40 protein-coding genes (1 of these 40 cut by a window edge) are annotated in these 51,486 nt (G+C 39.3%); 22 read left to right on the top strand and 18 right to left on the bottom strand.

Features of this window, described 5'->3' with window-relative positions:
- Positions 1-64: 64 nt before the first annotated feature.
- The 3 genes from bcp to JMN32_RS27155 all read right to left on the bottom strand — a co-directional run bounded on the left by bcp (position 65) and on the right by JMN32_RS27155 (position 3,272).
- A complete protein-coding gene (bcp, locus tag JMN32_RS27165) occupies positions 65-514 on the bottom strand; it encodes a thioredoxin-dependent thiol peroxidase (RefSeq protein WP_202859570.1) in 450 nt (149 codons plus the stop codon).
- A gap of 246 nt (positions 515-760) precedes the next feature.
- Positions 761-2,674 carry a M23 family metallopeptidase gene (locus JMN32_RS27160; protein ID WP_202859569.1) on the bottom strand — a complete coding sequence of 638 codons (1,914 nt, stop codon included), beginning with the start codon at positions 2,672-2,674 and terminating at the stop codon, positions 761-763.
- Positions 2,661-3,272 (bottom strand): fumarylacetoacetate hydrolase family protein, encoded by a 612-nt coding sequence (locus tag JMN32_RS27155; RefSeq protein WP_202859568.1) that lies wholly within the window; start codon positions 3,270-3,272, stop codon positions 2,661-2,663. The genes JMN32_RS27160 and JMN32_RS27155 overlap by 14 nt, the downstream gene beginning before the upstream one ends.
- A gap of 122 nt (positions 3,273-3,394) precedes the next feature.
- On the opposite strand from JMN32_RS27155, the gene JMN32_RS27150 reads away from it, so the two are divergent.
- Positions 3,395-4,192, top strand: a complete 798-nt coding sequence (locus tag JMN32_RS27150) for a M48 family metallopeptidase (protein WP_202859567.1) — start codon at positions 3,395-3,397, stop codon at positions 4,190-4,192.
- A 44-nt stretch (positions 4,193-4,236) separates the two neighbouring features.
- On the opposite strand, the gene JMN32_RS27145 is transcribed toward JMN32_RS27150, so the two are convergent.
- Both JMN32_RS27145 and JMN32_RS27140 read right to left on the bottom strand, forming a co-directional pair.
- Positions 4,237-5,049: a 3'-5' exonuclease gene (locus JMN32_RS27145; RefSeq protein ID WP_202859566.1), complete on the bottom strand. Its 813-nt coding sequence runs from the start codon at positions 5,047-5,049 to the stop codon at positions 4,237-4,239.
- A gap of 18 nt (positions 5,050-5,067) precedes the next feature.
- A complete protein-coding gene (locus JMN32_RS27140) occupies positions 5,068-6,435 on the bottom strand; it encodes a UDP-N-acetylmuramate--L-alanine ligase (RefSeq protein ID WP_202859565.1) in 1,368 nt (455 codons plus the stop codon).
- A 353-nt stretch (positions 6,436-6,788) separates the two neighbouring features.
- Between JMN32_RS27140 and dnaB the strand changes: the two genes are divergently transcribed.
- Both dnaB and JMN32_RS27130 read left to right on the top strand, forming a co-directional pair.
- On the top strand, positions 6,789-8,354 hold the full coding sequence (gene dnaB, locus JMN32_RS27135) for a replicative DNA helicase (protein ID WP_202859564.1): 1,566 nt from the start codon (positions 6,789-6,791) through the stop codon (positions 8,352-8,354).
- A 466-nt stretch (positions 8,355-8,820) separates the two neighbouring features.
- Entirely contained in the window at positions 8,821-9,813 is a 993-nt protein-coding gene (locus JMN32_RS27130) for a quinone oxidoreductase family protein (RefSeq protein WP_202859563.1), read from the top strand.
- A 132-nt stretch (positions 9,814-9,945) separates the two neighbouring features.
- Here the strand turns inward: JMN32_RS27130 and JMN32_RS27125 are convergent, their stop codons facing one another.
- Positions 9,946-10,272, bottom strand: coding sequence for a tetratricopeptide repeat protein (locus tag JMN32_RS27125; protein ID WP_202859562.1), 327 nt, complete (start codon positions 10,270-10,272; stop codon positions 9,946-9,948).
- A gap of 94 nt (positions 10,273-10,366) precedes the next feature.
- On the opposite strand from JMN32_RS27125, the gene JMN32_RS27120 reads away from it, so the two are divergent.
- The 4 genes from JMN32_RS27120 to JMN32_RS27105 all read left to right on the top strand — a co-directional run bounded on the left by JMN32_RS27120 (position 10,367) and on the right by JMN32_RS27105 (position 14,059).
- The gene (locus tag JMN32_RS27120) at positions 10,367-11,104 is read left to right on the top strand and encodes an electron transfer flavoprotein subunit beta/FixA family protein (protein WP_202859561.1); all 738 of its coding nucleotides are present in this window, start codon (positions 10,367-10,369) and stop codon (positions 11,102-11,104) included.
- 38 nt (positions 11,105-11,142) lie between these two features.
- A complete protein-coding gene (locus JMN32_RS27115; protein ID WP_202859560.1) occupies positions 11,143-12,099 on the top strand; it encodes an electron transfer flavoprotein subunit alpha/FixB family protein in 957 nt (318 codons plus the stop codon).
- A gap of 2 nt (positions 12,100-12,101) precedes the next feature.
- On the top strand, positions 12,102-12,707 hold the full coding sequence (locus JMN32_RS27110; protein WP_202859559.1) for a bifunctional nuclease family protein: 606 nt from the start codon (positions 12,102-12,104) through the stop codon (positions 12,705-12,707).
- A 62-nt stretch (positions 12,708-12,769) separates the two neighbouring features.
- Positions 12,770-14,059, top strand: a complete 1,290-nt coding sequence (locus tag JMN32_RS27105; RefSeq protein WP_202859558.1) for a NupC/NupG family nucleoside CNT transporter — start codon at positions 12,770-12,772, stop codon at positions 14,057-14,059.
- Between the two features lie 23 nt (positions 14,060-14,082).
- On the opposite strand, the gene JMN32_RS27100 is transcribed toward JMN32_RS27105, so the two are convergent.
- On the bottom strand, positions 14,083-14,493 hold the full coding sequence (locus JMN32_RS27100; protein ID WP_202859557.1) for a DUF6146 family protein: 411 nt from the start codon (positions 14,491-14,493) through the stop codon (positions 14,083-14,085).
- 164 nt (positions 14,494-14,657) lie between these two features.
- Between JMN32_RS27100 and recQ the strand changes: the two genes are divergently transcribed.
- Positions 14,658-16,814 carry a DNA helicase RecQ gene (gene recQ / locus JMN32_RS27095; protein ID WP_202859556.1) on the top strand — a complete coding sequence of 719 codons (2,157 nt, stop codon included), beginning with the start codon at positions 14,658-14,660 and terminating at the stop codon, positions 16,812-16,814.
- Positions 16,815-16,905: 91 nt separating this feature from the next.
- Here the strand turns inward: recQ and pckA are convergent, their stop codons facing one another.
- Positions 16,906-18,516, bottom strand: coding sequence for a phosphoenolpyruvate carboxykinase (ATP) (gene pckA, locus JMN32_RS27090; RefSeq protein ID WP_202859555.1), 1,611 nt, complete (start codon positions 18,514-18,516; stop codon positions 16,906-16,908).
- 222 nt (positions 18,517-18,738) lie between these two features.
- Here pckA and JMN32_RS27085 point away from each other — a divergent pair, with 222 nt between their 5' ends.
- The 3 genes from JMN32_RS27085 (at position 18,739) to JMN32_RS27075 (ending at position 21,589) form a co-directional block, all read left to right on the top strand.
- The gene (locus JMN32_RS27085) at positions 18,739-20,496 is read left to right on the top strand and encodes a peptide MFS transporter (protein ID WP_202859554.1); all 1,758 of its coding nucleotides are present in this window, start codon (positions 18,739-18,741) and stop codon (positions 20,494-20,496) included.
- Between the two features lie 118 nt (positions 20,497-20,614).
- Positions 20,615-21,163, top strand: a complete 549-nt coding sequence (locus JMN32_RS27080) for a SiaB family protein kinase (protein WP_202859553.1) — start codon at positions 20,615-20,617, stop codon at positions 21,161-21,163.
- 42 nt (positions 21,164-21,205) lie between these two features.
- Positions 21,206-21,589: a DUF1987 domain-containing protein gene (locus JMN32_RS27075; RefSeq protein ID WP_202859552.1), complete on the top strand. Its 384-nt coding sequence runs from the start codon at positions 21,206-21,208 to the stop codon at positions 21,587-21,589.
- 83 nt (positions 21,590-21,672) lie between these two features.
- Here JMN32_RS27075 and groL read toward each other — a convergent pair whose 3' ends face one another.
- Positions 21,673-23,304 (bottom strand): chaperonin GroEL, encoded by a 1,632-nt coding sequence (gene groL, locus JMN32_RS27070; protein ID WP_202859551.1) that lies wholly within the window; start codon positions 23,302-23,304, stop codon positions 21,673-21,675.
- 55 nt (positions 23,305-23,359) lie between these two features.
- On the bottom strand, positions 23,360-23,638 hold the full coding sequence (groES, locus tag JMN32_RS27065) for a co-chaperone GroES (RefSeq protein WP_202859550.1): 279 nt from the start codon (positions 23,636-23,638) through the stop codon (positions 23,360-23,362).
- 266 nt (positions 23,639-23,904) lie between these two features.
- Here groES and JMN32_RS27060 point away from each other — a divergent pair, with 266 nt between their 5' ends.
- A complete protein-coding gene (locus tag JMN32_RS27060; protein WP_202859549.1) occupies positions 23,905-24,618 on the top strand; it encodes a hypothetical protein in 714 nt (237 codons plus the stop codon).
- A gap of 51 nt (positions 24,619-24,669) precedes the next feature.
- Here JMN32_RS27060 and secG read toward each other — a convergent pair whose 3' ends face one another.
- From secG to JMN32_RS27025, 7 genes are all read right to left on the bottom strand, one after another.
- Complete coding sequence (gene secG, locus JMN32_RS27055; protein ID WP_202859548.1) at positions 24,670-25,056, bottom strand: preprotein translocase subunit SecG; 387 nt, start codon at positions 25,054-25,056, stop codon at positions 24,670-24,672.
- Positions 25,057-25,071: 15 nt separating this feature from the next.
- A complete protein-coding gene (locus tag JMN32_RS27050; protein ID WP_202859547.1) occupies positions 25,072-26,022 on the bottom strand; it encodes a hypothetical protein in 951 nt (316 codons plus the stop codon).
- 57 nt (positions 26,023-26,079) lie between these two features.
- The gene (locus JMN32_RS27045; RefSeq protein ID WP_238354654.1) at positions 26,080-26,610 is read right to left on the bottom strand and encodes an LptE family protein; all 531 of its coding nucleotides are present in this window, start codon (positions 26,608-26,610) and stop codon (positions 26,080-26,082) included.
- A complete protein-coding gene (locus JMN32_RS27040; protein ID WP_202859546.1) occupies positions 26,597-27,877 on the bottom strand; it encodes a sigma-54 interaction domain-containing protein in 1,281 nt (426 codons plus the stop codon). The genes JMN32_RS27045 and JMN32_RS27040 overlap by 14 nt, the downstream gene beginning before the upstream one ends.
- Positions 27,878-27,886: 9 nt before the next feature.
- Positions 27,887-29,350: a tRNA (N6-isopentenyl adenosine(37)-C2)-methylthiotransferase MiaB gene (gene miaB / locus JMN32_RS27035; RefSeq protein WP_202859545.1), complete on the bottom strand. Its 1,464-nt coding sequence runs from the start codon at positions 29,348-29,350 to the stop codon at positions 27,887-27,889.
- Between the two features lie 85 nt (positions 29,351-29,435).
- Positions 29,436-30,737, bottom strand: coding sequence for an anthranilate synthase component I family protein (locus tag JMN32_RS27030; RefSeq protein ID WP_202859544.1), 1,302 nt, complete (start codon positions 30,735-30,737; stop codon positions 29,436-29,438).
- 95 nt (positions 30,738-30,832) lie between these two features.
- Positions 30,833-31,564 carry a YceI family protein gene (locus JMN32_RS27025; RefSeq protein ID WP_202859543.1) on the bottom strand — a complete coding sequence of 244 codons (732 nt, stop codon included), beginning with the start codon at positions 31,562-31,564 and terminating at the stop codon, positions 30,833-30,835.
- Between the two features lie 99 nt (positions 31,565-31,663).
- Between JMN32_RS27025 and JMN32_RS27020 the strand changes: the two genes are divergently transcribed.
- Positions 31,664-32,173: a gamma carbonic anhydrase family protein gene (locus JMN32_RS27020; protein WP_202859542.1), complete on the top strand. Its 510-nt coding sequence runs from the start codon at positions 31,664-31,666 to the stop codon at positions 32,171-32,173.
- Positions 32,174-32,218: 45 nt separating this feature from the next.
- Here JMN32_RS27020 and JMN32_RS27015 read toward each other — a convergent pair whose 3' ends face one another.
- Positions 32,219-33,721, bottom strand: coding sequence for a M28 family peptidase (locus tag JMN32_RS27015; protein ID WP_238354653.1), 1,503 nt, complete (start codon positions 33,719-33,721; stop codon positions 32,219-32,221).
- Between the two features lie 122 nt (positions 33,722-33,843).
- Here JMN32_RS27015 and JMN32_RS27010 point away from each other — a divergent pair, with 122 nt between their 5' ends.
- The 9 genes from JMN32_RS27010 to JMN32_RS26970 form a co-directional block, all read left to right on the top strand.
- Positions 33,844-34,197: a phage holin family protein gene (locus tag JMN32_RS27010; protein ID WP_202859541.1), complete on the top strand. Its 354-nt coding sequence runs from the start codon at positions 33,844-33,846 to the stop codon at positions 34,195-34,197.
- Positions 34,198-34,281: 84 nt separating this feature from the next.
- Complete coding sequence (locus tag JMN32_RS27005; RefSeq protein WP_202859540.1) at positions 34,282-34,848, top strand: hypothetical protein; 567 nt, start codon at positions 34,282-34,284, stop codon at positions 34,846-34,848.
- A 5-nt stretch (positions 34,849-34,853) separates the two neighbouring features.
- Positions 34,854-35,573 carry a rhomboid family intramembrane serine protease gene (locus JMN32_RS27000; RefSeq protein ID WP_202859539.1) on the top strand — a complete coding sequence of 240 codons (720 nt, stop codon included), beginning with the start codon at positions 34,854-34,856 and terminating at the stop codon, positions 35,571-35,573.
- An 80-nt stretch (positions 35,574-35,653) separates the two neighbouring features.
- Positions 35,654-36,286, top strand: a complete 633-nt coding sequence (locus tag JMN32_RS26995; RefSeq protein WP_202859538.1) for an OmpH family outer membrane protein — start codon at positions 35,654-35,656, stop codon at positions 36,284-36,286.
- Positions 36,287-36,510: 224 nt separating this feature from the next.
- The gene (locus tag JMN32_RS26990) at positions 36,511-39,675 is read left to right on the top strand and encodes a HEAT repeat domain-containing protein (RefSeq protein ID WP_202859537.1); all 3,165 of its coding nucleotides are present in this window, start codon (positions 36,511-36,513) and stop codon (positions 39,673-39,675) included.
- A gap of 138 nt (positions 39,676-39,813) precedes the next feature.
- On the top strand, positions 39,814-42,945 hold the full coding sequence (locus JMN32_RS26985; protein WP_202859536.1) for an nSTAND1 domain-containing NTPase: 3,132 nt from the start codon (positions 39,814-39,816) through the stop codon (positions 42,943-42,945).
- A 2-nt stretch (positions 42,946-42,947) separates the two neighbouring features.
- Entirely contained in the window at positions 42,948-44,036 is a 1,089-nt protein-coding gene (locus tag JMN32_RS26980) for a porin family protein (protein ID WP_202859535.1), read from the top strand.
- Positions 44,037-44,050: 14 nt separating this feature from the next.
- Positions 44,051-45,274: a hypothetical protein gene (locus JMN32_RS26975; RefSeq protein WP_202859534.1), complete on the top strand. Its 1,224-nt coding sequence runs from the start codon at positions 44,051-44,053 to the stop codon at positions 45,272-45,274.
- A 24-nt stretch (positions 45,275-45,298) separates the two neighbouring features.
- Positions 45,299-51,486 carry the 5' portion of a PKD domain-containing protein gene (locus tag JMN32_RS26970; RefSeq protein WP_238354652.1) on the top strand. The gene runs 352 nt beyond the window's last position, so only the first 6,188 of its 6,540 coding nucleotides appear in the window; the start codon lies at positions 45,299-45,301; the stop codon falls past the right edge of the window.

Genomic DNA, 51,486 nt, shown 5'->3' with positions numbered 1-51,486 from the left:
AAAACATCTAAATCTGTTGAAAAAGAAAACCGTCCCAAAATGACTTTTGAGACGGCCTCTTTTTTTACCCTAGGATTTGGGCTGCATGCTCTTTAGTTTTTACCTTATTGATGATGTTTTTGATTTTTCCTTCTTCATCAATGATGAAAGTATATCTTGCTGTCCCCATATACTTTCTTCCATACATTTGCTTTTCTATCCACGTACCATATTTTTCGTGAATCTGCTTTTCAGTGTCCGCGAGTAGTTTAAAAGGCAGCTCTTGCTTTTCTATAAACTTCTTGTGAGATTTTTCGCTGTCCGTACTTACTCCGAGAATCTCATATCCTTGGTTTTGTAATTCTGTATAATTGTCCCGCAAGTTGCAGGCTTCTGCTGTGCACCCTGGTGTATTGTCTTTAGGGTAGAAATATAGTGCAACCTTTTTGCCTTTGTAGTCTGATAATTTTACAGGGTTACCATCCTGATCATTGACTTCAAAATCCGGTGCATTGTCACCTGGTTTGAGTTCCATAATGTTAAAGATTAAAGCGTTTTAAACTGATTTTATCTGTTCCTGTAAATATAGGTCATGTGGTTAGAATTATAAAATTAACCATAATAGCAGGTGCCTAAATGATGTCGGAGTTGGGTTAATGCTATGGAGACTTAATGGGAGGGGGTGAGGTGATTTTAAAGAGTGGAGAACCGTTTTTAATAGTCTCCACCTTTTAATTAGGATGTTTTTAAATATCCGACAAACTTAACTTTGAAGGTATTCTTACAACTTTGAAGTGTAAATTTTTTCGTTGCCTTGATTGTCAGTGACAATTAATTTCACTTCTCCTGAGAAAGGTTGACTGATGTCGAGTTTTTCTGACCAGATCAGGTGTGTTTTGTAATCATAATTCATCAAAACCCATTCATTATTTACGTAACATTTAAAGCTGTCAATACCTGATCTTTCATCGCTGATCTTGAACTTTAGCTCATCAGGAGTCACCATTATTGGTGTTATTCTTGGGGGAGTACTATCTTCAAGAATAGCAAATTTCCCGAAGTTGCGTGTCCAAAAAGTTACTCTTCCATATTCCCATTTTCCACCTTTGTAGAAAGCGTGGCCTTTGTTATTTATAGCATAAACCGAATATTTTTCAGGCTCTGTGAAGGAGATCTGAGGTTTTAGAGTTATAGATATATATTTTCTGAGAGGAATATGCTGATCTCCCACGAGGAACTCCTCACTTTTATCTGACTCAATATAGCTATATAAAGATTGTAAGTATAGGGTATCAAAGAGTGCATCTTTAGGGAAGTATATATCCATCTTATCACTATAGTACCTATAAGATACGTCGGGTTTTACCATCTCCTTATAGTGAAGCAATTCATTGGTTCCATTAATATCTATGGAGTGAGGGAGGCCATCTTTCATGTTCCAAAGATACACGGCCTGATTATCACTTATGACATATGCAGGTTGAAGTTCGTGCATCTCGGGGGTGTATACTACAATACTGCTATTGTTATTTAGCGGGGCTTTAATAACCAGAGTATTGTCCGTAAGTTCTATTTCGCTTCCTGAACTATGTCCATAGGCGGTACTTTTTGCAAGGTTGCTGTTACCTGCTTTTAATTTAAATTTCAGATTACTGACATTGTTATAGCTATCTGTCATTACTACTTTAACGACATGCTCATCATTTCCATTGATACTAATGCGACCTTTACGATCGTCTGTAGAATAAAATTTTAACCTGTTACCATCATCAACATACAGCTTATGAAATCTTTCCCCTGTCTCATAAAGGTCAGGGTAGTTCATGTGTTTGAGTATGTTTCTTGTTTCAGCAAATGAGAATGTACTAATGTCAGATTTAAAAATCTCTTTGTCATCGATCGACATAGTGATCAGGTTTATACCACATCTAAATCTGGAGTTGTCTAGCTTATCGTAAGCGTAAAGTTCTGCTCCAACAGCTCCACTAATCTCAATGGGTTGGTCAATTACATAATTGTTGCCAGTTCTGCGTACCTTAAACTCAAACCGTCCAAACTGACCGTTTACCCTGGCATCTTTATCAAGGGTTTTTAGGGCTAATTTATGTGCAACTGGCGGGGTGCGATCCCAAATCTCATCGAAGCCATACTTTAATGGGTTCAGAGGTTTCTGGTTTTTATCCCTAACATCAAAATGAAGGTGCGGCCCTCCTGATGAGCCACTATTGCCTCCGTAAGCAATAATATCTCCTTTGCTGACTTTAAACTGCCCTTTCCTGAAGTATAAATTAAGTTCGAAGGTTTTTCTTTTGTATTGCTCTTCTTTTACATATTCCGCAACGGCTCCGGTAAAATGATCAAGATGAGCATAAACCGTAGTATGACCATTAGGGTGTTGGATGTACAGGGCATTTCCATAGCCTGAAGTGGAAACCGCTACTCTTGAAATGAAGCCGTTGGCAGCTGCATATACAGCTAGCCCTATTCTGCTTTCAGTGCGGATATCAATGCCACTGTGGAAGTGGGAGGAGCGCAACTCTCCCATAGTTCCGGCAAGCGTATTTCTAACTCCGGGTTTTATGGGGAATAAATAGTAATTCTCTCTGTATATGTGGTTTTCTTCTAACTGGCCCTTTGCAACAGTGCCTGAGAGCAAAGCAACTATGACTAGTAATACATTTCTACCTAACTTCAAATTCCAATAATTTTTCATCTTCAATAAATGCTGCTACCGTATTTCCAATATGAACAGGGCCGACCCCCTTTGGAGTTCCTGTAAAAATTAAATCCCCCTTTTTTAGTGTGAAAAATTTTGATAAGTAGGAAACAATATAATCAAAGCTAAATAACATCAACTTAGTGTTGCCCTGTTGTTTTGTTTCTCCATCAATGGTAAGGCTGAAATTTATATTATTTAAATCTTCAAAATCAGCTATTGGCCTGAATTCAGAAATTGGGGCAGAGCCATTGAAACCCTTAGCTATAGTCCAGGGAAGACCCTTTTCTTTTGCTTTTTGCTGAAGGTCCCGGGCAGTGAAATCTACACCAATACCTATATGGTCATAATACTTGTGAGCAAATTGCTCTTGAATATTTTTGCCTACCTTACAAATCTTAATCACCAGTTCCACTTCATGGTGAATCTCCTTACTAAAATCAGGATAATAAAAAGGCTGGTTGTTTTTTAGCAGTGCTGTGTCAGGTTTGGTAAATATTACCGGTTCATCAGGTCTTTCGTTATTCAATTCAGCAATATGCTCAGCATAATTGCGCCCTATGGCAAGTATTTTCATCTATTCGTAAGTATAAAAAATAATATATAAGCCGATTGGCTAATTATATTGTTAAAAATATATCTATAAATTTATAATGTGTAAAGTTGGAAAATCTTTTATTTACAGAAAAAAATAGAGCCATGATTAAGAAAATAATAGTACTTTTTCTACTAGGGTTATTTTTATATAGCTGTGCGACAGTTCCGGTAACAGGAAGAAAACAATTAAATCTGGTGCCCAACTCTGAAATACTGCCGATGAGCTATGATCAATATAGCCAGGTACTTAAAGAGAACAAACTTTCTGATAACCAGCAGTGGACTTCCATGGTGAAGAACGTCGGAAGTAAAATTAAAGTTGCTGTTGAGCAATATATGAAGCAAAAAGGACTCTCAGACCAGCTAAGCGGGTATTCATGGGAGTTTAATTTGATAGAATCTGAAACTGTAAATGCATGGTGCATGCCTGGAGGGAAAGTGGCTTTTTATACTGGAATTATGCCAATATGCAAAGACGAAAAAGGGGTTGCTGTAGTTATGGGACATGAAGTAGCTCACGCCATAGCCAATCATGGTCGAGAGCGTATGAGTGAAGGGTTGGTGGCCAATCTGGGGTTGAGTTCGCTAAGTGCTGCTATGGGACAGAACCCCACGCTTACTCAACAGTTACTTTTGCAGTCTGTAGGGGTGGGGACTCAGTTAGGTATGTTGAGCTTTTCACGTACTCATGAATCTGAAGCAGATGAGATCGGGTTGATATTCATGGCCATGGCAGGGTATGATCCAAGGGAGGCACCTAAATTTTGGGAGCGAATGGCTGCACAGGGAAGCGGTCAGCGTCCACCGGAATTTCTTTCTACTCATCCGCACCCTGACACGAGGATAGCTGATCTTAATAAGCAGATACCAGAAGCGCTTAAGTACTACAAGCCTCAATAAGTGCTAACAAAAAGGGTTGATTATTAAACCAACCCTTTCTTATTTTATTTACCGGTCAGTTTACTAAATGCCCGAAGCTTGATTTCGGTTAACCTTCTTTTGGTATCCTGAGGGAAGTCACCCTTCATCATCCATTCGTAGTAACTTGGCTCTTTTTCAAAAACCTCAACTACTGATCTGTTCCTATGTTTTCCAAAGTTGAAGCACTCAACTCCATCTTTCAGGATGATACGCCCGGCTAGATCAACCATGTTTGATGAGGTGAGGTCATGTAAGGCCTGCATATCATTTTTTACAACTCCTATTTTTTTACCAAGGTTATCCACCATATCCTGCCCCTCATATTTTTCGACCTGAGCCATTAGTACTTCAAAAGTAGCCAGGGTATCTGCTTCCGCACTATGAGCACCATCAAGTTCTTTGTTGCAGTAAAACTTGTAAGCAGCCGACAGGGTCCTTTTTTCCATCATGTGAAATATCTTTTGGGCATCTACAAGTTTTCTCTTGCTGATATCAAAATCAACACCAGCCCTTAGAAATTCTTCAACAAGCATAGGTACATCGAACTTAAGAATATTAAAACCTGCCAGGTCTGACCCTTCCAGAAACTTTGCAAGGCTTTTTGCGATATTCTTGAAAGAAGGCAAATCTTTAACATCTTCATCGTAGATTCCATGAATCAGACTGGTTTCATGAGGTATGGGAATGGTAGGGTTTACCTTTGTGGTCTTTGTTATGGTTTCTCCATTGGGCATTACTTTAACTACTGACAATTCAACGATACGGTCATTTACCACGTTGGTGCCTGTAGTTTCCAGATCAAAAAATGTGAGCGGGTTTCTTAACTTTAAATTCATGAAATGTTTTTTAAATAATTAGTTTAGCAAAGATGGCAGCTTTTCAAAGTCCAGATTGTTAAAGGTGCCTGAGCTCATCATTAAAAGGTTCTTGTCAGACCAATCTTCTTTTTTTAGAAATTCTAGCATCTCATCAATATTGTCGAATACATTAAGGTCGGGATCGCTAAAGCCTTTTTTGATGTCATCTTTCGAAATGGGCTCAAGACGTTTGTGAGCAATGGTTGTTGGGTTATAATATATAGCTGCTATATTAGCATATTTCATTGCTCCACTATACTCTTTTAAGAAATCTTTGTTCAAACTACTGAAGGTGTGCAGTTCAAGGCAGGCAACCAAGTCCCTTTCCGGATACTGTTCCTTTACGGCCAATGTTGTGGCTCTAACTTTGGAAGGAGCGTGAGCATAATCTTTTATTATTGCCGTAGTTTCATTTTTCTTAACATATTCCAATCTTTTAGCAGCTCCCTGAAAACTTTGAATAGCCAGGTAAAATTGATCATCTGAGATACCGATCTTCTTTAGTACTTCTTTGGCTCCGCTAATATTTTGGAGGTTGTGATTTCCGAAAAGTTTAACAGGGATGTTCTCATTACCGCAAGAAAGTAGTGTTGAACCGTTTTTAATGGTATGAGGGTGTGTTTTGTAACCTACACTTAATACATCTGCTCTTTCCTTGCTCCCAATGACAGTAGCCATAGGATCTTCTTCACAATAAACTAGGGTTCCTCCCTTAGGAGAAGCATCGGCAAACTTATCAAATTGTCGTACATACTTTTCTTCCGAAGGAAATACATTGATGTGATCCCAGGCTACACCACTGATAAGTCCGATATGATGGTGGTATTTTAGGAATTTTGGAGTGTTGTCAATTGGTGATGAAAGGTATTCGTCCCCTTCAATGATGATTACAGGGGCATCTGAAAGTTGAACCATAGTGTCAAAGCCTTCTATCTGGGCTCCAACTGCAAAGTCAAACTTACGGTTGAAAAATTTAAGCACATGGATGATGATAGAGGTAATGGTTGTTTTTCCATGGCTTCCCGCAATTACTACTCTTTGCTTATCTTGAGATTGTTCATAAAGATAGCCGGGGAAAGAATATATTTTGATGCCAAGTTCTTCAGCTCGTTTAAGCTCAGGGTTGTCTTTTCTGGCATGCATGCCAAGAATTACAGCGTCCAAATCAGTGGTTATTCTGTCAGGATTCCAACCTTCTTCTTTGGGTAATAACCCGTGGTTTTCGAGTTTACTTTTAGAGGGTTCGAAGATTTCGTCGTCTGAACCGCTAATGTTATGTCCTTTTTTATGTAGTGCGATGGCAAGATTGTGCATGATACTACCACCTATTGCGATGAAGTGTATTTTCTGTGAATTGCTATTCATTGAGTGCTTAAGATTAATGTCCAAAATTAAGATAAAAAATATAAAATGGGAGACAATTCTCATCTTTAACGGCGTGTTGATAACTATGTTAATAACATATTATTTTGTGAATAAGGAATTGATTTTTCCACAATTTTGTTGCTAGTATGTGGATAAGTGATGTGGATAAGGTTGAAAATCTGTTAATCAATCTCATTTTTTAAGTAATATTCTATGCAGGCAAATGTTTTGTGTGAACAGCATGGAAATGGGTGACAGAAATCAACGAAATTGCTAGAACCCTTTTTTATTTTTACGTTTGAGTTGCCAATCAATTATAATAACAACCACTACAATTAATTACTAGTTATTACATGGAAAACAAGTCATCGTTGCGGGTAGGTCATAAGTCTAACAGATTAGCAGTAGACGTCAATGAGGGGCTCGGAAAACTACCTCCGCAGGCGCTGGATTTGGAAGAGGCGGTGTTAGGTGCGTTAATGCTTGAAAAAGATGCACTTACCACGGTGATCGATATTCTTAAGCCGGATAGCTTCTATTCGGATGCACATAAGGAAATTTACAGGGCTATCGTTGAATTATTTAATAATTCGGAGCCGGTAGATATGCGGACCGTAGCCAACCAGTTGAGGAAAAATGGTAAGTTGGAGATGGCTGGGGGTTCATATTACATAGCAGAACTTACATCCAAAGTAAGTTCTGGTGCTAACGTTGAATTTCATGCAAGGATAGTAACGGAAATGTCCATTAAGCGTGAACTTATTCGGGTTGCATCGGAGATTCAGCATGATGCTTATGAAGATACTTCTGACGTTTTTCAGTTGCTTGATAAGACTGAGCAGTCGCTATTTGAGATTTCTGAATCCAACATCCGTAAAAACTATGATAATATGCGCTCTCTCATGGCGCAGGCTATTCAGGAGTTGGAGGAGAGGAAAAATCATAAAGCAGGTCTTACAGGTGTCCCCAGTGGATTCTCAGCGCTTGATAGAGTTACTTCAGGGTGGCAAAGAACAGACCTTATTATCATTGCTGCGCGTCCTGCAATGGGTAAGACAGCATTCGTGGTTTCTGCATTGCGAAATGCCGCAGTGGAATTTAATCATGCAGTAGCTATATTCTCACTGGAGATGTCGTCGGTACAGCTGGTTAACAGGTTGATTTCTGCAGAGGCAGAACTTGAAAGTGAGAAGATTAAAAAAGGTAACCTGGAAGGGTACGAATGGGAACAGCTTATTCATAAAACAAACAAGTTAAGCAATGCTCCAATTTTTATTGATGATACTCCGGCATTGTCCATATTGGAACTTAGAGCGAAGTGCCGAAGACTGAAAGCGCAGCACGATGTTCAGTTGATTGTAATTGACTATTTGCAGCTGATGAGCGGAGATAGCTCCAAGGGGGGAGGTAATCGTGAACAGGAGATTGCGTCTATTTCAAGAGCCCTGAAGGGTATAGCCAAAGAGCTCAATGTCCCGGTGATTGCACTTTCTCAGTTGAGTCGTGCAGTGGAAACAAGGGGAGGTGATAAAAGACCCCAGCTGTCAGATTTGAGGGAGTCAGGTTCTATTGAGCAGGATGCTGACATGGTAATGTTCCTTTACAGGCCTGAATATTATGGTATTACTGAAGATGAAAATGGTATGCCTACTATTGGTACGGGTGAGGTTATCATAGCTAAGCACAGGAACGGATCGCTTGAGAATGTTGCCCTTAAGTTTATTGGTAAATTCACGAAGTTTGCTGACCTTGATACAGGGAGTTTTGGGGCTGGAGATTTTCCTTCAGGGGGAGGAATTCCTTCAGAGTTTGATGATTCTGCAGGCACTATTACTCTTGGAAGTCGCCTGAATGAAGACAAAGGAGCGAGTGGTGGTTTGGGTGATTTTGGAGGTGATGATGAGGATGCTCCATTCTAAAAATACTATTAGCAGGTTTGTTGTGAAAATAAGGGTGTCGTGAAATAAAAAGGGTAGGAGAAGAGTTGACTGAATGAAGAATGTACAGTAATACCCTTGATGCATAACAATAAGCTATAATTTATAAAGTAAAAGTCGCGCTGATTCAGTGCGACTTTTTTGTTTTCTGGAAGTTTTGTTCAAGCTGTTAGGCTAGTTGGAAAATAACAATGGTGAGAGGCACAGGGAGGAAGGGTAATGGTTTGGGGCTGGTATTCAAGTTTATAGCATAGAGGTATTTTGCTTTCTGTAAATATATCTGGCAGATATTTTTATGTAACCATTGAGGTATCGAGCTTTTCATTATCTTTATTTGATAAACAGGCCTTCCGATGCAAGGAGCTGTAGGTAGATCGTTGAGGTAGGAAAAACGAGAGTTGCGATACGGAGTTGGCTTTTGATCATTTAAAAACGAATCTAATAATTGATGAAAGGACTAGTATTAACATCCCAGGGAAAAATTGAGATTGTGAAACTTGAAAAACCGCAATTGGATCAGTCGCAAGTATTGGTTAAGCTGAAAGCAGCGGCTCTTAATAAGAGAGATCAGTTCATTCGTGAGGGTAAGTATCCCGATATTCAAATGAATGCGGTGTTGGGTTCTGATGGGGCAGGAGAAGTGGTGGAAGTAGGGAGTAAGAGTCATGAAAAGCTGATAGGTAAGACTGTTGTTATAAACCCCAATATTAATTGGGGGGATAATCCGGATGTTCAGTCAAGAAATTATTCAATTTTAGGTATGCCGACGCATGGAACATTTGCCGAGTATGTTGCTGTTGGAGTTGATAGGGTGCATGAAGCTCCTGAGCATCTGAGTCTGGAAGAGGCTGCAGCCTTGCCTTTGGGGGGGCTTACTGCTTATAGAGCTTGTTTCAGGCATGGAAAAATAAAGGCTAACGACAATGTTTTGATATCAGGTTTTGGAGGTGGTGTTGCTCAGTTTGCGTTTCAATTTGCCCTGGCAGCTAATGCTAATGTCTACGTTACATCGGGGAAGAAAGAGAAACTGAATGTGGCACTGAAAATGGGTGCTTCGGGAGGGTATAATTATAAAAGTAAAGATTGGTATAAAAACCTATGGCAAACCAAAGGAGGGTTTGATGTAGTCATTGATAGCGCAGGGGGTGATCAGATCAATAATTTTCTTAAAATAATGAGACCTGGGGGGAGAGTGGTTTTTTATGGAGCTACCAACGGACTGCCCACTACTCTAGACCTTTACAGAATGTTTTGGAATCAGTTGTCTTTGCAGGGATCTACCATGGGGAATGATGAAGAATTTGCTGAAATGTTGACCTTCGTTGAAAAGAAGAAAATCAAGCCGGTTATTGATTCAGTAAGGCCATTTGATGAGATCGTTTCGGCTTTTGATGATATTGCAAGTTCAACAAAATCAGGAAAACTTATTATTAAATTTTAGGTTTATTAATATATATAATCTATTGATTTATGTATTGTAATAAATTTTTACTTAAAACATTAGTAGTGTTTTTGTTAATTATTTGAGTTTGTGTTAAGTGAAAAGTACAAAAGATGAGTGGAGGTTTCTTTTCTACTCATCTTCTTCGAAAAGTAGTTCATTGTAGGCATTTTGTAGTTCGCGAAGAGATAGTGAGTTCTCCTGTTTTTTTGCCAACTCAATACCTTTTTCGAAAGTCTGCTTTGCTAATTCTGTAAGTTCAAGTTGTTGATATAGTTGAGCAACATGATAGTATGTCGGAAGGTAGTCGGGGTGGTTCATAAGTAGCTGTTCGTAATACATTCTTGATTTTTCAATTTCTTCGAATCTGTATTCAGTGGCTATTGCATAAATAGTGAAAGGGTCATTTGGGTCTTCTTTTAGAAAATCAAGAAGTTGGTTTAATCGTGATGAATTCATTTATGATACAATTTTTATTTGCTCCATTATTCATTATCTTCACGGCAAAAATAACAGGTAAATCAAAGAACAATCTAAATAGTTCCAATTTTAAATGAAGATATTAGTTTGCATAACCCATGTACCTGATACGACATCGCGTATCGCGTTCACCGATGGTGACACCAAATTTGACACTAATGGAGTTCAGTTTATTATAGGCCCCTATGATGACTATGCCCTTGCCCGTGCAGTAGAGCTTAAAGAGCAGTTAGGCGGATCAATCACCGTTTTAAATGTAGGTGGTGCTGAGACTGAACCAACTATTCGCAAAGCTCTGGCTATTGGTGCAGATGATGCTATCAGAGTTAATGCAGAACCTAAAGATTCATTTTTCGTAGCTGAGCAAATTGCTAATGCAGCTAAAGATGGAGGATATGATTTAATACTGATGGGCCGTGAGTCTATTGATTTCAATGGAGGTATGGTTCATGGTATGGTTGGCGAACTGCTTGGTTTACCTTCTATTTCACCGGTAATGACTCTTGACATTGAAGGAGACACGGCAAAAATGGCCAGGGAAATCGAAGGAGGTAAGGAATATTTGGAAGTGAAACTTCCATTTGTTGCAGGTTGTCAGGAGCCTATTGCCGAATGGAAAATTCCTAATATGAGAGGGATTATGTCGGCGAGGACAAAACCATTGAATGTTGTTGAACCTTCAGGAAATGGAGAAAATACCAAGCTTGAGAAATATGAATTGCCACCTGCCAAAGGAGATGTGAAGATGATAGATGCCGAAAATGTAGGGGAATTGGTGAGCTTGTTAAAAAACGAGGCCAAGGTAATCTAAGTTTTAAATCAGTATTAACTCATTAAGAAATAGATCAAATGTCAATATTAGTTTTTGTAGAAAGTGCCGAAGGTCGGGTAAAGAAAACCTCAATAGAAGCTGTTGCTTATGCAGCTGCTATGGGGGGTGATGTTACTGCTATAGCCCTAGGTAACGATGTAGATAGTTCCGAATTAGAAAAATTAGGAAATTATGGAGCGTCAAAAGTGCTTCACGTTGATGATGAAAGGTTAAATCAGGGAGTGATTCAGGCATATTCATCAATTATTGCTAAAGCTATGGAAGATTCCAGCGCTGAAGTGTTGGTTTTGGCTAACTCATCATTGGGTAACCCCGTATCAGCAAGGGTTTCTGTAAAAGTGGGAGCAAGCTTAGTTTCTAATGTGACTGACCTGCCTGATACATCGGCCGGTTTTAAGGTTAAAAGAAGCATATACACTGGTAAGGCTTTTGCCAATGTGGAACTGACCAAAGAGAAGAAGATTCTAGCTATTAAGAAGAATGCTGCTGAGATCAAGGAAACAGGTGGCACTGCCACGGTAGAAAAATATAGTGTAGATCTTGGTGATAGTGATTTTGGAGCAAAAATAACTAAAACTGATAAAGCAACAGGAGAGGTACTTTTGCCTGAAGCAGAAATCGTTGTTTCTGGTGGTAGAGGTCTTAAAGGGCCTGAAAACTGGGGAATGGTTGAGGAATTGGCAAAAGAGCTTGGTGCTGCTACTGGTTGTAGCAAGCCGGTTTCTGATATGGATTGGAGACCTCACCATGAACATGTTGGACAAACTGGTGTTAAAGTGAGTCCACAATTGTATATTGCTGTTGGAATTTCAGGAGCAATTCAACATCTTGCTGGAGTTAACTCTTCTAAGTATATTGTTGTTATAAATAAAGATCCTGAAGCTCCTTTCTTTAAGGCAGCAGATTATGGCATTGTAGGAGATGCATTTGAAATAGTACCTAAGTTAACCGAAGCACTAAGAGCAGCGAAGTAATTTTGGATAAGATAAAATTAGAAATACTAGGACTTTCGTCAAGCCAGTCTCAATCCGGGTCGTTTGCCCTTGTATTGGGAGAGGTCGAAGGTAGCAGAAGGTTGCCTATCATTATTGGCATGTTTGAAGCTCAAGCCATAGCCATTGAGATAGAAAAAATTATCCCGAACCGGCCCATGACTCATGACCTATTCAAGTCTTTTGCACAAAGTTTTGAATATAAAGTAGAAGAGATAATTATTTCCGACCTGAAGGAAGGGGTGTTTTTTGCTAAAATAGTTTGTAGCAATGGCACTAAAAACATCGAAATTGATGCCCGTCCATCGGATGCTATTGCGATAGGGTTAAGGTTTGACTCACCGATATACACTTATGAATCTATTCTGGCTGAAGCCGGTATAGTACTTACAGATGAATCGGAAGATGATATAGCTGAAATAAAAAGTGAAATTAAATCATCTGGCAAAAAACAAAGCAGTTCTGCAAAAGGAGATGACTTAAAGAACTTTTCAGTAGATAAATTAAATGAACTACTCAACGAAGCCATAGAGAAAGAAGATTATGAGAAGGCTGCGAAGATCAGAGATGAGTTGAGTCGTAGAAACTAATTAAATCACACCAAAGGGCCTTTCTACCCAAATAGAAAGGCCTTTTTTGCGTTTACTTTAAAATGGATTATATAAGAGGGTTAATAGGACTGGCCGTCCTGATCGGTATGGCATTCCTTTTTTCGAAAAACAGAAAGGCCATAGATTGGAGATTGGTGGGGATAGGCCTGCTTCTACAAATATTTTTTGCTATACTTATCACTAAAGTCAGCTATGTAGCAGTGGGCTTCGACTGGATCAGTGATAAATTTGTAACTTTTCTTAGTTTTTCCGGTGATGGCGCGGCGTTCCTGTTTGGAGACTTAGTCAAAGTTGATAAATTCGGTTTTATATTTGCATTTCAGGTATTGCCCACAGTTATTTTCTTTTCTACCGTATCAGCGGGTCTTTATTACCTGGGTGTACTTCAGAAAATAGTTTATGGTATAGCATGGATCATGGCGCGTACTATGCGTTTGTCAGGTGCGGAAAGCCTATCCGCGGCGGGAAATATTTTCTTAGGGCAGACAGAGGCACCTTTACTTGTAAGGCCATTCGTAAAAAATATGACCACATCAGAGTTGATGTGTCTGATGACTGGAGGGATGGCTACCATTGCCGGAGGTGTTCTGGCAGGATATGTAGCTTTCTTGGGGGGGGATGATCCTGCAGAAAGAGCAAAATATGCAGCCTACTTATTGAGTGCTTCTATAATGAATGCTCCGGCAGCTATTGTGCTTGCCAAGATTGTAATGCCAGAAACCCGTTCGGAAGAAATAGATTCCAACTTGAAAGTTAATAAAGAAAGCCTGGGGGTTAACCTTATAGACTCATTAGCGCAAGGAGCGGCAGATGGTTTGAAACTGGCCTTAAATATTGGAGGAATGCTCCTTGCTTTCATAGCCATTATTTTTGCATTGAACTGGATATTGGTAGATGGAGTAGGGGAGTGGACAGGCCTTAACACTTTTGTTGTAGAAAGTACTGATGGTGCGTTTAAAGGCTTTTCGCTGGAGTATATACTTGGTCAGGTATTCCGCCTGTTTGCCTTTGCTATGGGTGTTAACTGGGATGAGGCGATTAGTGTGGGAAGTTTGCTTGGGCAAAAAATAGTCATTAATGAATTTGTGGCCTATTTAAGCCTTGCAGACCTTAAAGCAGCAGGGATACTGAGTGAAAAGGCTATAGTGATTTCTACTTATGCTCTATGTGGTTTTGCTAACTTTAGCTCAATTGCCATACAGATAGGAGGTATTGGAGGAATGGCTCCCAATAGGCAGGGAGACCTATCAAAGTTAGGAATGAGGGCTCTATTTGCAGCTACGCTGGCAACGATGATGACGGCTACCATAGCCGGAGCCCTGTTTGGCTAATAGTTCTGCAGTTGCAGCTTATTTCAGTAAGGAAAGTTATATCTGTTCCCAACCGTATTCTCTATGTACTGGAAATAGTTATATAGCATGTAATTAAGCTCTAGACCGTAATCTATTGACGAGTCGTAATTTATACGATTCTCGAATGGGTAGTTCACTGTATTATAATGTCCTTGTTGGCCTACCTTTTCATTCCAAGCCCTTACATATCTGGCATTTTGCTGCTCATAAAAGGACAAGGTATGATAATTTACAGGCTTACGATTTACAGAAAACCACCTGTCAAAACCAGGGTCTATGATTGTTAATTCATATTCATCTTGATTTTGTGCCTTTGACAGAATATTGGATCCTTGGCTTTTAGTACTAGTGCTCTGGTACGATTTGCAGCCTGAAATGATGAAAATAGCAAGAGTTAAAGTCAAAAGTCTCATCTCTTCCTCCTTTTCTTTAATAACATATTAGGGGCGACTTTTGTTGATGTAGACTGGATAAAATGCTAACCCCAAAACTTTTTTACATAACTCGGTTTATTTTTTATTTATATGTATTATTGATTCCCCATTATTTGTAACCACACCTAAGCCACTTCATGAAAATGTCATCAACAAGCGATCCTAAAGACGTTTTAAAGCAATATTTTGGATATACCAAGTTTCGTCATTATCAAGAGCAAATAATAGATCATGTGCTGGATAAAAAGGATTGCATGGTGCTTATGCCAACAGGGGGTGGTAAATCACTTTGCTACCAAATCCCAGCCTTGATGTTTGAGGGACTGACCTTGGTCATCTCTCCATTAATAGCCTTGATGAAAGATCAGGTAGATGCACTTAAACTCAATGGAATACCAGCGGCTTATTTAAACTCTGCATTATCAGGTCAGCAGCAGACAGCCATAATTGACCAACTTAAAAACAAAGAGCTGAAACTTCTGTATTTGGCTCCTGAACGTCTAATTGGCAATCAGGGGGAGTTTTCCAGGTTTCTTCAAACACTTGAAATTTCATTAATTGCTATCGATGAGGCTCACTGTATCTCACAATGGGGGCATGACTTTCGGCCGGAGTATATACAACTATCTACGTTAAAGACTAGCTTTCCCGGAACTCCTGTTATAGCACTTACGGCCACGGCAGACCGATTGACTAAAGAAGATATTCTGAAACAACTAAAGCTCGATAACCCCGGTATATTTGTATCTAGTTTTAATAGGGAAAACATTCGCTATTTTGTAGCCCCTAAGAGAGAAAGTTATAGCCAGTTACTTGATTTCCTTCAAAAACATGAAGGGGAGTCGGGTATAATTTATACTCTTTCGAGAGCATCGGCAGAAGGGGTAGCTGCCAGTTTAAAAGCTGATGGCTATGATGCATTGCCATATCATGCCGGTTTGAGCAGGGAGGTGCGGGAAAAGCATCAGGATATGTTTATAAAGGATGAGGTAAAGATCATTACAGCTACCATAGCTTTTGGTATGGGAATAGACAAGTCTAATGTGCGATTCGTCGTTCATATGGATCTCCCTAAGAATATTGAGGGCTACTATCAGGAGACTGGTAGAGCAGGAAGGGATGGCCTGAAAAGTGATGTATTGCTCTTCTATAGTTATGCAGACGTCATGAAACTTCAAAGGTTTGTTGAGGTTGAAAATAATGAGCAGCAATCTCAGGTCATGCTCAAAAAGCTTCAGGAAATGGCAGAGTATGGAAACCTGAGAACCTGTCGTCGAAAGTATCTGCTGAACTATTTTGATGAAGAAGCAGAGAGTGATTGTGGAAGCTGTGACATATGCCTTAATGATAAAGAGCAGTTTGACGGCACTATTATAGCGCAAAAGGCGCTGTCCGCAGTTGCACGACTTGAACAAAATTTTGGAGCTGGATATGTTATTGATGTTCTCAGAGGGTCAAAGTCTGAAAAAATAAGAAGTAAACACAAGCAACTTAAGACGTATGGGGTTGGTGCAGATATTAGTAAGGATGCCTGGAACCATTACATTAGAGATCTTTTGTATTTGGGATTTCTGAGCAAAACCAATACACAGTTTCCTGTATTGAAATTGACAGAAAAGAGTTTGTCCGTATTGCGGGGAGAAGAGAAGGTTATGCTGTTCAAAATACAAGAGACAGTATATCAGACCATTGAAAAACAACAGGAGCTACCCATGGAAGCTTCACTGTTTGACAGGCTAAAATTACTTCGTAAAAAGCTGGCGGTAAGTGAAAATGTACCACCATATATCATATTTTCTGATGCTACCTTGAAGGAGTTAGCGACTTATATGCCCTGTAATATGGAAGATCTCCAAGAGATTTCCGGTTTCGGTGCGGTTAAACTTGAGAAATATGGAGAAGTTTTTCTTGAAGAGGTAGTGGAATACTGTTCTTTGAGAGGATTGAAATCCCAAATGGACAAAAAGCAGAAGAAACGTAAGAGGAAAAGCAATTTGAAAACTCCGACAAAGATGGAGTCACTAAGGTTTTTTCGAGAAGGAAAATCAACCGAAGAAATTGCCAAAGTACGCGAGCTATCTGTTTCAACAATAGAAAGCCATCTTAGCGATTGCGTGCAGGAAGGATTATTAGATATACTGGAGGTTATGCCTCAGTCACTAATCGATGAAATCGCACCGGTAATCATAGAAAACACTATACCTGGGTTGAAGCCTGTTAAAGAAAAGTTAAGAAATGATATTACCTATGGACAGATTAGAGCAGTGTATAATTTCTTGCAGCGTAAGGGTACTCTATAGTAGGAAAGTAAAGAAGTTATAGCGGCCTATAAAAATAGAAAAGGACTGATCTTAATGACCAGCCCTTAACATTTGTTGAAAGAATAAAATTTTACTGTGCGCTGACTTTTGCAGTTGGTGCCGCAGCAAGAATCTCTTCATTTGCATTTTCGGCAAACTTCTCGAAGTTCTTGTTAAAGGCGTTTGCAAGATCATTTGCCTTTGAGTCATAAGCCTCCTTATCTTCCCATGTATTTTTAGGATTTAATACATTTTCAGGAACATTAGGGCAAGTCTTAGGCATGTTTAGACCAAAGATTTCATGTTTTTCAAACTCTACATCATTCAACTCTCCATTCAATGCAGCAGTGATGAGGCCCCTGGTTATTTTTAGGCTCATTCTACTTCCTACACCATATGGACCACCAGACCAGCCAGTATTGACTAGCCATACATTAACTCCTGCTTCCTGCATCTTTGTGCTTAGCATCTCAGCATATTTTGTTGGATGCAGTGGCATAAATGGAGCTCCAAAACAAGCTGAGAAAGCTGTTACAGGTTCAGTTATACCAGCTTCAGTCCCCGCAACTTTAGCAGTATATCCAGAAATGAAGTGGAATGCTGCCTGGCCAGGGGTTAACTTGGAAATTGGAGGCAAAACACCGTAAGCATCGCACGTGAGAAAGAATATGTTTTTAGGGTTTTTACCAATTGAAGGTTCAGCTATATTGTTGATATGATAGATTGGATAGCTAACCCTGGTGTTTTCAGTTTTAGATCCATCTTTGAAATCCACCTCGTCATCTTTAATAACTATATTTTCAAGTAATGCTCCTTCTTTAATGGCATTATAAATATCAGGTTCTTTTTCTTCGGAGAGATCTATCACTTTCGCATAGCAACCTCCTTCGAAATTGAATACCGTATTTTCATTTGACCAGCCATGCTCATCATCTCCAATAAGTTTTCTTGCAGGATCGGCAGATAATGTAGTCTTACCAGTACCTGACAGCCCAAAGAAAATGGCAGTATCGCCTTGCTCACCCATATTGGCAGAGCAGTGCATAGATAGAGTGTTCTTTTGGTGAGGTAAAATGAAGTTAAGAGCTGAGAAGATACCTTTTTTTATCTCTCCGGTATATCCTGTTCCTCCAATCAGAGCTATTTTCTTTTTGAAGTTTAATATGGCAAAGTTGTGTTGTCTTGTACCATCAACGGCTGGGTCAGCATTGAACCCAGGAGCATTAATTACAAGCCATTCGTGCTCAAATGTTTTGATTTCGTCTTCTGTAGGCCTAAGAAACATGTTGTAAACAAACAAATTAGACCAAGAGTACTCATTTACTACGCGTATATTTGTTCTGTAATTAGGGTCAGCACAAGCATAAGCATCTCTTACATAAATTTCCTTACCTGACAGGTAATCAACCATTTTACCATAAAGCTGGTCAAACTTATCAGCATCAAACGGAATATTTATGTTACCCCACCATACTGCTTCCTCCGTTATTTCATCCTTTACAATAAACCTGTCTTTTGGTGAACGTCCGGTAAACTCTCCTGTGTCAACAGTAATTGCACCTGACTTTGTCCTTACTGCCTGACCTTTCTCAACAGCGATTTCTGCCAATTTTTCCGGAGCGAGATTCCAATGCGCGACAGAATCCTTAATTCCAAGCTTTTCAATGGAAGCTTTCTCCGATTTTATCCCTAATTCTTGCATGATTAAGATTTGATTTAAATTCCTTGTCGATTTAAAATTTAAGACAACAAAAATAACAAATTGTTTACTTCATTAATAGGATAATCTGATATTTCAATCGTTTGCGTAGTCTAAGAGGCCGTTCGTGGGGTTCGTGTTAACCGAACATACAATTATAATTTGGTTATCTAAATGAACAATGTTAGCTTTAGCGGTATTTTTTGCACGAACCATTAAATTAATATGTCAAATTTATCAATTAATCACCCTGATCACGCGGCCAACGGGAAGCAGTTGTTTGGTCACCCGGTTGGGCTATATATTCTGTTTTTCACCGAGTTATGGGAGAGGTTCTCCTATTACGGGATGCGCGCATTGTTCGTTTTATTTCTCACCGCGTCCGTTACTTCTGAAAATTCCGGCTTTGGTTGGGATAGTGGCAGAGCTCTTGAATTGTACGGTTGGTATACTATGATGGTATACGTTGCCTCCATCCCTGGAGGAATTTTGGCAGATAAGGTTTTCGGACAAAAGAAAATGGTGGTTATTGGTGGTGTTTTGCTATGTATAGGTCACGGTGTTTTGGCCATTGAGGCCTTATGGGCCTGGTATGCAGGTATTACATTGATCGTTCTGGGTGTTGGGGGCTTAAAACCCAATATCTCTACCATGGTAGGTGGGCTTTACAAACAGAAAGATGAGAGAAGAGATATAGCATTTACAATTTTCTACATAGGCATCAATATTGGTGCATTTTTAGCAGGGCTGATTATTGGCCCACTTGGTGAAAATGTAAACTGGCACTTTGGCTTCGGGCTTGCCGGAGCAGGTATGGTGGTAGGACAGATACTTTTTATTTGGGGGACAAGGTTTCTTAAAGGAGTGGGAGAGGTTGATAAAGGAGAGGAAACCTTTGGAGGTAACTCTAAACCTAAGGAGTCTTCGTATTTATCCAAGCTTTTTGGTAATATAACTGCACTTCTATCCAATATTTTGGTTTTTGTAGTTGGAGCATACCTTTTGTTTGACGGTACTGTAGGTTACGGCCTGCTTGTTATGGGAGTCTCTTTCTTTGTAGGGTTCTTTATAGTGATGCTTGCAGAGTTAGAGGGAAAGGAGCGCGATAGGGTAGTAGTACTTATACTTAGCTATTTAATAGTAATTATTTTCTGGGGTGCTTTTGAACAGGCAGGAGGGTTGATGAATCTTTATGCCAGTGATAAGACGGATAGGTTGATATCTATTTTAAACCTTGATATAATTTTTGGAATAGCCATTCTTGGGTTGGTTGTGAGAGGTGTCTATTCAAAGGTTAAAAAATCAAATGGAATGTATTGGTTTATCGGGGCTGGCTTCTTGTTGCTGGCTTTTATTTTGTTAAGAATGTTGGTGTTTACCGCTTCGGGCGGAGAAGCTCCATTAGGTTTTTATGAGGTGCCAGCTACAGTTTTTCAGTCAGTAAATTCATTCTTTATATTCACATTGGGTACACTGGTAGCCTTTTATTGGTACAATAGAAAAATGAAAGGTAAGGAATCTAGCTCGCTATTTAAAATGGCTATGGGGGTTATTATTATGGGGCTTGGGTTTACTTTTATGAGTATCGCAACAAAGGAATGGGCCGCTAATGGTAGCTCTGCTATGTACTGGTTGGTTCTTGCGTATATGTTCCATACTATAGGAGAGCTTTGTGCTTCTCCTGTTGCTATGTCATTTATAACAAAACTTGCTCCTGCTAAATATGTGTCCATTATGATGGGCTTCTATTTTGCAGCCACTGGATTTGGTAACAAGTTAGCCGGTGAGCTTGGAGAGTTATCAACAAGTGCTGGGGAGTTTGAAGTATTTACTGGTATTACAATTTTTTGCGTTGTATTTGGGTTGTTAGTGATAGCACTCTTGAAGCCTCTTAAAAGACTTACTCATGGAGCTGAAGATGCTTCCCCTGTTGTAGCTATAGAGGAAGAAGGTTATTCCAGAAGGGATACAGTGGAGGTTTAAAAAAGAAATAATTTTAAAAAGCTCAGAAATGCTTCTGAGCTTTTTTTTATAATAAATAATGAACTGCGGGATATTTTGCTACAAAATATTGTTATATTCACAACTTATACTGTAGTTGATGAATGTCAGTACGTTTGATATTAAGCAGCGCTATGCGCAACTTACCAAGGGAAGCACGGTTTTTAGTTACTTGGGTAGCCTTTCCTCCGCTGATCTAAATACGGTTCTGAAAAGTATCGAACTGTTACTCACGGCCAATTATTCCTCTAAAGGCCTGCAAAAAAAGCTTTTCAATTTACTGATCGAGATCACTCAAAATTTATATAATTATTTAAAGAGTCCTGTTCTTGAAGATCGGAATGAGGTTTTTATTGTTGTTTTAGAGTGTGAAAATACACACAAAATCATAACAGGGAATTTTCTTCTTACACGTGAAATCGCCAGCATAAGGTCTCGGATTGAAATGGTGAATGCACTGAACAATGAAGAGTTAAAGGAGTTGTATCGAGGAATTCTTGATGTTGGTATTCCTTCTCATGGTGGTGGGGCTGGTCTTGGTTTGATAGATCTGGCAAGGAAGTCTGGAAGAAAGTTGTCTTATAGTTTTGAGGAAATTGATGATAAATTTTCTTTTTTTACCTTAGAAGTAACCTTTTCAAATTCGTAAATTAGGGTACTTATTTATCTCAAACATTCAAGTCATTAATCAATGGATAATTATACATTAATTCCCACACCCAAAACCCCAAGGTTATATTTTAATGCTCAGAATGGTGAATTTGAAATTTCGGGTCGTTCTATTCCCGAAAATTCAATTGAATTTTATAAGCCTTTACTGGAATGGCTGGATGAGTATGAGCGAAACCCTCGATCTGAAACCAAGCTACATGTGAACCTGGAGTATTTCAATACAAGCTCTTCTAAATGCTTAGTGGAGATTCTCAGAAAGCTGGAAAAGGTAAATGAAAAGCAAAGTGTAAAAGTTTTTTGGCATTACGAGGAGGAAGATGAGGATATGATGGAGTCGGGTGAAGATTTTAAAAAGATACTTAAATTACCAATTGAGTTAGTTGTCGTTAAAGGAGGAGGTTGATTTAGAGCTTTACTGGTATTTGTAGGATATAACAATAAAGGCTTCGCAATTGCGAAGCCTTTATTGTTATAAGATGGTATTTATTACATCATACCTGGCATACCGCCACCGGCTGGCATAGGGTGCCCACCACCATCTTCTTCAGGAATATCAGCTACTACAGCTTCTGTAGTTAATAATAGTCCTGCAATAGATGCAGCGTTCTCTAAGGCTAGACGAGTAACTTTTGTAGGATCAATCACTCCGGCATCAAACATGTTTTCATATTTATTGTCTCTGGCATTGTAACCGAAGTCATCTTTACCCTCTCTGATTTTCTGAACAATTACAGATCCTTCAAGTCCGGCATTCTGAACAATTGTTCTTAAAGGAGCTTCAAGAGCCAATCTTACGATGTTTACACCTGTGGTTTGATCTTCGTTGATTGTTTCTACGCTTTCAAGAACTTCGATAGCTCTGATAAGAGCAACACCACCACCGGCAACAACACCTTCTTGTACGGCAGCTCTTGTAGCATGCAATGCATCATCAACTCTATCTTTCTTCTCTTTCATTTCTACTTCAGTAGCAGCACCAATATAAAGGATAGCTACACCGCCAGAAAGCTTAGCAAGCCTTTCTTGTAGCTTTTCTTTGTCGTAGTCAGAAGTAGTGTTTTCAATCTGAGATTTAATTTGAGCAATTCTAGCCTGAATTTCCTCTTTCTTTCCAGCACCGTTAACGATTGTAGTATTATCCTTGTCGATGTTGATTTTTTCAGCTGTACCTAAATCCTCCAACGTAGTATTTTCAAGCTTGTATCCTCTTTCTTCAGAGATTACAGTTCCTCCGGTCAGAACAGCGATATCTTCAAGCATTGCTTTTCTTCTGTCTCCAAAACCAGGAGCCTTAACAGCAGCAATTTTCAGTGCACCCCTGATTTTGTTTACTACCAACGTAGCAAGAGCTTCTCCGTCTACATCTTCAGCGATGATCAATAGAGGCTTTCCAGTTTGAGCACTTGCCTCCAAAATTGGAAGAAGTTCTTTCATTGAAGAAATTTTCTTGTCGCAGATCAATACGTAAGGAGTCTCCAACTCAGCTTCCATACTCTCGGTATTAGTAACGAAATAAGGAGACAAGTAACCTCTGTCAAACTGCATACCTTCTACAGTTTTAACTTCAGTTTCAGTACCTCTTGCTTCTTCAACTGTGATAACACCGTCTTTACCAACTTTTTCCATGGCATCGGCAATCATCTCGCCAATTTCAGAATCATTGTTGGCAGAGATAGTACCTACTTGAGCTATTTCATTAGAAGTTTTGATGGTTTTAGACTGCTTGTTAAGGTTTTCAACCACAGCACTAACTGCTTTGTCGATACCTCTCTTCAGATCCATTGGGTTAGCTCCTGCTGCTACGTTTTTAATACCGTGAGCAAATATAGCCTGAGCTAATACAGTAGCTGTAGTAGTACCATCACCAGCATCGTCAGCTGTTTTAGAAGCTACTTCTTTAACCAGTTGAGCACCCATATTTTCTACTGCATCTTCCAAGTCGATGTCTTTTGCTACAGATACACCATCTTTAGTCACGGTTGGGGCACCAAACTTCTTATCAAGGATTACGTTTCTACCCTTTGGTCCTAATGTAACCTTAACGGCATCAGCAAGAGCATCAACTCCAGTCTTCAGTTTTTCACGAGCAGATGTGTTAAATAATATTTCTTTAGCCATAATTTTTCAAATTTTGTGTTTTTGGGATTGAATTTTCAACTGTTTGATTAAACAATTAAACGATTGCAAATATGTCAGATTCTCTCATGATAAGATATTCCTTACCATCAACAGTAATCTCAGTTCCGGCATACTTACCGTAAAGTACTTCATCACCTTCTTTAACAGTTAAAGGCTCATCTTTTTTGCCATTACCCACTGCAATTACTTTACCCTTTTGAGGTTTTTCCTTAGCAGTGTCAGGGATAATAATACCTGATGCTGTTTTTTCTTCAGCGGCAGCAGCTTCTACAAGAACTCTGTCTGCAAGAGGTTTGATATTTACTTTTGACATTTTAGTTATAGATTTAATAATTAAACTTTAAGTCGTGTTATGTCGGAGCTATTACATGATTTGTGCCAATACCATATGAATCAAAAAAAAAGACATTTTTGCAGAGGTATAGGTGTGTTTTTCTAATACTTGGCAGACTCCTGTCATTATTGCACAGCTTTAGGCATGGCAGAATGTCAGGTGTATTGTTAATAATGTCATTTATTTGTATATTCTCCATTTAGAAGAAAGGGTGGTGTCCCTTTACTATAACTAAATGGAGTAATATGGAAAAACTTAGTAACGACTGGTTAACCGATGGGTTAATTGATTTTGAGTACAAGAAGTATGTATTGTTGGCCTACTTTAAGAAGGTGAAGAGTTCTTTTCGGTTGCAAGAGTTGTATCCCATACTCGGAGATCTCGTTTTCCACTATAATAATTTGATGGCATTCAAGAATAGTCATGAATCGCTTAGAAAGAACTTTCCCCAGGAGCTGACGGGGGTGGATTTTGAAAAATTAGAATTAACCTATAAGCAAATCGTTGAAGACGATGAGTTGATGAATGAAATTGGGGATATTATCAGTTATGCATTACCACTATTTAAAAGGTCCCTTACCGAAGGCAAAGAAATATATGAGTTTGTTGAGAGTAATTGTGAAGTGACACCTGTTGGGTTACTTCCATTATATACTGATGAGGGGTATTTTTTTGTAAGTCATGGTCCTTCATCACAAACTAGGGTGTATAGGTATCAACTTACCTTTCTTAAAACATCAGAAGAGCAATATCGAGGCATACATACTACTTTGATTGATAGTCTCTGGCGTGGGCTAGGGGATACCTATGAAAGTTTGAAGATCGGGCTAACCAAGCGTTTTAAAGACATGCCAAATCCTGCAACTTTTTTGATTCATTCAAAAATAAAGTTCCCATATACTTCTACTTTGGAGCCTGTTGCAAAACGTCTCTTAATCAGGTATATTTCAAGGGCATAAAAAAAGGTCACCGTGTGGTGACCTTACCTATCTAACTAATTTCTTTCTCATTTATTCAACACTATCAGACTCTCCGGAGAGATCCTCAAGTCCTGAGTTTTCAGAAGCTCCCGCGTCATCTTCCCCTTCCACATCTCCAAGGTCTAGTGAAGGTAAAGCTCCACCTTCTTCCTTAGCCCTGTCTCTGAATTCATCAACGGGACCCTGCTTTTCTTTTATTACAAAGCTGGTTGAAAGCGTCAATACAAATATTGCTATTGCAAATCCCCATGTTAATTTTTCTAAAAGATCCCCAGTTTTTTTAACACCTATCATGTTACTGGCACCAGCTCCACCAAACTGGCTGGAAAGACCGCCTCCTTTTGAATTTTGAGCTAAAATTACCAATACCAGCAGTACTGCGGTTAAAATTATCAAACTTAAAATAAGTGTAAACATTATATGACCTTATGATTATTTTTGTAATTCTTCGATTCGAGACGCAAAGTAAGCCTTTTTTTGCGGAAACTTCCAAATTAATTTTTTATAAATATCTATGGCTTTATTTTTCTTGCCTTGGTTTACAAAAATCTGTGCGAGATTTTCAGATATAAGGTCTTCATTGAAAGCTGTGCTGGCTTCAGAAAGGTCTTGTTGATTTTCTGGCCCTTTTAAGGACTTGGCTGTAATGGAAGGCTCCTTGTTTATAAAATTATCTATAATTTCTCTTTGCTTATCGTGAGCAACTTTTTTTTGTTTTGTACTCCTGGCTTTCTTTGGTTTTGCCGTGTCAGACTCTTTTCCTGTTTTCCTTTTAGTCTTTGGTGTCTTTTCCTTTTCTGCTGTGGCTTTAGCTTGTTTAGACGAGGTTTTTACTTTCTTCTCCTTTGGTTTTACACTGCTTTTGCTCTTTTTTGCCGTGCTTTTTTTCTCATCACCTTTGCTTTTTACTTTAGACAACTGGGGATCCTCTTCCAGCCACTGCATGTATTGAGCTTTGCTTTTTTTAAGATTTTCAAGATCTGATAGTACTGCATTTCTGATTCTATCAGCTCCTAGATCGTATAACTCTGCAGCTACGGTGATGTGGTGTTTACTACCTGAACTGATGGAAGAAGTTTCCTGTTGCTCATGAACAGTAGCAGGGGCTGGAACCTCTTCTGTCGCTTCATGAGCAGAAATGAGATTGGCAGGTTTATCTCGGATAATATCTCTTAAAACATGCCTGTCAGAAGCATAAAATGCAGCATAATGTAAGGTCTGTTCTGCAATTTCTGTTTTAGCATCGTGGTTTGCTTTAGCCACGAGGGTATGTATAATCTGGCTGTAGGGGAAATTTTTTGCAAGGTCGTGCAGCTTATTCCTGTCTTCATTAGGAATATTATGATAATTCTTTAGTATTTTTGTGAATTTCTGTTTATTCAAAGCCGCAGATTTTATTGACTTTCAGTTAATTGTTAGTGAGTAAAAATATATCAAAAATTACCAATTGGCAACCGACGCATTGAATATATCCAAAATAATTTGATCAAATATCTCCTCAAGTAGTTGATCCTCAATGGTTGTAAGGTTTTGATTACTGTCAAAGTCACTGTAAAATGAGAACGAACGGTTCTCAAAATCAAACTGATCATTCTCTGTATTTATATAAGTAGCTTGTACGGTAATGGTAAGTCGTGTAAGTGCAGAGGTACCGCCTCCAAGCTGGTTATTGTTTGTTGCAGTTGGGGCGATCGGAGCCAGTCTGTAGCCTGTAATTACCCCTTCAATTTGAAGTTCACCATCGAACTCAACAAGCCCGAGGTTGGTGTTAGACTGGTAATAGTCTCTAAGTTTATTTGTGAAAGTTTGCGCCATATCTGGTGGCCCACCTTCAGCATCATTATAGAATGTTTGAATAGAAATGGTTTCAGCTGTAATTGCCACACCTGTAAAAGAGTATATGCCACATCCCCCTAGTAAAATTACAGGGAACATCAGGGCAGACAGAATTATTCGATTATAGATCTTCAAGTTCGTATTGTTTGATTTTTCTGTACAAAGTCCGTTCCGAAATGCCCAAATCTTTGGCTGCGTATTTTCTTTTGTTATTATTCTTTCTTAATGCTCTTATTATTAGTTCTTTTTCTTTCTTTTCGATTGATAAAGACTCGTCTTCTTCAGTTTCGTGTGAGATATCCTGAATATCTGCGTCCCCATTATCGAAAGGTTGATTCCGCTCAGGAGTAGCAGAGTTTATATTTAGTAACACGGGTTTTTCTGATGGGGGAGGCTGATCAGTAGTACTATTGTCCAAACCTTCAAACAATTCACTATGATCCTCTATAACCTGACTTGCAGAACCTTCACTTTGTAGTGCCTCAAGAACAAATTTTTTAAGATCATTCATATCCTTTTTCATGTCAAAAAGAACCTTGTAAAGCAGGTCTCGTTCTGAAAGATTTTGTTTTTCCCTTTCAGGGTCGCGGTATAGAGCAGGGAGTTGACTTTGATCCTTGGGCAGATACCTTAGTAAGGTCTCTGCATCAATAGACTTGTTTTCAGTGGAAAGAACAGAGATTTGCTCTGTAAGGTTTTTTAGCTGTCTGATATTGCCTGGGAACCGGTACTTTAGGAGGATTTCTTTGGCATCATCAGTTAGTGAAATTGGCTTTACTCTGTATTTTTCGGCAAAATCAGTAGCAAACTTTCTGAAAAGGAGGACAATATCTTCACCTCTGTCTCTCAACGGAGGAACATAAATTGGCACTGTGCTTAATCTATAATATAAATCTTCCCTGAATTTACCTTCTTCTACATTTTTCATCAGGTTGACGTTGGTAGCAGCTACTACACGTACATCTGTTTTCTGAACTTTAGAAGATCCTACTTTAATGAACTCACCGTTTTCGAGTACCCTTAATAGTCTGGCTTGCGTACCCAAAGGCATTTCTCCTATTTCATCGAGGAATATTGTTCCTCCATTTGAAACTTCAAAGTAACCTTTTCTGGCCTCATGCGCTCCTGTAAATGAGCCTTTTTCATGCCCAAAGAGCTCTGAATCTATGGTGCCTTCTGGTATAGATCCACAGTTAATGGCGATAAACTGGCTGTGCTTCCGTGGACTCAAAAAGTGAATGATTTTACTAAATGACTCCTTGCCACTACCACTTTCTCCAGTTATGAGTACTGACATATCTGTAGGTGCCACTTGGGCAGCTACTTGTATGGCATGATTGAGCAATGTTGAATTGCCTATGATACCAAACCGCTGTTTTATACTTAAAATATCAAAATCCATAACTATTGATCAATCGACAATATTTCCAAATAAAGTGGCAGGTGTGCACCTGTCAACCAATACATTAACGTACTGTCCCTTTTGATAGTGTTTTTTGGGGAATATCACCACTTTATTGGCTGAATTTCTTCCTTGTAAATCATCATTTGATCTTTTAGAGAAACCTTCTATTAACACCTTGTGTACCTTGCCAACATCTTTTTGGTTGCGCTCATGAGAATGCTTTTGTTGCCTTTCTATGATTTCACTTAATCTTCTCTTTTTGACCTCCAATGGAATGTCATCTTTAAATTTTTTAGCAGCCAGGGTACCTGGACGCTCACTGTAGAAGAACATGTATGAGAAATCATACTTTACATAATCCATCAATGTAAGGGTATCCTGATGTTCTTCTTCAGTTTCAGTACAGAAGCCGGAAATCATATCAGAAGATATGCCACATTCTTGACCTATTATTTTTCGGATAGCATCAACACGATCTATATACCATTCTCTTGTGTAGGTTCTATTCATGATATCAAGTACGCGGGTGTTACCACTTTGGGCAGGTAAGTGTATATAGTTACAGATGTTCTCATACTTTTTCATGGTATGAAGAACTTCATCAGTGATATCTTTTGGGTGAGAAGTAGAAAAGCGAACACGCAGGTCAGGGTGAACCTTTGCAACCATTTCCAAAAGGTTTGCAAAGGTTATTACCTCACTTACTCCAGATTTTTCTAGTCTGGCTTTATTATTTACTTCCGGAGACCATTTGTAAGAATCTACATTTTGTCCTAGAAGTGTTACTTCCTTATAGCCATTGTTGAAGAGTTCCTGTGCTTCATTTACGATTGAATAAGGGTCTCTGCTGCGTTCCCTTCCTCTGGTAAGTGGTACCACACAGAACGAACACATGTTATCACAACCTCTCATAATGGAGATAAATGCTGTAACTCCATTTGAGTTGAGTCTTACAGGGCTAATGTCAGCATATGTTTCTTCTCTTGAAAGGAAAGTGTTAACTGCTTTTTGCCCTTCGTCAACCTGTTTAACAAGTCCGGGAAGATCGCGGTAGGCATCAGGTCCAACAACCAGATCCACAACTTTTTCTTCTTCCAAAAGCTGACTTTTCAGGCGCTCTGCCATACAGCCCAAAACTCCGATCATCATCTCAGGGCGCTGCTTCTTTACCGTGTTAAATTGGGAAAGTCTGGCTCTTACCGTTTGTTCTGCTTTTTCACGGATTGAGCACGTATTGAGAAGTATAACATCTGCTTCATTAAAATTAGAAGTAGTGTCGAAACCCTCTTTTTTCATTATTGATGACACTATTTCGCTGTCAGAAAAGTTCATCTGACAACCATAGCTCTCTATGTATAGTTTTCGCTCCTTGCCTGTGTTCTCATCCTCAGATACTTTGACGGTTTCGCAGGCCTCATGCTGCGCACTGTCATTAGCCAAAATATCTATATCCTCAATCACCTTTTGCATGATATATTCCTTTTATTATAGAATTACAAAGGTAACAATAACCTGTAAAAGTGACATTGTGTCAGTCATTATTTTCCTTAAAATTCTAGGTCTGATCATTCAGAGAGACACCTAGTGTTTGCGTAATGGCTCTGGCTTTCAACAGACATTCGTCATACTCTTGTTCAGGGATGGAATCGTAGGTAATGGCACTGCCCACTTGAAATGAAAGTCTTTTTTTCTGTGCATTATAAAGTAGGCTGCGAATGACTACATTGAAGTCAAAATCTCCTGATGGATTAATGTATCCAATGGCGCCGGAATACAGTCCTCGTTTTGCTTGTTCATATTCTTCAATGAGCTGCATTACCTTCACTTTTGGGGCGCCGGTCATACTTCCCATAGGGAATGCATTTTTAATAGCATCTATGAAGTGTACATCAGACCGTAGTTTAGAAGTGACAGTGGAGATCATCTGATGAAGTTGCTTAAAGGTATAGATACCAAACATCTCATCTACTTTAACCGTTCCGGTTTCCGAACTTCTGGCAAGGTCGTTTCTCACCAGGTCCACAACCATCATGTTTTCAGCCAGTTCTTTTTCATCAGCACGAAGTTTTTGTTTTATCATTTCATCCTCATAGGATGATGAGCCGCGCCTTGCAGTACCTTTTATCGGTTGCGATATCAGTTTTTTGGATTGCTTTTTAAGAAACCTCTCAGGGCTGGCGCAAATCAAATACCTGTTGTCAAACTTGTGGTATACTGAAAATGGAGTGGGGGATAGGTGGGTCAGCTTTTGGTAAGTGGTTAAAGGGTCAATTTCTGTATCCATTGCAGCAAATTCAATACAATAGTTGATCTCATAGATGTCACCTTCGAGTATGTGGTTTTTAAGTTTATTTACAGTGTTAATGTACTGATTTCTTGATGTATTTTGTTTTAAATCAGGGGCTTTGACACTTGTTTTTCTGTCAATTGGAATGTTTGTGATGACATCAATGATCTGATCAGGAGCAATATTGCTTTCAATATAAAGGGTGCTTCCCTTAAAAAAAAGAAGGTGCTCTGGAATGTAAAAGTATATGTCAGGAAACCCCATGTGGTCAGGGTTGTCAGAGTCCAATGCTTCTATTTGGTTTTTAAGATCGTAAGCGAAATACCCAATCATCCATTCTGACTGATCATTATAATATTGTTTTAGTTGTTCAAAATTGTCCTCATTACTGAAGTCGATAACTTTTTGAGCACCTACGGCTAGTATGTTATCGAATGGGCCGTAAGGATATTTTAATATATTATTGTTATTAAAATATGTGCAGTGCCCAAATGAAGATGCCCAGCATAAGGCTTTTTCTATGAAGGAGTCTGGGGTTTCCAGAGTGTACTGAAATGAGTGTTTTCTCAACGTATCGAGAGTTTTTTCTGCAAATTTAAATATAAAAAGAGGGACTGCAAGTAAAGCTGGAAGTCCCTCTTTTAAGGTTTGTCAGGTATTAAGTATTAGTTGTTAGCTACAATGTCAAAGCCGACATTAACCGTGTTATAGATGAACTTGTCTTTTGCTTTATCTACTACATCAGCTTCATTATTGTATTGCAGTCCCCAAAGTGAACGGTCAATATTAAATTTTGCTTTGGCTATTACCTTATTATCTTGAACCTGCACATGTGCAGGGAATGAAATACTTAAAGTTTTACCTCTCATGGTTAAGTTTCCTGTCACTTTATGAGTAGGGGAAGCTACCATGTGTTCCTTTGCAGATGCAGGTTTATACTGAGTATCAAATTCTTCTTTCACCTTTACAGAATCTTCTTTGCTGTATAGCTCAACTGAGGTAATTACAAATTCGGCAGTGGGGTAGTTTTGTGTATCAAAGAAGTCTTCAGACTTTAAGTGACCAACTAGCTTTCCATGGCTATCAGGATCTTCTTTTAAGTCTTGATTATCAATTTCTGCCACATTAATCACAATGGTTCCGCCAACAACTTGATTATCCTCTATAGCAATGTCTCCGGAAGCTATAGGTATTATTCCGTTATGTTTGCCAGTGGGTTTACTCCCAATCCAGGTTATTTTACTCTCCTCCTTGTTAACACCGAATGATTCCGATGTGCTTACCTCGGTAACTTCTTTAGCTTCAGAGACTTCGGCATCAGTTCCTTCCTTCGTTTGGCTGCAAGCCGCCGCCATGATAACGAAGGCTGCAAAACCCAAAAATTTCAAATTCTTCATGTGTCTTCTTTTTAGTTGGTTTAAATTGCTAGCTTATATATTTAGCATAACAAATTTATAAATTCTAGTGATATTTATTGTTGTTCAAACATTAAGAATATGGCATTAATAAAGGAAATAAAGGGAGTTGCTCCGAAGTTTGGAGAAAAATGTTTTTTGGCTGAAAATGCAACAGTGGTTGGAGATGTAACTATGGGGGATAATTGTACGGTTTGGTTTAATGCAGTGGTGAGGGGAGATGTCCATTCAATTACCATTGGTAATGATACCAATATCCAAGACGGTGCAATCATACATTGTACTTATCAGAAAGCCAAAACTGTAATTGGGAATAAAGTTTCAATTGCTCATAATGCCATAGTTCATGGCTGTACAATTCATGATAATGTACTTGTTGGTATGGGAGCAATTATTATGGACGATGCAGTGATACATAGCGGTGCTGTTATTGCCGCAGGAGCAATAATATTACCAGGAACGGTTGTGGAGGCAAACTCTATCTATGCCGGTGTGCCTGCGAAAAAGGTAAAAGATACCGGACCGGAAATGCTTGAGGTTATTCAAAGGACAGCCAGAAATTATCCGATGTACGCCGAGTGGTATGATTAAAACAGAACTTATCCAAGAATAATTGCCCGGTGAAAGCAAAGGCCATTATAATGCTTTACTTTCGTCGGGTTTATTGTTTTTATAGGGTAACTCACGTACAGGAACAGGAAAAACAGGTAAGCTAAGCGCTCCTTTTTCACCTACAGATTGCACTGCAAAGAAAAAATTATCCTTGGAATATGGAATGGTAGCTACAGTGTCATTAATATATATTTTTTTCTCCCATAAAGGCTTGTAAGTCTCACGAATCAGAATGTTATATCCCTTTGGTGTTTGGCCTTTGTCTGGAGCTCCCCAGACCAAAGTGGTGGTGTTACCTAAGTCAACTTTTAAACCCACATTTTTTGGCTCATATGGAGCCAAAGCTAGGTTAGCTAAAGCCGCAAGGTTTACACGAGCAATCTGTGCGGCATAGTTGTAATTCACATATTTGGGTAGGTCGCCATACTGTTGAGACTTTTCTTTTCGTACGTCCTGATGCTGGTAATAGTAATTTTCATTCATTTCGCAGAATCTTACCGCGGTAAAGCCATTCTTGCTGAAGGGAATATGATCTCCACCCCTGAGGTATCTATCCATTCTATAGTTAAGGGTAACATTAAAATTATTCACATAAGCTTCCCCAGTTTCTTTAATATATCTAGCAAGTTGTCTGGAATGACTATCATTTTCGGAACCGCTATACTTCCTGAGTTTCTCCATATCTTCTGTTTCAAAAGCAGGTATGGTTTCGCTAAATACCCGTACCGTTGAATCATTTCTTAGTTCCGTTTGGCTTGAGAGTGTATTTCCGACCATATCGTTGTTAAACATGGCAACAACATTAGCACTATCTTGTCTTAACTTTTCTGCTAGATGTGTAGCTCCAAGCAAGCCTTGCTCTTCGCCTTGCACAGCCAAAAATATAATGGTAGACGGGAACTCCATACCTGACATTACTCTGGCAAGTTCCATAACCAGTGCTACTCCCGATGCATCATCATTTGCCCCAGGTGCCTTTGAGGTGCTATCCATTACATCCGATACTCGGCTGTCGAGGTGACCACTAATTATAAATATACGATCATCATCAGGGTCTGTTCCTTTCAGGGTGGCCATTACATTTTTCATTTCCACTTTGTAAGGTACCCTGCGGCCGGGAGGTACAATAAACGGGTCCAATTCTACAAGCATGCGACCTCCACTATTTTTAGCGTACCCATCAAATTGGCTCTTTACCCACCTTCTTGCTGCTCCAATACCAAATGAATCACTTTTTGTTTCACTTAGAGAATGACGTGAGCCAAAGCTTACCAGTTTTTTGACTTTAGCCTCTATACTGTCTGAGGATATTCTATTAACCATACCTGATATGACTTCATTGTTGGTACTTTTTTCAGAAGTAGAATTTGTGACGCCTGATACTCTTTTCGAGTCTTCAGAGCAGGCTAATATGGCTAGTGCAAATATTGCGACAATGGTCAGTTTCAGGATATTCATTTCAATAGTTAGTAGGTTTGAAGAAATGGATATTGAATATGCTGTTTTTTTGTTAATTCTCAAAGGCATTTTTAACCATGGTTAGGGACTAAAGTTACGATTTTTAAAAATGACCAGGTGAGAAGTGTGATTAAACATTAGGTTTTATTTATCTTCATTTCAATTTTTATTAACCTCAAACAGAGATACTGATGAATTTTCTTGCCAGAATTTTTTTGTCGGCCATTGCCGTACTTCTTACTGATTATTTACTGGAGGGAGTCGAAGTAGATGGTTTTTTGGTAGCCATTGTAGTAGCTGTAGTTTTAGCGGTGCTTAATGCTATTATAAAACCAGTGCTTGTCATACTTACAATACCCATTACAATAGTCACTTTAGGCATTTTTCTACTAGTTATTAATGCTATAATTATCTTGCTGGCTGATGCATTAGTTTCCGGCTTTGAGGTAGATGGGTTTTGGTGGGCATTGCTGTTCAGTATTATTATGTCTATAATAAATTACCTTTTTTCTGGGGGTGATAAAAAAAGGAAGAACAATAGATAATAATCCCTTGTTTAAAGCTTGTTAATAAAATGAATTTGGAGTATATTAATTATCCGAATTTAGTGAATTTTTAAAAAATTGGTTATGACTGCTGTTAACAAAGGATTTGACCCTCAGCTTGTACAGGAGTACCGGGAAAAAATGGAAAAGCAGAACCGGAACTATATGGTTATAGAGTCAGAAGATAATACTGATGAGTATGTTAACTTTTATTTCATAGGAATGTACGAAGGCAGAGAAGTGATCTATGATGCAGTTATATATACTTTACGGTTGCACCACCATAGTGAACTCTATGAAATAGCCGAACACAAAGCTGCGCAGCATTTTCCGGAATACAAGCAAATTAAGTATGAAGAAGATGAAAATGGTGATTTAGAGGCACTGGATGACCTTGAAGAAGAAATAGGTCTTTATATGGCTGAGGTTATTATGGAGCTTGAAGAGGAAGGGGAAATTAAGGTGAAGGAACATGTTGATATAGATCCTTATATCGATTTTGGGATTGGTTTGGATGCGGCATTGAATGTTGAAAAAATTACTTCTGAAGTGATTTCAAGGTTTGTTAATAATTATAATGAAGAATCTCTGGAACTAGATGATACATTATATAGTTTTCAGCTTGAAGAAGAGGATGAAAAAGTAATATAGGTTATATGCAAGAGGGTATCAAATTACGAAGGAGTATCTATTATACTCTGGCCTTTGTAGCCCTCATCTGGGGAATAAAGATCATAGAGTTTAGTTTTGGCTATAATTTTGGCCAATTTGGAATTTTACCCAGAACATTAAGTGGCTCCGTTGGTATTTTTACTGCCCCTTTGATACATGGAGACATTTACCACTTACTTTCTAATACACTTCCCATAACTATTCTTGGAGTTGGTCTCTTTTACTTTTATGATAAGATAGCTCTTTGGGTAGTGCTGTTGATATATCTGATTACTGGTTTTTGGGTATGGATTGCGGCGCGCGATGCCTACCACATAGGAGCTAGTGGTGTGGTTTACGGGCTGCTTACCTTTTTACTTTTCAGTGGTTTCTTCAGGCGTGACTCTAGCACCCTTGCCATTTCTTTTATAGTACTCTTTCTGTATGGAGGTACATTTCTGACAGGCATGATACCTGAGAATTCAGGTATTTCCTGGGAGTCTCACCTTATGGGAGCAATTGCAGGCGTTTTCTGCGCTGTATATTTCAGAAACTATAAAATCGGAGCTCTTGTAAAGCAAGAGCAGGAGGAAGATCAGCCTGCAGCTAACCAATTGGGGCAATACACCTACCATTATAAACCAAAATCTGTTGAACCGGACAGTGAGGTTCCTAAAGAACAACGTTATATTATTAAGTATCATCTTCATCAAGAAAATAAATAAGTTCCATCTGTAAAATTGTTTGGCAATTCTGTGGAATCTTTATTTTCTTTGCCTCCATTTTAAACTAAAAAACTATTAAAGTGAAAAATTTATCCCTAGTACTAAATATCATATTGTTGGTGGCGGTGAGTGTTTTATTCTATTTACATTTTTCCGGAGAAAAAAGTGAATCTCAACAAGAACCTAGTATGATAGAGTCTGCAGAATATTCGGTTGCTTATATCAACGCGGATTCGGTACTCAGTAGCTACGATTTCTTTAAAGAAATGCAGGAAAAGCTTCAAGAAAAAGGGCAGAAGCTTGAAGATGAATATAAGAGCCGAGCCCAAGGACTTCAGAAAGAAGTAAATGACTATCAAAGGAATGTAAACAGTCTTACCATTGGTCAGGCAAAGGCAGTTGAGGAAAACCTGATGAAAAAGCAGCAAAACCTGCGTATGTATCAAGAGAGCCTTTCTCAAGAGTTAATCAAAGAGGAGTCAAAGATCAATCAGGAGCTTTATGAAAAGATAACTTCATACTTAAATGACTATAGCAAAAGCCATGGACTTCAAATGGTGGTTAAGTATAACCAGGGAAGTGATGTGTTATATGCTTCAGATAGTATGAATATTACCAATGCGGTAATAAGTGGTCTTAATGAAGCTTACATGAAGGAAAAAGAAGTTGGAACTGAGATTAAATCAGAAACTGATACTACTGCTGTAAAATAAAGGTTATGTAATATATCTACTTAAAAAAGCAGCATAAATGGCTGCTTTTTTAGTTGTGGTCAATCTTAAACAGACAAGCTTATCTATTTTATTAAAATAGATAAGCTGTCTTTAGTTATTCGAAAAAATAAAGTCAAATGGAGTAGAAAAAGTTGTAATTTACTATGTGTATGTATAACTTTTCATAATAAACTGACCCTAATAAGTATTTTTTAATTTTAAGGATGCTGAAAGCCTTATTTTTAGCCTTAAATGTAAGGCCTGAGGAAGAGAAACAAGTATTGCTGCTTTTAGGCAAAGGCTTCTTCATGGGAATTTTTTTAGCAACGTACCAGGTAAGTGCTGAAACGTTGTTTTTGAACCGGCTTGAGGAGTATTTGAAAGAGGCAATCATGATCTCCGGTTTTCTTGGAGTGGTTGTTACTTTTCTTTTTGCAGCGCTGCAGACTCGAATATCTTTTGCTAAGCTCGCTCTGGGTAACCTTATAGGTGTATTTCTTTTTACTGTATGTATTTTTGCTACTTTTAAGATTTCCGATCCTTCGTGGCAGGATTATTTGATATTTCTCATGTTTGCCATGATAGGTCCCATACTGGCAGTTTCACTTCTGGGCTTTTGGGGGATTTTTGGACGTATGTTTGATCTAAGGCAATCAAAAAGGATTATTGGAGGTATTGATATTGGTCAACTTTCCGCCGCAATTCTGACTTCATTTGCCATTCCATTTTTGGAACCGTTTATCCCTGATACCTCCAATTATTTATTAATTAGTGGGGGCAGTATTTTAATCTCTCTATTTTTTTTAGCGGTTATTACGCTAAAATATGACCTAAAAAAAGCTGAAATTTCTACAAGTAAAAGGGTACAGACTGGCACTGGTTTTAGGAATCTGGCCAAGGATAAATATGTAAGACTTCTATCTACTTTTCTACTTTTTTCAATGGTGGCATTTACGTTTGTGCAGTACTCCTTTCAAAACGTAGTGGCTCAGCAGTACCCTGATGAAAGTGAGTTGAGGAATTTCCTGGCCATTTTTAATGGTTCTATTCTAATACTTGGTTTGTTGTTACAAACCTTTGTCAATGACCGTATCATTGGCGAATATGGTTTAAAAATATCACTTCTTATATTACCAGTCATACTAGCTTTGTTTACTATAGGAGCAATTGTGGCAGGAAATGTGTTTGGCTACACCATTGGTGCCGGAACAGCCTTTATATGGTTTTTCCTTTTTATAGCTTTAAGCAGGCTCTTTAACTTCTCGTTGAGAGACTCCCTCGAAAATCCCACTTTCAAGCTGTATTTTATGCCGCTTGATAACCGTATTCGCTTTGATATTCAGGCAAAGGTAGAAGGTGTGGTTAACGAGGCTTCCAGATTTATTGCCGGAGTAGTAATTATCGGGCTTTCGCTACTTTCTTATTTTGAACTTATTCATTATTCCTATGCACTGGTTTTTATACTGGTGGGGTACTTTTTAATTATAGGCAAACTCTATAACGAATACAGAAATCGGATAAAACTAAAGTTGCAGGATCAGCAGATGTCTATTGAGGAATTACCTTTGACACCCTCTGAGAAATTATTGAATCGCCTTCAGAATACCTTAAGCGATGAGCAAACAAACAAAGTTATATTTTCATTTAAGCTATTAGAGAAAGTTGACCCTCAGATGTTGCCTGCACACGTCAACGTACTTATGAGCCATGGCTCTAATGAAATCAGGGACTTTGCTCAAATAAAGATGAATGAATTAAAAGGACTTTCTGTTTCGGACCGATATGTTATTAACCTTAATAATGAAAGTGACACTAAAGGGAAGAATGTGGTGAGCGGTAATGACATAATGGATCTTTTTACATCTGGCGATATTTCCAAAAATAGGTTAAGCAAGCTGTGTAAATCAGAGCGTAGTGAAGATCGTCAGTATGCAGCCGAACTTCTAAGTAACAAGACAGATGAAGAGAGTACTTCGTTTTTAATTGAGTTGCTACATGATATTGATAATAAAGTTAGAAACGCGGCAATTAAAACTGCTCAGAAGAAATATAATCATGAGGTACTCAATGCTCTCATAGAAAATTTGAGTAACCCGGTTTATAGTGTACAGGCAGCTAATGCTCTAACTCTTATCGGAGCCGGTACACTTGTTACGTTGGATAGTGCCTTTTATAAATCAGGTCAAAGCACGGCTGCGATGATAAAGATTATTAAAATCATTGGACGCATTGGAGGGGAAAAGGCCCTGGAGATATTATGGAATAAAATTGATTATCCTGATAAATTTATTGTTTCTCAGGTGCTTTTAGCTCTTGGTACCAGTGGGTTTAAGGCTGGAGTAACTCAGGTTCCGCGTATAAAATATGCAATAGAATCAGATATTGAAGACATCGCCTGGAATATAGGAGCAATAAATGAGATAAGTACTGATTTCTTTGGGCTGGAAATCAAAAAGGCCCTCGAAGAGGAGATAGAATATGATGTAGAGCATATTTATATGCTATTGTCGATGCTATATGATAGTAAATCCATTCAGCTGGTTAAGGAAAATATAGAAAGCAAGACGAATGAAGGGGTAACTTATGCCATAGAGCTTCTGGATGTCTTTTTATCAGAGGATTTGAAGCAGAGGATTATACCAGTGTTGGATGACCTTTCTTATCAGGAAAAGGCTAAAAAGTTGGAGGTGTTTTTTCCCAGGGAGAGGATAGACTCGACTTTGGTACTTAAATTCTTGCTTAATCGTGATTTCTCGCAAACAAATCGCTGGACCAAGGCTTGTATCCTTTACCAGATTGGATTGCTGAAAATTGGTGAGTTTAGTTTTGATCTGATCGCTAATTTATTTAACCCTGATCCGATGCTTAGGCAAATGGCGGGGTGGGCTTTGCATGAAATAGATCGGGAAGGTTATATGGAGCATGTAAAAAGACTTAAGGAACCAGTTAGAAAAGATCTTGATGAACTGATTTTAAAGCCCTTGAACAAGAGGGAAAATTGGCGTACAATGAAATTTGAAAAAGTTATCTTCTTAAAGCAGATAGCTGTTTTTGATGGTGTCTTTGGGCTTGTTGTTTCCGGAGTGGTTGATATTATTGAAGAAATCCTGCTCACTGAAGGGGAGTCTCTTTCGGTAGATGAGCATTATAATGACAACTTTTACATTGTGTACAAAGGCTCTGTAAATATATATGAAAATGGAGCTATTAAAGGAGGAACCGAAGAAGGAGAATTTATAGGTGAGTTAATTACTTCACCGAGGTATTTAAAGTCTAATTTGATTGTTGCAGTTAAGGAAACCATTCTATTTAAAGTTAAGAAAGACGACTTTTATGAACTCCTTTCTGATAATATAAGCCTGGCTCATAAAATGGTTCAGTATGTTTAATTGCTGTACTTTACTGCAAAAAAATGTTTTTTTTTGTATTTTAATGGTCAAACGTTTTATTTTAAGTACTTTATACCTTTTTAATTTTCAGTTAGCCTTCGATACATATTTTTTAGACTATTATATGGGCACATTATAATGCTAAACTACGATATACAAATGGGAGAACATGACCGTGAGTCAGAGGCGTTTGACGATCATGGGAACATCATGTTGAAAAACCCATTTCCAGGGTTAAGACCGTTTAGTATTGATGAGTACCACCTTTTCTTTGGTCGGGAGGGGCAGGTAGATGAAGTGCTGATAAAGCTGGCCGCTAATCGATTTATCACCGTTATGGGATATTCAGGTAGTGGTAAATCATCACTAATGTATTGTGGACTGATACCAGTTTTGTATGGAGGATTCATGACTTATGCCGGCCCAAACTGGAAAGTATTGGTGTCCAGACCGGGAACCTCACCTATTGAAAATTTAGCTAATTCCATTCTCAAAGAATCCGATGATTTTGACCATCAGCAAGAAGAAGAAAAACAACTTAATAAAACAATTGTAACAGCTTTGCTAAAGAGTGATTCTGAAGGATTGGTTAAAGCCATTGATAAGCTTCAGGATTATAGTGGGCAGAATACCCTGATATTGATAGATCAGTTTGAGGAGCTTTTTCGCTATCGCAGCGAGCAGGGGAAGGGAGCATCTGAGGAGGCTAAGATCTATGTTAATTTACTTCTTGAAGCATGCAGAAGCGCAAAGTCGTCGATTTACCTGGCGATTACCATGCGTTCGGATTATGTGGGGGATTGTGCACAATTTCCCGGGCTTACACTGATGATCAATCAAAGTAATTACCTGGTACCCCAAATGAACCGAGACCAAAAAAGAATGGCAATAGAAGGTCCAGTGGCTGTTGGAGGAGGTCGGATTACTGGCAGGCTGGTAAAAAGGTTGTTGAATGAGGTGGGGGAAAATCAGGATCAACTTCCAATTTTGCAGCATGCCCTTATGCGGACCTGGGACTATTGGGTAAGAAGTAGGGAAGAAAAGGAGCCTATGGATATCCGGCATTACAATGCAGTGGGTAAGATGTCAGAGGCTCTATCACAACACGCAAATGAGGCTTATGACGAGTTATCAACGCAGGAGAAGGAAATTGCAGAAATTCTGTTTAAATCATTGACACTAAAGACAAATGATAGCTTTGGCATGCGACGGCCGGTACGTTTGGGTTTGGTGGCCGAACTTGTTGGTGTTACAGACAATGATGTTATTGAAGTAGTCGATAAGTTCAGACAGCCAGGTAGATCTTTTTTAATGCCACCTCATAATGTAAAGCTGAAGGCAGATTCTATAATTGAAATTTCCCATGAAAGTTTAATGAGGATATGGATCAGGCTGAAAACGTGGGTAGATGAAGAGTATGAATCGGCGCAGATGTATAGGCGTCTTTCCGAAGCCGCAGCAATGTATCAGATTGGTCGTACTGGCTTATGGAGGCCCCCAGATCTCCAGTTGGCGCTCAACTGGCAAAAAAAACAACGTCCTACAAGAGCTTGGGCTCAGAGGTATGATGAGACTTTTGAAAGGGCTATAGTATTTCTTGACACCAGTAGAATTACGTATGAAGCTGAGCAAAAGAATCAGGAAATGCTGCAAAGACGCCTTTTAAAGCGAGCGAAAATAGTGGCAATAGTTCTAGGAGTAGCGACGGTAATTTCAGTGCTGTTTTTTGTTTTTGCCGTAACTAGAAATATTGAAGCCAATAAGCAGAGGGAATTTGCCGAAGAACAAAAATTGAAGGCACAGGAGGAGCGGGACAAGGCTTACATCAGTGAGGCAGAAGCCAAAAAGCAGAGAGCCAGAGCTGAGCGTGAAGAACAAAATGCTCGAGAACAGGCTGAAAAAGCGAGGCAAGCGTTGATTATTGCTCAACAGCAGCGTAATCTAGCTCAGGAACAATCGAGGATTGCTCAGGAGCAGCGGAATATTGCCGACAATGAAAAATTAATTGCACAAAAAGCTAAAGATGAAGCTGAAAAGGAATATCAACGGGCTGAACGAAACTATACAAGGGCGCAAAAGCTGCTGTTTCAATCGGTAGCCCAATCAATGGCCGTGAAGTCTTTAAGTATTGAAGATAATGACCTGAAAGGGTTATTAGCACAGCAGGCATACACCTTCAACAAGAATTATGAGGGAAGAACTTATGACCCTTATATCTATAATGGGCTATATTCGGCTATGGCTCAAATACAAGGAAAGGCATTTAATACTGTCTCCGGAGTTCATAGAAACTCCATTCGGTCCGTTGTTTTTGAGAACAAAAGTAACACTTTTTATAGTACGGGTACCGAAGGTAAAATTGTCTCAGCTTCATTAAGTGCTCCTTCTAATACAAGAATTATATCTTCAAACCCATACCCAAACAGGGTTTTAGCCATTAGCTCGGATGATAGATGGCTTGTAAATGGAAGTGACTCATCTGCTTTAAAAGTGTTTGACCTACAAAAAACGGACTCGCCCCCCAAACTGATTGCAGGGCATAGGAGCTACATAAACGATATCGAGTTTTTGCCCGGACAGCAAGTTTTTATTTCTGCAGGTGGAGATCGTCAATTGCGTAGAAACGATGTTTCAACCATGACAAGTACATTAATAAAAAGTACTGTAGAACAATTCAAAACAATAGCTCTGAGCAAAAATGGTAAGTGGATGGCTGGAGGTACAATGAGTGGTAAAACTATACTAATTAATATGATTAACCTGTCTGAAAATGTATTAATAGATCAGAGAGGGATTCCAGTTCATGCTTTAGCATTTAGTCCTGACAATAAATTTTTGGCGATTGGTGATGAGCAAGGAGTAGTTAGGGTTTGGGACCTTTCTTTAGGTAAGATTGATCATGAGTTTACAGGTCAAAAAGGAAGAATTAGTGACTTGGAGTATAGCAATGACGGTAGGTTACTGGCATCAGCCAGTCTGGATCAAACCATTCAAATGTGGGTGACAGGCGAGATTGACGAGTTGCCTATTAAAATGACAGATAATGATGCCTATGTTTGGGATATTGCCTTTAGTCCGGATTCTGATTATCTTATTGCAGCATGCGGTGATGGAGATTTGAGAATCTGGCCGACCAAACCGGAATTAATGGCCCGCAAAATGTGTGAGGAACTCTCCAGAAATATGAGTGAAGATGAATGGAAGACCTATGTTGGTAATGATATTGGCTTTCACAATACATGTATAAACCTTTTATTCAATAACTATTAAATATGTTTGGGAGGGTTTTATTTACAACATTCTTGTTTTATACATTTATAAGCATAGGGCAGTTAGCTTATAGTCAGTCTTGTGGAGAAACATTAAATATTGCAAGAGAAAGTTTTAATGCAGGTCACCTATATGAGATACCTTCTATTTTAAAGCCATGTTTGGATAACGGTTTTAATAAAGATCAAAGAATAGAAGCCTACTGGCTGTTGACAAGGACCTATCTTTTTATTGATGATCCCATCAGTGCAGAGGATAGCTACCTTAAGCTGCTTAAACAGGACCCTGAGTATATTATAGACCCGGAAAGAGACCCTATAGATGTAGTTTATTTAAGCAGGAAATTTAAAACTACCCCAATATTTGTGTTGTATGCTAAAATAGGCTCTAACCTGAGTACGGTGGATGTAATACACAACTATGGTGTAGATAATACCTCTACGAGTGCTGAGAAATATAAAGGGAAATTAGGATTTCAGTTTGGAGCTGGAGGCGAAATAAATGCAAATGACAATATTAGCCTTGGCCTTGAACTTAACTTTTTTCAAAGGAATTATACCTATAGCAATATTCTGTTTAATTCAGATAACCAAACCTTTCAGGAAAATCGGACAGGTATTGATATTCCTCTTTTCTTAAAATATAGATGGGATTTTGTTAAAATAAGACCTTATGTATATGCAGGCGTAGGGTTGAACTATCTATTAAGCGCAAAGGGGACAGTAAAGTTGATTGATAGGGTTGGCTCTGATGAGGAAGATCTGACGGAAATCCCTGTAACGGGGCCCGAAGTAGATTTAAAACCAATACGAAAAAAAATTAACAAATTTGCCCATTTTGGAGCTGGGGTTAACTACAGGTTTGGGTATAACTACCTTGTTGTGGACCTGAGGTATACAGCGGGTTTGTCAAATATTATCACTGAAGATGAACAGTATTCAAATTCTGCACTTCTGTATAAATATGGTTTTGTTGATGATGATAAACGGTTGAATAATTTTTCATTTTCAGTGGGCTTTGTGAAGCCACTTTATAAAGCAAGAAAAATAAAAAAGGCTTCTGTTAAAGGTTTTTTTTCAAGGATTTTTTAAAAAGATTGAGGTAGATGAAAGTTCTAGTCCTATTAATATTCTTAAGTCTCTTGATTGGATGTGATACGGAAAGTAGCATTGATCCTCGATATGAAAATTACTTTGTTAAATATTATGGTGAAGAGGGGAATCAAGAGGGGGTTGATGTGCAATTGGTTAGTGATGGGTTTATAATTTTGGGCAATAGTACTTCTGCAGATGGAAACCAGGATATAGTGTTAATAAAAGCCGATCATTTAGGCAACCAGCAATGGATTAATAGCTTTGGGGGGGAGAGAAATGAGGAGGCAGTAGCTATGGAAGTGGATGCCAGTGGTAATTTAATTATTGCAGCTACAGTAAATATGACATCAACTGATCGTGACGTAATGATTTTGAAAATAGCCCCTGATGGTGTGCAAATCGATAGCGCGGTATTTGGTAGTGTTGGTAAGGATGATGTTGCAAATGATATTTTGGTAACTCAGGATGGTGATTATATTCTTACAGGTTATACTACCAATGTAGATACTTCTAAACCAGGATACCTGGAAAGTACCGACCTGCAAGATATTTATTCAGTTCGGACAACCCCGGATCTGGTACAAGTTGATCCTGCTGCCTGGAGAAGGGTTTATGGATTTCCAGGAATAGACAGAGGAGTAGGTTTAATGCAAAAAACTGATGGCTCTTTCCTTTTTTTTGGTACTACAAATAAGCCACCAACAACCAACTCGCAGCAGGCAGGGTTCAACATGTTTTTATTCCCGGCAGCGGCTGATGGTATTGCTGTTTCTACAGCAGAACTTCAGTTATTTGGGACGCTTTCTGATGAAACGGCTTCAAAGATTATACAGACCGGAGAGGGAGGCTTTATTATGCTGGGGACTAGTACTTCAGCTGGACTAAACCAACTCTATATGGCCAGGGTTAGAAATAATAACGATTTTGTAAGTGCAGGAGTGGTTGCTGTTAATGGAAATGTTGAAGGGACATCTATTGCAGAAGCAAGTAGTGGTGGTTTTCTTATACTTGGGGAAGTTCTTGAAAATAATAATGCAAACATAGCTCTATCCAGAGTAGCTTCTAATGGGTCTATTGGCTGGCAGAAAACCTTCGGAGGTGTGGATAATGATGGGCCAGGTACCATAATAGAACTGGAAAATGGAGAGATATTATTTGTAGGTACTGTCACCTTGGAAAGCCAAACCAAGATTTGTTTAATAAAAGTTACCAATAGTGGCGAGCTAAAACCATAACATCACCCCTGTAAAGGTTACATTATGATGTTCTTTAATATTAAAAAGTATTATATTACAAGTTTCAATGACAGCCCCATGCTAACAAAACCATCAAAAGCTTTTGCTCCACTCTTGGAGCCACGCAATAGTTTTCGTGGAGTTTTTGTGTTTACGATCTTTTGTATTTCTCTCCTTGTAAACAGTGATTTAGTAGCTCAATGTGGGTTGTCTGGATTAAGTGCAACTTATTGTAGCACAGACGGTGTCGTTACACTTTTTGAAGCGACTTCGGGAGGTACTTTTTCAGGGACAGGAATAGTTGGTAATACATTTGACCCTTCTATTGCCGGGCCAGGGACGCATACAATCAATTACGAGAATTATAATGTATATAGTGCAAATACTTCTGGAACCTTTGATCCTTTCTTGTCACTAGTGGGCTGGACTAAAGTTCCTAATGGAGCAACAGGAGATTTACAGAATGATGATGATGAATTATCAGTAGCAGTGAATATTGGGTTTACGTTTCGTTTTTTTGGTAACGATTATACGCAACTTTATGCATCATCAAATGGTAACATAGCCTTTACTTCATACACTGAAGGTGCTTATTCAAATACTTCGATTCCGGCAGTTTCGGATCCGAATAATATGATTGCCATATTGCGTACTGATCTGGATCCCTCAAATACCACTACAGATAGAATAAAATATAGAGTTGAAGGAACTGCTCCAAACAGAGTGTTTATCCTTTATTACGAAAACGTGGAGAGATTCGGAACAGTGACTGGTGATATAGTAACAACGCAGCTAAAGCTTTTTGAGACTACCAATGCCATTGAAATACATACAACTGAAAATAATGCAACGCTTTCCAATGAAACCAGTTTGCAAGGAATAGAGAATGCTACAGGAACCATAGGTTATACAATCTCAGGTCGTAATGATGAGTTTTGGACTGCTACCAATGATTTTGTTTCATTTATACCTTGTACTGATTCTCAAATGGTTACTGTTTATGAGCAGCCCGTAGCCGATGCAGGGACTGGCGGGAATGTATGTGGCAAAGATGCGGGGAACCCTTTCATGTTTACGGGAGTGGGGAGTGTAGGAACAGGCACTTGGAGCCAGCAGAGCGGTCCTGGAGTCAGCAGTTTTGGAAACGCGAACGTAGCAAGTACGACAGTGACCGCAGATACATATGGTAGCTATGTTTACCGCTGGACCGAAACGAATGGCGGTTGTAGTAGTTTTTCAGAAGTAACAGTAAACTTCTATGAACCAACGATAGCGGATGCAGGAGTGGCTACAGCTGAGGAATGTGACCTGAACATCAGTTTGGCAGGTGTTCAGAGCATCTCAGGAAGCACTGCCAGTTGGAGTGTAGTCGCCGGCAATGCAGCTGACATCACATTTAGCAACTCGAACATCTTCAACCCAACAGCCACCAGCACCGCCTATGGCACTTACACATTCCGACTGACCGAGAGTAATGGTGTATGTACTTCTACGGATGATATTACAGTAACTTATAGCGAGCAGCCCGTAGCCGATGCAGGGACTGGCGGGAATGTATGTGGCAAAGATGCGGGGAACCCTTTCACGTTTACGGGAGTGGGGAGTGTAGGAACAGGCACTTGGAGCCAGCAGAGCGGTCCTGGAGTCAGTAGTTTTGGAAACGCGAACGTAGCAAGTACGACAGTGACCGCAGATACATATGGTAGCTATGTTTACCGCTGGACCGAAACGAATGGCGGTTGTAGTAGTTTTTCAGAAGTAACAGTAAACTTCTATGAGCCAACGATAGCGGATGCAGGAGTGACTACAGCTGAGGAATGTGACCTGAACATCAGTTTGGCAGGCGTTCAAAGTATTTCGGGTAGCACCGCCAGCTGGAGTGTAGTAGCCGGCAATGCAGCTGACATCACATTTAGCAACTCGAACATCTTCAACCCAACAGCCACCAGCACCGCCTATGGCACTTATACCTTCAGGTTAACCGAGAGCAATGGCGTATGTACTTCCACGGATGATATTACAGTAACTTATAGCGAGCAGCCCGTAGCGAATGCCGGATTGGGAGGCAGCGAATGTGACCTCAACTTCACCTTCAATGCCACTTTGAGCACGCCATCCGGAACAGGTTTATGGACTAAGGTAAGTGGTCCAGCCGGAGAGAGTTACAATGATGCCAGCCTTGAAGCAGCAACAGTAACAGTAACAGCTTATGGTACTTACGTTTACCGCTGGACCGAAACGAATGGCGGTTGTAGTAGTTTTTCAGAAGTAACAGTAAACTTCTATGAACCAACGATAGCGGATGCAGGAGTGGCTACAGCTGAGGAATGTGACCTGAACATCAGTTTGGCAGGCGTTCAGAGCATCTCAGGAAGCACTGCCAGTTGGAGTGTAGTCGCCGGCAATGCAGCAGACATCACATTTAGCAACTCGAATATCTTCAACCCAACAGCCACCAGCACCGCCTATGGCACTTACACATTCCGACTGACCGAGAGCAATGGTGTATGTACTTCCACGGATGATATTACAGTAACTTATAGCGAACAGCCCGTAGCTGATGCAGGTACTGGCGGGAATGTATGTGGCAAAGATGCGGGGAACCCTTTCACGTTGACGGGAGTGGGGAGTGTAGGAACAGGCACATGGAGCCAGCAGAGCGGGCCAGGTATTTCAGTCTTTGCCGATATTAATTTGCCAACTTCCTCCGTTACTGTAGATACTTATGGAACCTATGTATATAGGTGGACAGAAGTTAATGGGGTATGTTCTGATTTTGCCGAAGTAACGGTCATCTATTATGAGCCAACGATAGCAAATGCCGATAGAGGTAATGGTTCTCCTTACGATGAATGTGATCAGGTATTTTTACTTGATGCTGTTCCGAGTATTGCGGGTAGCAGTGGAGTGTGGTCAATGTTCAGTGGGGCTGGAATTGCAACCTTTACAAACAGCACAAGTCCAACTACACAAGTGATGGTAAGTGCCTACGGCAATTATATTTTCCGTTGGACTGAGACCAATGGAGCGTGTAGTACCTTCGATGATGTTGAGGTTAACTTTTATCTCCAGCCTGTTGCCGATGCAGGTGCTGGAGGAAGTGAATGCGACCTCGACTTTACTTTTAATGCATCTCCTAGTATTGGAATTGGGCTCTGGACTCAAGTTGGTGGTCCGGGCATCTCATCTTTCGTTAATGCGAATAATCCGGGTACAAGTGTTTCAGTTGATACTTATGGTACCTATGTTTTTCGTTGGTCCGAAAATAACAATGGATGTATCGATTATGATGATATTACGGTGAGCTTCAATCAGTCACCTACAGTTGTAAGCGTAGCTGATGACGGTGCTTTTTTCTGCGAGCCTGCAACAGTGAGTCTAAGTGGACAAATTGGGGGTGGAGCTACTACAGGTAGCTGGAGCTTGATATCCGGAGGTTCGGGAACTCTAAGTGCTAGTAGCCTTACAGTGAATACGGTTACTGCCACATACATTTTGGCTCCTGATGAGTACGGGCCTTTGGTTTTTAGGTTAACAACAGATGATGCTGATGGAGCTGGTCCTTGTATAGCCGATTTTGCAGAAACAACAATAACTATAAATCAGGCGGCTCAAGTATTTGCGGGAATAGATTTTGAAATTTGTGAGGATGAGACGGCAACAATTAATGGCGTAATAGGCGGTGCTGCTACTTCAGCTACATGGGGGGGAGGTGCAGGTGTATTTGGTGATGTAAATAACCCAATTACCACTTATAAGCCTACGGTGGATGAAATAAATGCTGGGTTTGTAATTTTGACGCTCACCACTAATGATCCGGATGCAGGAGGACCTTGTTCCTCGGAGAGTGATAATGTTAGAATTACTATCAATAAACTACCGGAAGTAGCCTTAACAGGGCTGGGTATGGTGTATGCTGAAAATGATCCACCAGTAGAAATGGAAGGCTTTCCTTCCGGAGGAACTTATATAGGTCCCGGAGTGAATTCAGGAACGAATATTTTTGACCCTTCTAATGCTAACATAGGTGGAGGCATTCCAAATTTAATTGTTTACGAATACACACATCCAATCACCGGGTGTACTAACGCAGATACTGTTGAGGTCTTGGTCAATGCTGCAACTACTATCAATTTTACCGTTGATGGGGCAACGATTGATAATAATACAGGTAATCAACAGATTTGCGCAGAGCAAGGCTTGGTCAAGTTGTTTGGTAGCCCATCGGTGTCAACAGGCCTATCTCCAACTAACTTCTCAAGCACTATCTCAGGGTTAATAACTCAGGCAGGTGGTGAGTATTATATTCAAACAGACGGTTTTGGGCTTGTTTCTGATACAGTAAGGATAAAATATACTTATACAAACTCTGATAATGTTACTACAGTTATATATAAGGATGTTATAATATTTGGAAGCCCTGTTGCAGATATATCTGTTACTAATTCATGTATTGCGGATGTGATCACCTTTACGGATAATACGTCAGCCCCGTCTTCAACGTCTTTAATAAGTTGGGTATGGGATTTCGGTGATGGTACTTTTAGCAATCAACAAAACCCTACACATACCTATGACAATCCAGGAATCTATACTGTTAAATTAATAGCTACAACGGTGCAGGGCTGTTCAGACCAATCGAGTAAGGTAGTCCGTGTTGGAGAGGTACCGGTTGTGGATTTTGAGAGGTCCGAAATTTGTAATGGTGATGCAACAGAGTTTCGTGATTTATCAGATCCGGGGTCTATAAGTACGATAGTCACGCATACTTGGGATTTTGGAGATGGAGAAATGATCACTGGCCTATCGAATGACCCTATTCCACCGGGTACCCATGGGGGTAGAACTACAGGTACATACAAAAATCCTTTTCATGAGTACGTTAATGTAGGAAACTATAAAGTCAACTTAACGGTAGAAACCAATGACGGTTGTAGTAATTCAACAACTAAAGATGTGTTTATTCTACCGTTTAATGTAATTACGATTCTTCCTGAAACTGCTTACGAAGAGGATTTTGAAGTCGATGCCGGTGGCTGGGTTGCACAGTCTAATGAAGGTGCAGTTGGCGATTCCAGTTGGGTGTGGAGTGAGCCAAACGGTTCTGTAATCAATAGTCCGGGAAACAAAGTCTGGTGGACTGGTGGAAATTCTGGCTCATATAATGCTTCGGAGGACTCATTTATTAATGGGCCATGTTTTGATGTTTCCGGCTTAGACAGGCCGATGATAGCTATGGATATTTGGGTTGATACCCAAGATGGGTTTGATGGTGCCGTGTTACAGTATTCTGTTGATGGAGGTATTAGCTGGCAAAATATAGGAGCTATAGGAGGAGGAATTAATTGGTATAACACACAGGGTATAATCAGTAGGCCTGGGGATAGACCTGGTAACTTTAATGAAGGAGATCAGGGGTGGACAGGCCAAACAGGAGGATGGGTATCTGCTCGATTTAGTCTGGATGAAATTCCAGTCGCTGAAAGAAGTCTCGTTAGATTAAGAATCGCTTTTGCTAGTGATGCTAATAATCCACAGGGGTCGGATCTTAATGGCTTTGCTTTTGATAATGTGTTTGTAGGCAATAAAACAAGAACTGTTCTTATAGAGCATTTTGCCGATAGTGAGGTAGATATCAGTAATCAGGCGACAGGTCATTTTGAACAAATTGAAATGAACCAGATAACTGCCACTGGGGTATCTGATTTTACTTTGCTTGAGTATCATATTGCCAATTCCGGAGGAGACCCTTTTAATGGTGATAATCCGGGAGACCCTAGTGCAAGATCACTTTATTATGGTGTATCGCAAGCTCCAAATGCTGTTCTTGGAGGAAATCAGTTTAATGGTAATCCATTTGAGATTTCTGTAACAGATATAGATAGAAGGTCGCTAGAGGATCCTCTATTCAAAATTTCTATAGACACTATTTCTAGTGCCGTTAATACCTTGGTTGCAGATGTAACAATAGAGGCATTGACAGCTTTTACAGAAGAAGTTACAGTTCACCTGGCATTAGTGGAAACAGAAGTAATACATGATGGTATTACCTATCATAATGTGTTAAAGAAACTTTTGTTCGGAGGTAATGGTCAAAGTTTAGCGCTTAGCTGGACTCCCGGAACAACTAAAACGTTGAGAGCCGAATGGAACGTTAATGTCCCTATTTATAATCCGGATAAGTTAGGGTATATAGCATTTGTGCAGAATAA

The organism is Fulvivirga marina (assembly GCF_016775155.1).
Lineage (GTDB): Bacteria > Bacteroidota > Bacteroidia > Cytophagales > Cyclobacteriaceae > Fulvivirga > Fulvivirga marina.
The sequence above is the reverse complement of the archived record's forward strand: the minus strand, read 5'-3'. Positions and strand labels throughout refer to the sequence as shown.

Coding starts and splice junctions, on each gene's coding strand:
- JMN32_RS27100 (WP_202859557.1), bottom strand. CDS start 14,493: ATGAGACTTTTGACTTTAACTCTTGCTATTTTCATCATTTCAGGCTGC.
- JMN32_RS27060 (WP_202859549.1), top strand. CDS start 23,905: ATGGAAAAACTTAGTAACGACTGGTTAACCGATGGGTTAATTGATTTT.
- JMN32_RS26975 (WP_202859534.1), top strand. CDS start 44,051: ATGAAAGTTCTAGTCCTATTAATATTCTTAAGTCTCTTGATTGGATGT.
- JMN32_RS27025 (WP_202859543.1), bottom strand. CDS start 31,564: ATGAAGAATTTGAAATTTTTGGGTTTTGCAGCCTTCGTTATCATGGCG.
- miaB (WP_202859545.1), bottom strand. CDS start 29,350: ATGCAAAAGGTGATTGAGGATATAGATATTTTGGCTAATGACAGTGCG.
- JMN32_RS27075 (WP_202859552.1), top strand. CDS start 21,206: ATGGATAATTATACATTAATTCCCACACCCAAAACCCCAAGGTTATAT.
- recQ (WP_202859556.1), top strand. CDS start 14,658: ATGTCATCAACAAGCGATCCTAAAGACGTTTTAAAGCAATATTTTGGA.
- bcp (WP_202859570.1), bottom strand. CDS start 514: ATGGAACTCAAACCAGGTGACAATGCACCGGATTTTGAAGTCAATGAT.
- JMN32_RS27120 (WP_202859561.1), top strand. CDS start 10,367: ATGAAGATATTAGTTTGCATAACCCATGTACCTGATACGACATCGCGT.
- JMN32_RS27085 (WP_202859554.1), top strand. CDS start 18,739: ATGTCAAATTTATCAATTAATCACCCTGATCACGCGGCCAACGGGAAG.
- JMN32_RS27150 (WP_202859567.1), top strand. CDS start 3,395: ATGATTAAGAAAATAATAGTACTTTTTCTACTAGGGTTATTTTTATAT.
- JMN32_RS27000 (WP_202859539.1), top strand. CDS start 34,854: ATGCAAGAGGGTATCAAATTACGAAGGAGTATCTATTATACTCTGGCC.
- secG (WP_202859548.1), bottom strand. CDS start 25,056: ATGTTTACACTTATTTTAAGTTTGATAATTTTAACCGCAGTACTGCTG.
- JMN32_RS27140 (WP_202859565.1), bottom strand. CDS start 6,435: ATGAATAGCAATTCACAGAAAATACACTTCATCGCAATAGGTGGTAGT.
- groL (WP_202859551.1), bottom strand. CDS start 23,304: ATGGCTAAAGAAATATTATTTAACACATCTGCTCGTGAAAAACTGAAG.
- JMN32_RS27015 (WP_238354653.1), bottom strand. CDS start 33,721: ATGCCTTTGAGAATTAACAAAAAAACAGCATATTCAATATCCATTTCT.
- JMN32_RS27115 (WP_202859560.1), top strand. CDS start 11,143: ATGTCAATATTAGTTTTTGTAGAAAGTGCCGAAGGTCGGGTAAAGAAA.
- pckA (WP_202859555.1), bottom strand. CDS start 18,516: ATGCAAGAATTAGGGATAAAATCGGAGAAAGCTTCCATTGAAAAGCTT.
- groES (WP_202859550.1), bottom strand. CDS start 23,638: ATGTCAAAAGTAAATATCAAACCTCTTGCAGACAGAGTTCTTGTAGAA.
- JMN32_RS26990 (WP_202859537.1), top strand. CDS start 36,511: ATGCTGAAAGCCTTATTTTTAGCCTTAAATGTAAGGCCTGAGGAAGAG.
- JMN32_RS27130 (WP_202859563.1), top strand. CDS start 8,821: ATGAAAGGACTAGTATTAACATCCCAGGGAAAAATTGAGATTGTGAAA.
- JMN32_RS27080 (WP_202859553.1), top strand. CDS start 20,615: ATGAATGTCAGTACGTTTGATATTAAGCAGCGCTATGCGCAACTTACC.
- JMN32_RS27145 (WP_202859566.1), bottom strand. CDS start 5,049: ATGAATTTAAAGTTAAGAAACCCGCTCACATTTTTTGATCTGGAAACT.
- JMN32_RS27125 (WP_202859562.1), bottom strand. CDS start 10,272: ATGAATTCATCACGATTAAACCAACTTCTTGATTTTCTAAAAGAAGAC.
- JMN32_RS26980 (WP_202859535.1), top strand. CDS start 42,948: ATGTTTGGGAGGGTTTTATTTACAACATTCTTGTTTTATACATTTATA.
- JMN32_RS27020 (WP_202859542.1), top strand. CDS start 31,664: ATGGCATTAATAAAGGAAATAAAGGGAGTTGCTCCGAAGTTTGGAGAA.
- JMN32_RS27105 (WP_202859558.1), top strand. CDS start 12,770: ATGGATTATATAAGAGGGTTAATAGGACTGGCCGTCCTGATCGGTATG.
- JMN32_RS27155 (WP_202859568.1), bottom strand. CDS start 3,272: ATGAAAATACTTGCCATAGGGCGCAATTATGCTGAGCATATTGCTGAA.
- JMN32_RS27040 (WP_202859546.1), bottom strand. CDS start 27,877: ATGGATTTTGATATTTTAAGTATAAAACAGCGGTTTGGTATCATAGGC.
- dnaB (WP_202859564.1), top strand. CDS start 6,789: ATGGAAAACAAGTCATCGTTGCGGGTAGGTCATAAGTCTAACAGATTA.
- JMN32_RS27005 (WP_202859540.1), top strand. CDS start 34,282: ATGACTGCTGTTAACAAAGGATTTGACCCTCAGCTTGTACAGGAGTAC.
- JMN32_RS27010 (WP_202859541.1), top strand. CDS start 33,844: ATGAATTTTCTTGCCAGAATTTTTTTGTCGGCCATTGCCGTACTTCTT.
- JMN32_RS26985 (WP_202859536.1), top strand. CDS start 39,814: ATGCTAAACTACGATATACAAATGGGAGAACATGACCGTGAGTCAGAG.